Source organism: Thiomonas bhubaneswarensis, assembly GCF_001418255.1.
GTDB lineage: Bacteria > Pseudomonadota > Gammaproteobacteria > Burkholderiales > Burkholderiaceae_C > Thiomonas > Thiomonas bhubaneswarensis.
Genome location: NZ_LIPV01000015.1, coordinates 1 through 45,336, shown reverse-complemented (window position 1 = coordinate 45,336; position 45,336 = coordinate 1). Strand labels below are relative to the sequence as shown.

The following is a 45,336-nucleotide window of genomic DNA, read 5'->3' as shown; positions in this document are numbered from 1 at the left end:
CGCCTCGAAGATGCGCTCGGTTGCGCCGGCCTTGATCAGCCGCTCCTTGAAGGTCCAGATCGTCGTGCGGTCCGGTGCCTGCGAACTCTGCCGCAAGCCCACGAAGCGCTGGAAGCTCAGCCGATCCAGAAGCTGGAACTCCATCTGCTCGTCGCTGAGGTTGTAGAGCTGCTGCACGACCAGCACCCGCACCATCAGCTCGGTCGGCAACGGCGGGCGGCCACCGCGTTCACGCCCCGGCCTCGGCGCTGCCTCGTCGGTCTCCGCGGCCAGCGCCGCGAAGTCCACATGCTCGGCCAGCTTGCTCAACGCGTCGCCGATCTTGTCCAACTTCGTCTCGCGCTCCTGCTCCGCGAACAGACTGACCTTGATCACTCCCATCCCCTTGTCACATCAACTCGACCACATCATGTACGCACCGCCGCGAGACCGCCAGGTTTTTCGAGGCGCCCAAGAGTCATCATCAGATCGAAGGATGCAACTCGTTTGGCGATCAACGGCTCCAGACTTGATTGACGCAAAGCACGGTCAATTTGGCGAGTGAACCGCCCCGGTTTTTGAGGAGGCTCCTTCGATTGAGAGAATGGAGCCATGATGAGGAAGTCCCCGAAGTATTCCCCCGAGGTCATCGAGCGCGCGGTGCGCATGGTGTTCGATGCCGCAGACCAGTACCCGTCGCAGTGGGCGGCGATCGAGTCGATCGCCTCCAAGATCGGTTGCACGGCAGAGACCCTGCGCAAATGGGTACGCCAAGGCGAGCGCGATAGCGGCAAGCGCCCCGGCGCAACCACCGCCGAGCAGCAACGCATCAAGGAACTCGAGCGCGAAGTGCGCGAGCTGCGCAAGACCAACGAGATCCTGAAGCTGGCCAGCGCCTATTTCGCCCTGCGCGGATCGACCGCCATCACAAGAAGTGAACGCCTTCATCGACGCACACCGCGCGCGCCTCGGGGTCGAGCCGATCTGCACCGCGCTGCAGGTTGCCCCGTCGGCGTACCGGCGCCATGCCGCCCGTGTGCGCCAACCCGCGCTGCTGCCTGCGCGGGCACAGCGCGATGCCATCCTGCTGCCGCAGGTGCAGCGTGTGTTCGAGCAGAACTTGCGGGTCTACGGCGCCGACAAGGTTTGGCGCCAACTCCTGCGCGAAGGCGTGAGCGTCGCGCGCTGCACGGTGGAGCGGCTGATGCGGCGAGCCGGGTTGCAAGGCGTGCGCCGCGGCAAGGGCGTGCGCACCACGGTGCCCGATGCCCGCGCGGTGTGTCCGCTGGACCGTGTGAACCGCCAGTTCAAGGCCGACCGACCCAATGCGCTGTGGGTGGCGGATTTCACGTATGTCTCGACCTGGCAGGGCTTCGTGTACGTGGCCTTCATCGTCGACGTGTTCGCGCGCTTCATCGTCGGCTGGCGGGTGAGTACCTCGATGCAGACCGACTTCGTGCTGGATGCGCTGGAACAGGCGCTGTATGCGCGCCGGGCTGAACGTGACGGCGCACTGGTGCATCACAGCGACCGCGGCAGCCAGTACGTCTCCATCCGCTACAGCGAGCGCCTGGCCGAGGCCGGTATCGAGCCCTCGGTGGGCAGCACGGGCGACTCCTACGACAACGCGCTGGCGGAGACGATCAACGGGCTGTTCAAGGCGGAGGTCATCCACCGGCACGGGCCATGGAAGACGCGCGAAGCGGTCGAGCTGGCCACGCTCGAATGGGTTTCATGGTTCAACCACCACCGCTTGCTCGAGCCCATCGGTTACATCCCGCCTGCCGAGGCCGAAGCCGCCTACTGGCGACACCAGGCCCAGACATCATCAACCATCACGGCTGCCCACGCGACAGATCACCAGGAGGGTTGACCCATGCAGGCATGGCCCAACCGGGGGGCGCCTCCGGCGGCCCCTGCAGGGGGCTGAGTGAGAGAAAATCTGAAACCCAACCATCCGCTTGACTGTCAGGCCAGCACGGTCGGACTCAAGCCAACAAGCCTCCTCGAAACCCGGTGCGGTTCATGACCCCCGTGGGGGGCGGGCTGGGCGCAGCCCTGCCCTGGGGGCACTCAAAAACGCTTGTCGCCATGAACGAAAAGACCTTCGGTCGACTTCTCTGAAATGATCTTGGCAGGTATTCCGCCAAGTGTCACATTACCTTCTGGAAAGCTCTTGTTGACCACTGCATTGGCACCGATGGCGGTATTGTCACCAATATGGATATCGCCAAACAATTTGGCGCCAGGAGCGATATAACAATTATTTCCAATTTTTGGCGCCTTACCCCCACTACCGAGCTGGGCACCAATATTGACTCCGGTATGAATTCTGCAATTGGAACCGATTCTCGCACCCGAATTCACCACGATGGTGCCGTAATGAAGTATGGCGAGCCCGGGCCCGAACACATTGATGGGAATGGAAAAGCCCAATCTGATCGAAAGTCTACGAAACCGAAACGCTACGATGCGCCTGCGCAGCGAACTTTTTCTGCAATTTGTGAGAAATTCGACTTTTCTTAGCAAGCGCTGGAACTGATAGATCTCATCGTACAACTGCGCCCAGCGTGAGTTCACCCCCAGCGCAATGCGATCGGCTTCTAGATACATCTGGTAGTCTGCATACGATTGGATCAAGCTGCCTCCTCCGGGTATCGTGGTCTGTCGCATCCATTCTTGCACCTCGATGTTGCAGCCACTGCACCGTAGGGACGCATCGAGCAGAGCGATCGAGATGCAATGAGCATCCTAAGTTATTGACCAAAAAGAAAAAGCCACCGGATTGGGTGGCATGGGGTGGGGCGGCCCATGTGGGCCAGATGAATGTCGGCGGGATGGCTGGCGGCGCCGTCAACGCAGCACGCCGTGGGGCGCCATCATCGTGAGAACACTGTTCCGATGAGGCTCAGTGACGTGCGCCCTCGGAGTGCGTCGACTCGGTCGATGCCACCGGGACCGCTACGTCCTTGGTACCGCCCTCGTCTTCCAGCGCAACAGGAACCCGCTCTAGGGCGAGATCCAGTACCTGATCGATCCATTTCACCGGGATGATGGTGAGATTGGACTTTACGTTCTCGGGCATCTCTTGAAGATCTTTTACGTTTTCTTCGGGAATCAGCACCGTCTTGATGCCGCCACGCAACGCCGCGAGCAGTTTTTCCTTCAGGCCGCCGATGCCGAGAACCTCGCCGCGCAGCGTGATCTCGCCCGTCATCGCCACCTCCGCCTTGACCGGAATGCCGGTCATGGCGGAGACGATCGCCGTCGTCATGGCAATGCCCGCGCTCGGGCCGTCCTTGGGGGTCGCGCCTTCAGGGACGTGAATGTGAAGGTCACGCTTCTCGAACAACTCGTCCTTGATGCCCAGGCGGCGAGCGCGCACACGCACCACGGTGCGTGCCGCTTCGACCGACTCCTTCATCACATCGCCCAGCGACCCTGTGCGCAGGATGGCGCCTTTGCCGGGCATCGATGTCGCCTCGATGGTCAGCAGATCGCCCCCCACCTCGGTCCAGGCCAGGCCAACCACCTGCCCGACCTGATTCTGCTTCTCGGCCATGCCAAAATTGAAGCGCCGCACCCCGAGGAAGTCATGAAGATTGTCTTCGGTGACCACGACCTGATCGGCATAAGTCTTCAGTAGCCGCCCCTTGACGGCTTTGCGGCAGATCCGCGAAATCTCACGTTCCAGCGAACGCACCCCGGCTTCGCGGGTGTAGTAACGAATGATGCCGCGGATGGCGCTTTCGGTGACGTCGAGTTCGTCGGGCTTCACGCCGTTGTTCTTCATCTGCTTGGGCAGCAGATAACGCTGGGCTATGCTGACCTTTTCGTCCTCGGTGTAACCCGCCAGCCGGATCACTTCCATGCGATCGAGCAGCGCCGGTGGAATGTTGAGCGAATTCGAGGTGGCGACGAACATGACGTCGGACAGGTCGAAATCGACCTCGACATAGTGGTCGCTGAACGTGTGATTCTGTTCGGGATCAAGCACCTCAAGCAAGGCCGACGAAGGATCACCGCGAAAATCCATGCCGAGCTTGTCCACCTCGTCGAGCAGGAACAGAGGATTGCGCACCGCCACCTTGTTCAGGCTCTGGAGGATCTTGCCGGGCATCGCGCCGATGTAAGTGCGGCGATGGCCGCGAATTTCGGCCTCGTCCCGCACCCCGCCCAGGGCCATGCGCACGAACTTGCGCCCCGTGGCGCGGGCGATGGATTGGCCCAGAGAGGTTTTGCCGACCCCCGGGGGGCCGACCAGACAGAGGATGGGCGCCTTGACCTTGTCCACGCGCTGTTGAACCGCAAGGTACTCCAGGATGCGTTCCTTGACTTTTTCAAGCCCGTAGTGATCTTCTTCGAGCACTTCCTCGGCAAAGGCGAGATCGTGACGCACCTTGCTCTTTTTGGACCAGGGCAAGCCAACCAGCACGTCGAGATAGTTGCGCACCACGGTCGCCTCGGCCGACATCGGCGACATCAGCTTGAGTTTCTTCAACTCGCCTTCGGCCTTCTTCTTGGCGTCCTTGGGCATGCGCGCAGCCTTGATCTTTTTCTCGATCTCTTCGATGTCCGCGCCTTCCTCGCCCTCGCCCAGCTCCTTCTGGATGGCCTTGACCTGCTCATTAAGGTAGTACTCGCGCTGGCTCTTTTCCATCTGCCGCCGAACGCGGCCACGGATACGCTTCTCCACCTGCAGGATGCCCACTTCACGCTCGAGTTGCTCGAGCAGGTTTTCCAGGCGGGCATGCACGTCGTGCAGATCCAGCACTGATTGCTTCTGTTCGAGCTTGAGCGGCAGGTGTGCGGCAATCGTGTCGGCCAGACGACCCGGATCGTCGATGCCAGAAATCGAGGTGAGAATCTCCGGGGGAATCTTCTTGTTCAGCTTGACGTACTGATCGAACTGCGCCACGACCGCGCGCCGCATGGCTTCCGATTCCGCGCTCGACTCCGAGCTGGAAGCGATAGGCACCGCCTCGCAGGCAAAGAACTCGCCGTTGTCTCGGATGTTCAGCGCCTTGGCCCGCTGCGCGCCTTCGACCAGCACCTTCACGGTGCCGTCGGGCAGCTTGAGCATCTGCAGAATGCTCGACAGACAACCCACCTCGAACAGATCGTCGGGCTTGGGCTCGTCCTTGGCCGCGGCCTTCTGGGCGACCAGCATGATCTGCTTGCCGCTCTCCATGGCGGATTCGAGCGCCTTGATCGACTTGGGACGCCCGACGAACAAGGGAATCACCATATGGGGGAAAACGACCACATCGCGCAAAGGCAGCAGAGGCAGCGCGGTGAGGTCGATGTTTTGCTCAGGGGTATCGGACATGTGGGTCACCCGAAAAATAGTTGGAGTGCAAATGGGGCCGCGGGCCGAATTTGCAAGCTGGCGTCAGGCCGACGCCCCGCCTGCAACCTTCAGGTTCCTGAAGCCTTCGCGGCGTCTTCGTAGATGAGCAGCGGCTTGGCACCCGAGGTAATCACGTTCTCGTCGACAACGACGCTGGCCACGCCCTTCGCATTGGGCAGATCGAACATCAGATCGAGCAGGGCCTGCTCGACGATCGATCGCAGCCCGCGTGCACCTGTCTTGCGCTCAAGCGCCCTGCGCGCAATCGCTTCGAGTGCTGCAGGGCGAAACTCCAGCTTGATGCCGTCCATCTCGAACAGCTTCTGGTATTGCTTGACCAGCGAGTTCTTCGGTGCCGTGAGAATTTCGATCAGCGCAGCCTCGTCGAGCTCTTCCAGCGCGGCCACCACGGGCAGGCGACCCACCAGTTCAGGAATCAGACCGAACTTGACGAGGTCTTCGGGCTGGGCCTGAAGGAAGGTTTCGGACACACTGCGCTCGGATTGGCTCTTCACCGTGGCCGAGAAGCCGATGCCTGATTTCTCCGATCGGTTGCGGATGACTTTCTCCAGACCATCGAACGCGCCACCGCAGATGAACAGGATATTGGTCGTATCGACCTGAATGAAATCCTGGTTCGGATGCTTTCGCCCCCCTTGCGGCGGCACCGAGGCCATGGTGCCTTCGATGAGTTTGAGCAAGGCTTGCTGCACGCCTTCGCCCGAGACGTCGCGGGTGATGCTGGGGTTGTCCGACTTGCGGGAGATTTTGTCGATCTCGTCGATGTAGACGATGCCGCGCTGCGCGCGCTCGATCTCGTAGTTGCAGTTCTGCAGCAGCTTCTGAATGATGTTCTCGACGTCCTCACCCACGTAGCCGGCCTCGGTCAGCGTGGTGGCGTCGGCGATGACGAAGGGCACGTTGAGCAGTCGCGCCAGGGTTTGTGCCAGCAAGGTCTTGCCCGAGCCGGTGGGCCCGACCAGCAGGATGTTGCTCTTGGCCAGCTCGACGTCGCTGGTCTGCCCGATGTGCTTGAGCCGCTTGTAGTGGTTGTACACCGCGACGGCCAGAATGCGCTTGGCCGCCTCCTGGCCGATCACATACTGATCCAGGATGGCCTTGATTTCCGACGGGGTCGGCAGATCGGCGCTGGCCACCTTGCCGTGGGAATCGACCGCGGTGACTTCATCGCGGATGATTTCATTGCACAGGTCGATGCACTCGTCGCAGATGAACACCGACGGGCCCGCGATGAGCTTCTTGACCTCGTGCTGGCTCTTTCCGCAGAACGAGCAGTACAGGGTCTTTTCACCCGAAGACGATTTTTTGTCAGCCATGAGCGTAGGGATTCACTATCGGTGTCAGGAGCGTTTCGCGATCACTTCGTCGATCAGGCCGTAGTCCTTGGCCTGATCGGCGGACATGAAAAAGTCGCGATCAGTATCGGTGGCGATTTTTTCGAGCGGCTGCCCGGTGCGCTCGGCCAGGATGCCGTTGAGCCGTTCGCGCAAATAAAGAATCTCGCGTGCCTGGATTTCGATGTCGGAGGCCTGCCCCTGTGCGCCGCCCAGAGGCTGGTGAATCATGATGCGCGAGTTCGGCAGCGAGTAGCGCTTGCCCTTCGCCCCCGCCGCCATCAGGAAAGCCCCCATGCTGGCCGCAATGCCGGTGCACAGCGTCGAAACATCGGGCTTGATGAACTGCATGGTGTCGAAAATAGCCATGCCCGCGGACACCGAACCGCCGGGGGAGTTGATGTAGAGCGAAATATCCTTGTCGGGGTTTTCCGACTCGAGAAACAGCAGTTGGGCCACGACCAGATTGGCCATCTGATCGTTGATCGGGCCCACCAGAAAGATCACTCGCTCGCGCAGCAGGCGCGAGTAAATGTCGTAGGCGCGCTCGCCGCGGCCGCTTTGCTCGATGACCATGGGCACCAAGCCCAGGTTCTGAATGTCAGTAGCGCTCATGAAAGGGAAAAACGTGAAGGTGGACACAGATTAGCACGCAGTTTGTCCTGCCGAGGCAAGCCACCCGGATTTCCGCACCGGGTTTGCGGTGGACGCAACAGACAAGGCAAAACAAAAGCCGCTGCACGAACCGGCGCGCAGCGGCTTTCGAGTGGCGACACGCGATCAGTTGCGGCCCATCAGCTCGTCGAAACCGAGTGCCTTGTCGGTCGTCTGCGCCTGCGCGAACACGAAGTCGGTCACGTTGTTTTCCATGACGATGGCCTCGGCCTGCGCCATGCGTTCCTGGTCGGCGTAATACCAGCGCACCAGATCCTGCGGCTGCTCGTAGCTGGCGGCGAGATCCTCGACATAGGCACGGACCTGTTCGGGCTTGGCCTGAAGGTCGTGTTGCTTCACCAGCTCCGAGACGATCAGCCCCAGGCGGACGCGGCGCTCGGCCTGCTCCTTGAACAGCTCGGGCGGCAGCGGAGCCTTGTCGGCATCCTTCATGCCACGCTCGGCCAGATCCTGGCGGGCGCTGACCATCAGTTCGTTCATCTCGTTCTGCACCAGCGCGCTGGGCAGCTCGACCGGCACCGCCTTTTGCAGCAGTTCCATCACGGCCAGCTTGTTGCGCTGGGTCAGACGCGATTTGACTTCGCGTTCGAGGTTGCCGCGGATGTCGTCGCGCAGACGCTGTACATCGCCGTCGGCCACGCCCAGCGCCTTGGCAAAATCGGCATCGACCTGCGGCAGCAAGGGCCATTCGACCTTGGTGACCTTCAGCGTGAACTGGGCCGTCTTTCCGGCAACCGCGCGCCCTTGGTAATCCTCAGGGAAGTGCAACTCGAAAATCTTGCTCTGCCCGGCCTGCAGACCCTTGGTGGCGGCCTCGAACTCGGGCAGCATGCGGCCCTCGCCCTGAACGAAGGTGAAACCTTCGGCCTTGCCGCCCTCGAAAGCGGTGCCGTCGATGCGGCCTTCGAAATCGACGGTGACGCGGTCACCGTCCTGCACCTCCAGCCCCTCGGAGGTCTGACCACCGGGGGCGGCCTGACCGCGCTCGATGAATTCGGTGCGCTGCTTGCGCAGCACGTCGAGCGTCTTGTCGATAGCGGCCTCGTCCACCGAAGCGGTCACGCGCTCGATCGTCTGCGACGAGAGATCAGGAATCTGCACGTCGGGATAGACCTCGAACACCGCATCGAAAGCCATCACATCGGCCTCGACGCCTTCGGTCTTGGGCGTGAACTGGGGCGAGCCGGCCACACGCAGGCGTGCGGTGGTGGTGACGTCGTAGAAGGCATTGCCGATCTTGTCCTGCAGAACCTCCATCTCGACCGACGGGGCGTAACGCTGCGTCACCATGGCCATGGGGACCTTGCCCGGGCGAAACCCCGGCAGACGCAGGGTGCGGCTGAGGCTCTTGAGGCGGGAGTTGATTTCGCTCTGCACGGCAGCCTTCGGAACGGTCACGGTCACACGGCGCTGCAGTTTGTCCAGGGTTTCGACAGTCATGGGAAAGTCCAGTATTCAAAAAGGGATCAATGCCGCCAAGCTGTGCTTGCCGGTTGGTGCGAGAGGGGGGACTCGAACCCCCACGCCCGTGAAGGCGTCAGGACCTAAACCTGGTGCGTCTACCAATTTCGCCACCCTCGCCAGGTGATCTGTACCCAAAACCGCTGCTCACGCTAGGCGACCATCGTTGTCACGGCTACAACGATTTTTGGGCAATCGAGTATTCTAGCTTCCCGCCATCGCCAGCTCGGCGCCGCGTCGAACATGTCCCCGTCCAGTCTCACCGAAACCAGCATCGGGCCGCCTGCGGGCTCGTCGGCTTATTACGCCCTGCAGCGCTGCCCGCGCGGATCGCTGCAGGCGCTCAGGCTGCTGCTCGATGTGCATGTGCAGGTGCGCAGCGTGGTCACCAAGGTCAGCGATGCCGCGGTCGCCCAGGCCAAGCTGGCATGGTGGCAGGCGCAGATCGAGGCGCTCGATCAGGGGCGTCCGGCCGATCATCCGAGCCTTCGCGCCCTTGCCCCCCATCTGCAGACACAAGGCCTGCAGCCCGGCGCCCTGCTGGGTGTGACCGAAAGCGTGGCCATCGATCTGCGGCAAAACCGCTGGATGGATCGTGCGGCTCTCCTGCATTACTGCAGGGTGAGCAGCGGACAGACCCTGCGCAACACGGCGGCCCTGCTGGGCCTGACCTCCCCCGCGGCGCTGGATGCCGCCGAAGAACTGGGCTGCGGGCTGCGTCTGACCAGCATCATTCGGCACCTGGGGCGCGACGTCGCCGAGGGCCGGGTGTACCTGCCGCTCGACGTGCTGCAAGAGCATGGCGTCACCGCAGCGCAGCTGCAGCAGCGCGCCCTCACGCCGCCGATCCGCGCCTTGCTGGAAAGCGAAACCCGGCGCGCCCAAGCCGCGTTGCGCGCCGCGAGGCAGGGGCTGGCGCCCTACCCCATCGCTCAGACCGCACCGCTGATCGCCATCGCCGCGCAATACGCGACGCTGCTTCGCGAGATCGAACGCGCGGACTATGCCGTGCTGCACCAGCGCATCAGCCTGACGCCGCTGCGCAAACTCTGGATCAGCCGCAGCTGCACCTGGCGCCGCGGCGGCTGACACGCTTCTCAAGGAAATGCCGGGCCGCCCCAAATTTCCTTGACCCCCACGGGGGGCGGGTCGGTGAGCCGACCCTGGGGGCACTCAGATCCGTTCCAGCTCGGCGCGAAGGGCGCGGTATTCGTCCAGCGCCTCCGGGTTGGCCAGCGCGGAGACGTTCTTCACCGGGTCGCCGTGGATCAGATTGCGCACCGCGATTTCGACGATCTTGTTGCTCTTGGTGCGGGGAATGTCGTGCACCTGCACGATCCGGGCGGGAACGTGGCGGGGCGTGGTGTTGTCGCGGATCTGCCTCTTGATCTTGTCGATCAGGGCGTCGTCGAGCACCACGCCGTCGCGCAGTCGCACGAACAGCACGACCCGTACGTCGCCGTAAGCGCCGGGCGGCCAGTTCTGCCCGATCACGATCGATTCCAGAACTTCATCGACCCGCTCGACCTGACGGTAGATTTCCGCCGTGCCGATGCGCACGCCCCCCGGATTCAGCGTGGCATCCGAACGGCCGAAAATGATGTAGCCGCCATGCGTCGTGCGCTCGATGTAATCGCCGTGCCACCACACATTCGGGAACTGCGCGAAATAGGCGTCGTGATATTTCTGCTCGCCCTTTTCCAGGCTGCCGTCCACCAGAAAGCCCAGGGGCATGGACGGAAAGGGTTTGGTGCAGACCAGTTCACCCTTCTGACCATCGGGTAGGGGTTTGCCATCGTCGTCCGCCACGATCACGGCCATGCCCAGGGCGCAGGCCTGGATCTCGCCGCGCCAGACCGGGTTCATGGGTGAACCTGCGATGAAGCAGGCCACCAGATCGGTTCCTCCCGAGAGCGAACTGAGGCAGATGTCGGACTTCACCTTGTCATAGACATAGTCGAAACCCTCGGGTGCCAGAGGCGAACCTGTGGACATCAGCGTGCGCAGGGAACCGAGCCTGTGGGTCTGCTTCGGCGCGATGCCGGACTTGCCCAGCGCCTCGATGAACTTCGCCGACGTGCCCAGATGGGTGAAGTCGACCGCATCGGCATAGTCGAACAGAATGGCGTTGTTTCGCAGCCCCGGAGAGCCGTCGTAGAGACAGACCGTGGCGCCCTGGCTGAGCGCCGACATCAGCCAGTTCCACATCATCCAGCCGCAGGTGGTGAAGAAGAACACACGGTCTTCAGGGTGGATATCGACCTGCAGGCGCAGCTCGGCCAGGTGCTTGAGCAACACCCCACCCGCGCGGTGCACGATGCATTTCGGCGCGCCCGTGGTGCCGCTGGAGTACAGGATGTAGACGGGATGATCGAAAGGTTGCGGGGCGAACTGCACGGCACGGGGGGCGAAGGCCTCCAGAGCCTGTTCCCAGATCTGCGCGCCCGCGATGGCGCCCAGGTCGGGCTGCTGGCCAAGGGCCTGGGCCACGTAGGGCACGACCACCGTTTTCACCACGGACGGCAACAAGGGCACCAGTTCGGCCAGCTTGCCGAGGTTGGAAAACGTCTTGCCGTTGTAGAAATAGCCGTCGCAGGCGATGAGCACCTTGGGCTGGGTCTGGCCGAAGCGGTCGAGCACGCCCTGCACGCCGAAGTCGGGCGAAGCCGAGGTGAATGTCGCGCCCAGACTGGTGGCCGCGAGCATGGCGATCACCGTCTCGGGCATGTTGGGCATGTAGGCCGCGACGCGGTCGCCCGCCTTGACGCCCCAATGCACCAGCGCCTGCTGCAGACGGGAGACTTCGGCATGCAGGTCGCGCCAGCTCAGGCTGCGACGCACCTGGTCTTCGCCCCAGAAATGCAGCGCCACCGCGTCGTCGTTTCGGCGCATCAGGTTCTGGGCAAAGTTGAGGCGGGCATCGGGAAAGAACCGAGCACCGGGCATGCGATCGCCATCGACGAGCACCCGCTCGCCCTTGTGTTCGGCGATCACGTCCGAGGTCTCCCACACCGCGTTCCAGAACTGGGCCTGCTCGGCAACCGACCAGTCGAGCATGTCCTGGTAAGTCTGCAGTGGCAGGCCGTGGCGGTCATTCACCCACTGACGGAACGCCTCAATGTGAGAGGCGGCGATGCGCTGGGGCGATGGCCGCCACAGCGGTTGATCTCGTTCGGAATCTGGCATGGCGCAATCTCGATGACTGGGCTCAGGCGCGGGCGGAGGCGGTGAGCAGTTCACGAAGCATATCGGGCAGCGGGGCGCTCTTGCGCCTGGGAAAATCCACCCACACCACGCGCGAACCGCCGCTGGCGTAGATCGTGTCGGGATCGTCGGTGCGGCTGAGCAGGGTGTAGGTGTCGAAGCTCGAACGGCCCACATCGGTGGTGTAGAGCCGCGCCAGCACCTCGCCCGGATACCTCAGTTCCGTCTGGAAGTTGCAGAACGCATTGACGATCACCGGCCCCAGGCCTTCGGGATTGGCCGGCACGCCGGTTTCGCGCAGCCATTCCAGCCGGATGATCTCCATGAAGCGGAAATAGATCGTGTTGTTCACATGCCCCATCACATCCATGTCGCCCCAGCGGATGGGCATGGTCATGGTGTAAACCAGGGTCTTGTCTTCAGGAATATCAAAGCGCATGGCAAGCGTCCTCAAAGGCCGAACCCATCGTCCGCGGTGATGATCGCGCCATTGACCAGGCCGCTCTGAGCACTGGCCAGCATCACCAGCAGGGCGTCAAGGTCTTCCGGCTTGCCCAGGCGCTTGCGCGGCAACATCTGCAGAAGCCGCTGGCCCGATTCGGTCTGCCAATGGTGGTGATTCATCTCCGTGTCGATATAGCCGGGGCACAGGGCATTCACATTGATGCCGTACTTGCCCCACTCCACCGCCATGGCCCTCGTCATGTGGACGACGGCCGCCTTGCTCATGGCATAGACCCCCAGCTTGGGCATCACGCGAAGTCCCGCCACCGAGGCCACGTTGATGATGCGCCCGCCGGCCCAGGTGCCGGGTGTTACCCCAAGGGAACGCGCCACCATGCGGCGCGCCACTTCCTGCGCCACGAAAAACGCACCGCGCACATTCGTGCCGAAGACATCGTCGAAGTCTTCCGGCGTGGCATCGAGCAGTTTTTGCTGCGACGAGATGCCGGCGTTGTTCACCAGAATATCGATGGGCCCCATCTCGGTTTCAGCGTGCGCCACGGCGGCCTTGATGCTGGCCGTATCGGTGACGTCGAGCTCGACCACATGCGCGTCGCCGCCCTGGCCTTCGATGCGAGCGCGAAGTTCCTTCAGGCGCTCCATACGCCTGCCGCTGAGCACCACTGCGGCTCCGGCCTGCGCCAGCACTTCGGCGAATCGCCAGCCCAGACCGCTCGATGCGCCCGTGACCAGCGCGACGCGCCCGGAAAGTTCGATGGTGTAACCCATGGTGTGTCCTTGAGGATGAGGGCCGATCGCTTGCGGGCCCTGGTGTGTCTGAGCCTGCACGTCGTACAGGCATGCCACAATGGTAGAGCCTCGACGATGATGTCTTACAGATCGGAGGGCAAACCATTCGGATGCATTCGTCACCCTCGATTCGCCTACACCATGCACCAGAGACAACCCTCTCTGCTTCATCGCTACCTGGTCTGGGAACAGTCACTGACCATCTCGGCCAACCGTCTGAGCCGTCAGTCCTGGCTGCGGCATTTTTTCAAGCTGGTCAGCCGCCTGGGCAACGGCTGGGGCTGGGCGGCCATTCTTGCCGCCTTTCTGCTGATCGATGGGCGCGAGGCCGTGATGCCTCTGGCGTGGATGCTGATCTCCACTGTCATCGGCATCGGCTTGTACGGCTCGATCAAACGGCTGGCGGCGCGACCAAGACCGAGCGAGCACTGCGTGCGCATCGTGCTCAGCGAACCGCCGCTCGATCAGTTCAGCTTTCCCTCGGGCCACACCCTGCACGCGGTGAACTTCACCCTGCAGATTCTGTTTTTCGCCCCGGTGCTGGGCTGGATCGCGGTGCCCTTCGCGCTGTGCATCGCCGCATCGCGGCTCGTCCTCGGTCTGCATTACCTGTCCGACGTCGTGGTCGGTGCGGTGCTGGGCATGCTGCTGGCCACCTTCGCGCTGGCGCTGCAAGTCGGCGTCATATGAACCGATGAATCGGAGCAACACGGCACTTCTCCCGGCACGGTCTGCCGTGGCGGCTCTGGCCCCGCACCGCCTGCATTGCCGATAATGTCGGGATGTCCGAACGCGTCATTCCCATCGTCGATCATCACTACGCCGCCAGCGTGCCCCCGGTTCCGGCGGACGCGGGCCAGGCCCTTGCGGCTCCGCTCGACCGGTTTCATCGCCCGCTGCACGATCTGCGGATTTCCGTGACCGACCGCTGCAACTTTCGCTGCACCTACTGCATGCCGAAAGAGATTTTCGACAAGCACTACGAATTTCTGCCGCATGGCGACCTGCTGAGCTTCGAGGAAATCACCCGGGCCGCGCGGGTGTTCATCGACCTGGGGGTGCGCAAGATTCGCCTCACCGGCGGCGAGCCGCTGCTGCGCAAAGGCCTCGAAGGTCTGGTCGGGATGCTGCACGCGCTGCGCACGCCCGAAGGCGAGCCACCCGAACTGACGCTGACGACCAACGGCTCCATCCTCGCCCGCAAGGCGCAGGCTTTGAAAGACGCGGGGCTCGACCGCGTCACCGTCAGCCTCGACGCGCTGGACGATGCCGCCTTCCGCCAGATGAATGACGTGGATTTTCCGGTGGCCGAGGTGCTGCGCGGCATCGACGCGGCTTTAAAGGCAGGTCTCGGCCCGGTGAAGGTCAACATGGTCGTCAAGCGCGGCACCAACGATGCGCAAATCCTGCCGATGGCCGAACATTTCCGCGGCACCGGCGTGGTGCTGCGCTTCATCGAATACATGGACGTGGGCAATACCAACGGCTGGCGCATGGACGAGGTGCTGCCGTCGCAACAGGTCATCGACCGCATCCATGCCATCCACCCGCTGCACCCGCTCGAAGCCCATGGCCCGGGGGAAACGGCACAGCGTTGGGCGTATGACGACGAGGGCGGCGAGATCGGCGTGATCTCCAGCGTGACCCGCGCCTTTTGCGCCAGTTGCAATCGCGCCCGGCTGTCGATGGAGGGCAAGCTCTACCTCTGCCTGTTCGCCACCCATGGTCACGACGTGCGCGCCCTGCTGCGCGGCGATCCGGCCATCGGTCTGGCGCCGGTCAGCGACGATCAGCTCCGTGCCGCGCTGGCCCAGGTCTGGGCGGCGCGCGACGACCGCTACTCCCTGCTACGAGATACGGCGGCGGGCGAGGCCTTGCGCGCCGAGCGCAAGGTCGAGATGTCCTACATCGGCGGCTGAGCGCGACCCATGTGCGGCATCGCTGGACGCCTGAACTGGCATGCCCCCGTCGAGCGCACGCAGCTCGAAGCGATGATCGGGCGCCTGCACCACCGCGGGCCCGACGGCAGGGGGTTCTACAGCAGTGGGCCGATCGGCCTGGCCCACGCCCGCCTCAGCATCATTGATCTGGCGGGCGGCGATCAGCCGATGAGCAACGAGGATGGCACCGTCTGGGTCGTCTTCAACGGCGAGATCTTCAACTACATCGAACTGCGCGCCGAGCTGCAGCGCAGAGGTCATCGCTTTGCCACCCAGTCCGATACCGAAGTGCTGGTGCATTTGTACGAAGACCATGGAGATGCGCTGGTCGACCATCTCAACGGCCAGTTCGCCTTCGCGCTGTGGGACGTACCGCGACAGCGCCTGCTGCTGGCGCGCGACCGCACCGGCATCCGCCCGCTGTTCCATACCCCCGTGCCGGGCGGGCTGGCGTTCGCCTCCGAGATCAAGGCCTTGTTTGCGCTGCCGGAAGTGCCACGCCGACTGGATGCACAGGCGCTGGGCGAGGTGTTCACCTACTGGGCGCCGCTGCCGCCGCACGCCGTGTTCGAGGGTATCGAGTCCCTCCCCCCCGGCCATGTAATGACGCTGGATGCCCGCGGCACGCAGACCCGCCGCTACTGGGACTGGACTTTCCCGGCTGCGCCCATCGAGGCCGACCGCAGCGCCGATGCCTATGCCGAAGCGCTACGCGACCAGCTGATCGACGCGGTGCGGCTGCAATTGCGCGCCGATGTGCCGGTGGCCGCCTATCTCAGCGGGGGGCTCGACTCCTCCATCGTCACCACCCTGATCCGCCACTACACCGACACCCCGCTGCGTACGTTTTCGCTGACCTTCGACGACGCCGAGTTCGACGAGAGCCCGTGGCAGCAGCAGCTCGTGCGGCATCTGGGCACTGAGCACACCACGGTGCACTGCACCCGCGCCGACATCGCCGCCGCCTTTCCCCGCGCTATTGCGCATACCGAGACACCCATCGTGCGCACCGCCCCGGCACCCATGATGCTACTTGCCGAAGGTGTGCGCGCCGCAGGCTACAAGGTGGCGCTCACCGGCGAAGGCGCCGATGAAGTGCTCGGCGGTTACGACATCTTCAAGGAAGCCCGGGTGCGCCGTTTCATCGCCCGTCAACCCGGCTCGCGTTGGCGGCCTCGTCTGCTCGAACGGCTTTACCCCTATCTCAAGCATTCCCCGGCGGCCGGTCGAGCGATGACCGAGCGGTTTTTCCGCGAGGGCGAGGCGCAGTTTCGCGCGCCCTGGTTCGCCCATCTACCACGCTGGAGCACCACGCGGCGGGTCACCGCCTTTCTCTCGCCCGACTGGCGCGCCGCCGCCACCGCCTTCGACCCCGCCCAGGCCATCGCGCCGCTGCTTCCGGCCGACATCGAACGATGGGAGCCGCTGTGCCAGGATCAGTACGTCGAGGCTCACACCCTGATGTCGGGCTATCTTCTGTGCTCGCAGGGCGACCGCATGGCCATGGCCGCCTCCATCGAAACGCGCTTTCCCTTTCTCGATCACCGCCTGATCGCCTTCGCCAGCCGACTGCCGCCGCGCTACAAGCTCATGGGGCTGGTGGAAAAGTATCTGCTCAAGCGCAGCATGGACGGCCTGCTGCCCGACGCCCTGCGCCACCGCAGCAAGCAGCCCTACCGCGCCCCGGACAGCCAGAGTTTTTTCCACCACGGCGAGCCGGTCGATTATGTCGCCGAGTTGTTCAGCGCCGCCCGCCTGGCCGAGGCGGGATACTTCGATGTGCCGGCGGCGATCCGGCTGTTCGACAAGGCGCGTGCGGGAAAAGTCATCGGCTTTGGTGACAATATGGCGTTTGTCGGCATGCTCTCCACGCTGCTGCTGCACGACCAGTTCATCCGATCCAGTCATCCGCCACGCTCGCCATGACCGCCGCACCGTCCAGCTACGCCGTGCTGCCCGCCGACCTGCAGGCCGATCGCGACATCATCGTGTCACTGTGGATCAGCAATCTCGGCCACCCCGGGCGTCGCCAGGACAAGTACGACTGGTTCTATCTGCGCAACCCTGCCGGAGCTCCGCACGTTTTGCTGGCGCACGCGCCTGCCGAAAGCGGCACGCCCATCGGCGTGATCGGCCTGGGGATCCGGCAGATGCGCCTGGCTGGTCAACCCGTCGAAGCCGGTCTTCTGACCGATTTCGGTGTAGTCGCGGAGCACCGCACCCTGTACCCTGCCATGCTGCTGCAGACCACGTTGCGCGATCGCTTCCTGCCGCAGCTCGGCCTGATTCTCGGCTTTCCCAACCCCAAGTCCGAACCCGTGGTCAAGCGCCTGGGCTACAAGGTTGCCGGGCGCATGGTCCGTTACGTGCGGGTGCTGCGCACCTCCCCTTACCTGCCCAAGCAGATCCCCCATACGATCCGCCGTCTGGTCGGTCGCGCAGCGGACTGGTCTCGCCATGCCTTGCGCCGCAGTCGGCACGCTCCCGACGCCCGGGGCTACCTCGCCCAATGGCTGGACCAGCCCGACGCCCGCTTCGACGCCCTCTGGAACGCGCAAAACGATCCGACCCTGTTGATCGGCGTGCGCGATCGCGCTTACCTCGCCTGGCGCTTCGAACACAAACCCTGGAAGAAATTCCGCTTTCTGACTCTCAGTTCGCGTGAGGATGGACTCGTGGCCTACGTCGCCTGTGAGGCCGTCGGCAAGGTCATGCATGTGCGCGATCTGCTGTGCCATCCCGATCATCCGGACAGCCTCGATCTGGTCTTCGACACGCTGTTCCGCGATGCCTACAACGATGGCCGCACTAGCGTGTCGTTCGAGTTCCTCGGTCCGGTGGGCATGGTTGAGGCGCTGCAGCGCCTGGGCATGGTCGCCCGGGATGCGCGCCATGTGATGTACACCATGTCCGAGGCCCGCGCCGAGACGCTGAGCCAGGCCCAGTGGTATTTCACCAACGCCGACGAGGACTCCTGAAACCCTGTCGAGATACGGAACTGTCAGCGCGCCTCGGGCTCTCAATACTTGTTGTCGATATGCCTCAGGCATGACGCAAGCAGGAGAGAAACAATGTCCCTGGCAGAACTGGTGCTCTATCTTCTGGTCGTCGGAGTGGTGGGACTCGCCGTCGGGCTGCTGGTGCAGTTCCGCCGCGATGCGCGGCGCTCGGCGGCGGATTCGTCCCTTTGAACGCCCCTGTCTGAATCAAGGAACCGTGGGGTGCTCCGCGTTTCCTTATGAGCCTCAACCCAGATTGTCAGCGCCCATGGCCTGCGCCAGCGCGCGGGTCGCAGCCAGGGCGCCCGGGTCGGTCGGCGCCATCGTGTCCCAGCCTTGCAGATGCGTGGTCAGCAGTTTGCTGAAGCCCTGCGCCCAGTGAGCGTCGGCATTGAGGCAGTCGATGTAGTGAAAGACCTTGCCGCCACTCGACAGAAAGGCCTGCTTGCCTTCCATGGCGATTTCCTCCAGCGTCTCCAGGCAGTCGACGGTAAAGCCCGGGCACACCACATCCACCCGCGCCACACCGTCTTGAGCCAGCTTGCGCAGCGTGGGCTCGGTGTAGGGTTGCAGCCATTCCTGCTTGCCGAAACGTGACTGGAAGGTGACGACGTAATCGGACGCCCCCAGCCCCAGGCGCTCGGCCAGCAGTCGGCCCGTCTTGTGACATTCGCAGTAATATGGATCGCCCAACTTGAGCGTACGCGCCGGCATGCCGTGAAAGCTCATCACGAGTCTGTCCGGCCGCCCCTGCTGCCGCCATTGCGTCTCGATCTTGTCGGCAAGCGCCTCGATGTAGACCGGCACGTCGTGGAAATGATTGAGCACGCGCAGCTCGGGCAGGCGGCGACTGCGGCGCATCCATGCCGATACGGCATCCAGGGTCGAGGCCGTTGTGGCGGCGCAGTACTGCGGGTAAAGCGGCACCAGCAGAATGCGGGTCACGTTCTGCCGCGCCAGTTCGTCGAGCACGCTGGCCACCGAGGGATTGCCATAGCGCATGGCATAGCGCACCAGCACATGATGACCGGCCCGGGCCATTTCGGCGGCGACAGCCTGCGTGAGATCGGCGGTGCCCACCTGCAAGGGCGATCCCCGGTCCGTCCACACCGAGGCATACTTGGCCGCGGATTTTGAAGACCGGATCGGCAGGACGATGCCGTTGAGAATGAGCCACCAGACCGGCTTGGGGATTTCCACCACCCGGGGGTCGCTCAGAAACTCGCCGAGATAACGCCGCAAGGCCGAAGACGTGGGAGCATCGGGCGTGCCCAAGTTGACCAGAAGGATGGCGGTTTGCGCAGCCGCGCCGTGCTGATAGTCGGTGGGATCGGACAGGGGCATGAAGAGAGAAGGCGATGTGCCGGGTTCAGTTCGGATGGATCTGGAACATCACCGTGGGCGCGGTCGGATCGGACGGCTTGGCGCCCAGGGTGATCTCGCCCTGCCCGTGCAGCACGCACTCGTTGCGCCGCAGCGCCAGCGTGGTGTCGTTGCCGGTGTAGCGCACCCAGGTGCCGTTGCTGCTAAGGTCGGTGAGCATGTAATAGCTGCCGCGCCAGTCGATGCGGGCATGCTGGCGCGACACGCGCAGATCGTTGACGAGAAAATCCGCCCCATTCGTGCGCCCGATGACGATGGGCATCTGGTCGGCCGCGTAATCCACCGAGGTATCGAGCCAGGCCAGGTTCAGCAGTTGACTGCTGTAGTCGATGCGCGAAGGCACTTGCGGCATGGTCTGGCCCATATCGACCGACGCCTCCCAATCGACCTGATGCACAGGAACCGGCACGTCGTAGCCCCGCAGAAAAATGGCGCCGAGACTGCGCAGGCGGGCCAGCAGTTCGAGTGGCAGGGCCTCCATCACGGCATCGCCGATGAGAATCTGCCCGCTCCCGGCCGAGTCGGACAGCCGCGAGGCCGCATTGACCGGATCGCCAAAGCAGTCGCCGGGCGCCAGCACCACCACGCCGCGCGCAATGCCGATTTTCAGAGGCAGCTTCTGACGCGCGCCGGTGGCATCCATCGCGCCTGTGGTGGAACAGGTGCGCTGAATATCGATGCAGGCATTGAGCGCGGGCGTGTTGTGCTCAAAGGTGGCGAGAATGCCATCCCCGAGCGTCTTCACCACATCGCCGCCCGCCGCCTTGAAGCTGCGGGCCATGTTGGACACCACCTGCGTGACCAGCGCCGTCGCCTCGGTGTTGCCCAGGGACTGGAACAATGCGGTGCTGCCCACCACATCGGCGAACACGATGGTACGGACTGCCGTTTTGCGCGCGTTGGTCATGCCGCAAGTCTAGCGTGTTGCGCTTGCCGGCCGTGTGGCTGACCAACGAGCCAGCAGGGGTCTCGCGATCAGAGTGTGTCGAGGAAGCTGCGCAGCTTGTCGGAGCGGGTGGGATGCTTGAGCTTGCGCAGCGCCTTCGCCTCGATCTGGCGAATGCGCTCGCGGGTGACATCGAACTGCTTGCCCACTTCTTCCAGCGTGTGGTCGTTGGCCATCTCGATGCCGAAGCGCATGCGCAGCACCTTGGCCTCGCGCGGCGTGAGCGAATCGAGAATTTCCTTGACCACGTCGCGCAACCCTGCCTGCATGGCCGCCTCGGTCGGGGCCAGCGTGCCCGAGTCTTCGATGAAATCGCCCAGGTGAGAATCGTCATCGTCGCCGATGGGCGTCTCCATGGAAATCGGTTCGCGCGCGATCTTGAGGATCTTGCGCACCTTGTCCTCGGGCATCTCCATCTTCTCGGCCAATACCGCGGCGTCAGGCTCGGTACCCGTCTCCTGCAGATGTTGACGCGAAATGCGGTTGACCTTGTTGATGGTCTCGATCATGTGCACCGGAATACGGATGGTGCGCGCCTGATCGGCAATCGAGCGGGTGATGGCCTGACGGATCCACCAGGTGGCGTAAGTCGAGAATTTGTAGCCGCGGCGGTATTCGAACTTGTCCACCGCCTTCATCAGACCCACATTACCTTCCTGGATCAGGTCGAGGAATTGCAGACCGCGATTGGTGTACTTCTTCGCGATGGAGATGACCAGACGCAGGTTGGCCTCGATCATTTCGCGCTTGGCTTCGCGCGCAGCCTGCTCGCCCAGACTCATCTGGGTGTTGATTTCCTTCAGGTCGTCGAGCGGCACCACCACCCGGGTCTGGATGTCGATGAGCTTCTGCTGCAGCTCCTTGATGGCCGGAGCATTGCGGCCGAGGACGACCGAGTACGGCTTGTTCGAGGCGACGTGTTTGTCCACCCACTTCAGATCGAGCTGGTGGCCGGGGAAGGACTTGATGAACTCCTCTTGCGGCATGCCGCAGCGATCCACCGCGTAGCGCCGGATCTCGCGTTCGTACCGGCGCACCTCGTCCACCTGGGCGCGCAGCAGATTGCACAGCTTCTCAACCGTCCGCGCGGTAAAGCGCACTTCCATCAGCGCGGCGGAAATGGCTTCCTGCGCCTTCAGGTAGCTGGCCGAGCGGTAGCCGTCCTTGTCGTAGGCACGGCGCATTTTCATGAAGGCGTCGTGCACGTCGGCAAAGGCTTCCAGGGCCTTGCCCTTGAGCTCCTCGAGCTTCATGGAGGTGGCGCCGGCGCCGCCGTCCTCGTCTTCTTCGCCGCTCTCGTCGAGCGAATAGTCGACGTCTTCTTCGGCCACGTAGTCGTCGGATTCGTCGTCCGACACCATGCCGTCCACCACTTCATCGACCGGCAACTCGCCGTGATGAATGCGCGCCGCCATGGCGAGAATCTCGGCCACCGTCGAAGGCGAGGCGGAAATGGCCAGCATCATCTGGCGCAGACCGTCTTCGATGCGCTTGGCGATGACGATTTCGCCTTCGCGCGTCAGCAGTTCGACCGTGCCCATTTCGCGCATGTACATGCGCACGGGGTCGGTGGTGCGGCCGAACTCGGAGTCGACGTTGGACAGCGCCGCCTCGGCCTCTTCCTCCGCCTCCTCTTCGCTCGACGCGGTCGGGCCATGCTGGTTGAGCAGCAGGGTCTGCGCATCCGGCGTGGTCTCGTACACCGCGATGCCCACGTCGTTGAGCATGGAAACGATGGTCTCCAGCAGTTCGGGGTCGGCTAGGTTATCCGGGATGTGATCGTTGATTTCGCCGTAGGTCAGGAACCCGCGGGTCTTGCCCATCTTGATCAGGCTTTTCAGACGCGCACGCCGACGCCCCAATTCCTCGTCGGTGATGTTGGCGTCGTCGTAGCCGAATTCCTTGAGCAACTGCTTTTCACGGGCACGCGAAGCCTTGCGCGTCTTGGGCGCGGGGGCGACGACTTCCTCCACCACCTCGACCTCGGCGCTCTCGACGTCGACCTCGCCGGATTCGACGTCATCGTTCAGGTCATCCGCCATATCGTCGGCCGCCTCGACCTTGCTCTTGCGGCCACGGCGCGCGGCAGGCTGCTCGGCCTCGGCAACAGTGACACTGGCCTTGGGCGGACGCCCGCGCTTAGGCGCAGGTTTGGCTGCGGGTGCCGCGTCGGCACTGACCGTAGATGGCGCGGTGCCCTTGGTCGCCGCCTTGGTCAGCTTGGTTTCCACGGCAGCCGCTTCTTCTGCTGCTGCGCGACGAGCCTTGCCGCGCGGCGCTTCCGCAACGGAACCGGCCTCGGCAGCCTCCTTGCGGGAGGCGCTCCGCGGCGTGGGAGTCTGCGTTTTGGATGGTGCTTTTGTCATGGTGGACCTCAACCGACCGTCGATTCGGCGGGAAATGGAAAAGGGGGATTACTGGCAGTATGTAGGGTGATTCGCCAAAATTCAAAGACAGCTGTTCTGGCTTTTCGCAAGGCAACGATACCGAAACCTCAGCGGCTTGACGTCTTGGCAAGTGCAAGCGGAGTTCAAGCGAGTTTTCCGAGGAGGAGAGTTTCTCAAACCATCAGACTCCGCGCGGGTCGGGCGGTTCTGTGAGGCGCTTCTCACGTTTCGCTTTTTCGCACCTACGGCTCGGCCCCCACCAAAAATGTGGATTTTACAAAAAATCGGCTATTGTCGGCTTGCCAGGGAGAGACGTCAACCGCGCTGCGCGTGATCGATTTCCTTCAGACGAATCGCAAGGCTGCGATATTCGGCGCGGTCGGCATCGGCCACCAAGCCGTGGGCGACCAGTTCGTCCTGACGGCGCAGCAGCGCCGAACGTTCCAGACGCAGCAGGATGGCCTGGAGATCCTGTCTGGCCACCGCCTCATCCAGTTCCAGGGGATCGGGCGATTGGGCCAGCACCTCCTCGGGCGAGTGCCCGGCGGCCCGCAACTCCTCCCACAGCGCCGCGGCGGAAAGGTCCGGCTGATTCTCCAGAATGGATTCGAGCGCCAGCGCCAGGGGCTGCAAGGGACCGGGCTCGTGTGAAAGTAGGCCGTGCTGCGCAGGGCTGATGTCCCACCAGAGCGAGGGCTGCGCCAGCAGCAAGGGCAGCAGTTGTCGCAGCGGGTCTTTCGGCACCACGGCAAAGGCGCGCAGCGCCTCCCGACCGCTGCGGCCGCGTCGCTGCGGGTTGCCTGCCTGCCCACCGAACGAGGCGGCGGGAGTCGTCGGCTTGCGCACCGGCGCCGACAGTCGCAAGACCTCGCGCAATTCGGTGGCGGGCATGCCGAGCTGGCGGGCGAAATCGGCGATCAACTGTCCGAGAAGCGCCGGTGCGGTGATCTGCGAAAAAAGCGGCGCGGCCTCATGGATGGCCTGCGCCCGCCCTTCGGCCGTGGCCATCGCCACGCCGTCGAAAAGGCTGGCAAAGAGAAATTCGGACAGAGGCTGCGCGCGGGCGACCTCGCGCTCGAACGCCTCGGCGCCCCGTTCCCTGACGTAGGAATCGGGGTCGTGCTCTGCGGGCAGAAACAGGAACTTCACCACCCGGCTGTCACTGAGCAAGGGCAGCGCCTGCTCCATCGCCCGTCTCGCGGCGCGACGGCCTGCGGCGTCACCATCGAAACTGAACACCACCTGGCCGGTATGGCGGAACAGCTTTTGCAACTGCTGCGCGGTACAGGCCGTGCCCAGCGTGGCCACGGCGTTCTCCACACCGAACTGCGCCAGTGCCACGACATCCATATAGCCCTCGACGACCAGCGCATAGCCGACGCGCGAGATGGCGGTGCGGGCCTCGAACAGGCCGTAAAGCTCTTCGCCCTTGTGAAACACCGCCGTCTCGGGCGAATTGAGGTATTTGGGTTCACCCTGGTCGATGATGCGCCCGCCAAAACCGATAACCTCGCCGCGCTGATTCCGAATCGGGAAGGTGATGCGGTCGCGCAGCCTGTCGTAGCGGCGCTGCGCCGAGGCAAAGGATTCGGCCTGCGGGTCGAGGGTGTCGCCCGCAGTGTCGCGCGCCACCACCAGACCGGACTGCACCAGGGCGTCGGCCTGGTAATTGGCGAAGGCTCCGGCCAGGGGCTGCCAGTCGTCCGGGGCGTAGCCCAGCCCGAACCGCTTGGCGATGGCGCCCTGCAGGCCGCGCGTGATGAGGTAGTTCTTGGCCCGATCGCTGTGGCGCAGGCGGTGCTGGTAGAAGGCGTCGGCCGTCTGCAGCACATCCACCAGCGTGGCGTGCAGGCTGCGCTGCTGCTGGAGCTGGCGGAGTTGCTGGGGATCGAGATCGGGCTCGGGCACGGTCATGCCATAGCGTGCTGCAAGCTCCTTGACGGCATCGACAAAGCCCATGCCCGCGTGCTCCATCAGGAAACCGATGGCCGTGCCGTGCGCGCCGCAGCCGAAGCAGTGATAGAACTGTTTGCTCGCACTGACCGTGAACGACGGCGTCTTCTCGCCGTGAAACGGGCACAGGCCCTTGTAATTGCTGCCGGTCTTTTTCAGCTCGACATGCTGGCCCACGACCTCGACGATGTCGGCGCGGGCTAGCAGATCCTGAATGAAGCCGGGCGGAATGCGTTGCTGCATGGATCGGTCGTCGCGGGGCGATCGGCCGCGAATGTTGGACATGAAAGCGCCCCCTGGGTCGGCTTGCCGACCCGCCCCCCGTGGGGGTCAAGGAAACTTGGGGCGGCCCTGCGTTTCCTTGAGAGGGCCCGAGCGGAAAAGACTACTTGGGCTGCATGCGGATGGCGCCATCGAGCCGGATGACTTCGCCGTTGAGCATGCGATTGGTGAGGATGGACTCGACCAGTGCCGCATATTCTTCGGGACGGCCCAGCCGCTGCGGAAACGGCACCATCTGACCTAAGGCCTGCTGCACCTCGGCGGGCATGCCCATAAGCATGGGCGTCTCGAAAATGCCCGGCGCGATGGTCATGACGCGGATGCCGTCGCGTGACAAATCGCGCGCCAGCGGCAGGGTCATGCCGACGATGCCGGCCTTGGACGCGCTATAAGCCACCTGGCCGATCTGGCCGTCGAACGCGGCTACCGACGCGGTGTTGATGATGACGCCGCGCTCGCCATCTTCCAGAGGGGTCTGCTGCGCGATGGCCGCAGCGGCCAGGCGGGCCAGATTGAAACTGCCGACCAGATTGATGTCGATCACGCGCTGAAACACATCGAGCGCATGCGGGCCCTGCTTGCCCAGCGTTCGCGCCGCGGGTGCGATGCCGGCGCAACTCACGGCCACCCGCAGCGGCCCCATGGCGCCTGCGGCCAGCACCGCCGCCTGCACATCGTCGGCCCGGGTCACGTCACACCGAACGAACTGGCATCCGAGCTCGGCGGCGGTCGCGCGACCGGCCGCCTCCTGCAGATCGGCGATGAGCACATGCATGCCCCGGGTGACGAGCAGCGCAGCCGTGGCGCGGCCCAGTCCCGACGCGCCGCCGCTGATGATTGCGCTGTTTCCGGCAAGTTGCATGCTCGCTCCGGCGGATTTACGCCTGCAAGGCGTCAAAGATGCGTTGCTGCACTTCGGCGACGGGGCCGACGCCGGAAATCGTGACCAGGCGCGGCGCGCCAGGCTGCCCCTGCCGCTCGGCGTAGAACTTCACCAGCGGCAACGTCTGGGCGTGGTAGACCTCCAGGCGTTTGCGCACCGTTTCTTCCTGATCGTCGGCGCGCTGCACCAGGGGCTCGCCGGTGAGGTCGTCGAGGCCGGGCGTCTTGGGCGGGTTGAAGGTCAGGTGGTAGGTACGGCCCGAAGCCGGATGCACCCGGCGGCCACTCAGGCGCTGAATGATGTCGGCGTCGGGTACATCGAATTCGAGCACCACGTCGATGCCGATGCCCGCCTTGGCCAGCCCCTCGGCCTGCGCGATGGTGCGCGGAAAGCCGTCGAGCAGAAAGCCTTTGGCGCAGTCGGGTGCGGACAGCCGCTCACGCACCACACCCAGCATGATGTCATCGGGCACGAGGGCCCCGGCTTCCATGATCTTCTGCGCCTGCTGGCCCAGAGGCGTGCCCGCCTTGACTGCGGCGCGCAGCATGTCGCCGGTGGAAATCTGGGGAATGCCGAAGCGCTCGGTGATGAAGGCGGCCTGCGTGCCTTTGCCCGCGCCCGGTGCACCCAAAAGAATCAATCGCATGAAGGTCTCTCTATCGTCAAAACGCACATTTCAGAATAGCAGACCGATCTGCAGCGCCGCTGACGCGGGCAAGCGCGAACCCGGTCCGTCCTGGGTTCAGGCCGCGCTCGACCACATGGCCCGCACACGCTGCAGATCGGCCGACGTGTCGACGCCCGGCCCCGGCGCGTTCGGGGTCACGTGCACCCCAATGGGGTGACCGTGCCAGAGCGCGCGCAACTGCTCCAGTGCCTCGGCCTGCTCCAGCGGCGCCGGTGGCATCGAGGCATAGTCGCGCAGAAAGCGGTGGCTATAGGCGTACAGCCCGATGTGGCGCAACACCGGGTGCGGCGGCGCGGCGGTCTGCAGTGCCCACCCCGTGCCATTCGGCCCCGCGGCGTAGGCATCGCGCTGCCATGGGATAGGCGCGCGGGAAAAATAAAGCGCCCTGCCCCGCGCATCGGTCACCACCTTCACCACATTCGGATTGAAGATCTCGGCCTCGTCGATGATCGGGTGGGCACAGGTCGCCATCGGGATGTCGGCATGGCGCCGCAGCAGTTGCGCGCAGGCCGCGGGCAGCGCCGGGTCGATCAGCGGCTCGTCACCCTGGACGTTGACCACGATGGCGTCGTCGGGCAAATCGAGCAGCGCGGCGGCCTCGGCCAGACGGTCGGTGCCGCTGGTGTGATCGGCGCGGGTGAGCACGCTGCGCACGCCGTGGGCGGCGCAGGCTTGCGCGATTTCAGCGCTGTCGCAGGCCACCACAACGTCCTGGGCGCCGCAGGTCGCCACCCGTTGCGCCACCCGTACCACCATGGGCGCTCCGCCGAGGTCGGCCAGGGGTTTGTTGGGCAGGCGGGTGGAAGCCAGCCGCGCCGGGATCAGCACCCAGAATGCCGCGCCCTCACGCATCGCCGCGCTCAAGCCGCAGGCTCGTCCGCAGCCGTGGGCGCGGGGTTGGGAGCGGCAGGCACCGTCATGTCGCGGGCGAGGTCGATCAGCATCAGGGGAATGTCGTCACGCAACGGATAGGCCAGCTTGTCGCGCGGGCAGATCAGTTCCTGCGCCGCGGCGTCGAACTGGAGCGACCCCTTGCAGATCGGGCAGACGAGTAAATCAAGCAGTCGGGAGTCCACGGGCTTTCTCCAATCGTTGTTGCAGCCAGGGCAGAAGGTCGGGCGGCGTTTGCAGCCGCAGGCCCACCACCCAGAAGCGCTCGCGCAGGTCGGGCGGCAAAGCCCCGGATTTTATGGCGTCCTTCTCCGTCAGCAGCACCGGGCAGGCTGGTGGAAAGCCGTCAAGGGCATCAGCGGCAAGCGGCTGGTGATCGCCCAGCGCCCGCGTCTGCGGCGACAGCCCCAAGGCACGCAGCATGTCGAAGAACTGGGCAGGATGGCCGATCCCAGCGACGGCGCCGAGCGGCTGGCCGCCGATGCGCTCGACGAACTGCGGTGGGCTCAGCGACAGGCCGCTGCTCAGGTGAGTGAAGTCCCCCGGGCCGCGTTGCAGCGCGAAGTGCCTGCCGCCGCCGTCGATTCTGCGCAGCACGGCCTCGGGCCCCAGGGTGGCATCGCGACTTCTTGCGGGCGACTCGCGCAGCGGCCCGGCCGGCAGCAAGAAGCCATTGCCCCAAAGACGCTGATCGACCACCACCAGCTCGATGTCGCGCGCCAGGGCAAGATGCTGCAGCCCGTCATCGCTCAGAATCACATCGACCTCGGGCCGGGCCGCGCGCAGCGCCTGGGCCGCCTGCGCCCGCCGACGCCCGACCACGACCGGACAGCCGGTCAGACGGGCCAGCAGCACGGGTTCATCGCCGCACAAGGCGGGGTCGCTGTGCGCCTCGACCTGGATCGGCGCGTCGCCACCGGCAACACGGCGCCCATAGCCCCGCGAGACGATGCCCGGCCGCCACCCGGCCTGTTGCAGCCCCTGGGCGAGCGCCGCGATCAGGGGCGTCTTGCCGGCCCCACCCACCGTGAGATTGCCCACCACGACGACCGGCACCCCCGCCGCCTGAGAGCGCAGCACCCCGGCGCGATAGAGCGCGCGGCGCAACGCCGTCAGTCCGGCGAACAGCAGCGACAGCGGCGACAGCGTCCAGCTCAGCAGACCGCGGCGCAGCCACCAGCCGGGCCAGCCGCTGGGCGCGGGGGATGACGCCATCAGGAGCCGGGGCTGCGCTGCGTGGCGAAGGTCAGGCGGCTCAAGCCCGCCGCCCGCGCGGCCTCCATCACGTTCACCACGGACTGCTGGGTCGCCTGCGCATCGGCACTGATGACCACCATGGTGTCGGTCTTGCCCTTGGCCGCGTCGAGCAGCGACTGCGTCAGCGCGCCGACCGTGCGGCCGGGCAGCACCTGCTTGTTCACCGCATACTCGCCGCTGCTACTCACCGCCACGATGATTTCCTGCGGATGGTTCTGCAGCTTCTCCGCGTCGGCCGTGGGCAGGCTGATCTTGAGTTGGGTGAATTTGGAATAGGTGGTGCTGATCATCAGAAAGATCAGGATGACCAGCAGCACATCGATCAGGGGAATGAGGTTGACCTCGGGGTCTTCGGTCGTCTGGCGTTTGAAGTTCATGGCAGTCGGCGCAGAGAGGTGGGCGCCACCGGCTCAGCGGCGCGGCAGATAGCTTTGCAGATGCGTGTCCAGACGCCGTGCCGCCTGTTCCAGTTCCACTGTGTAGTCGTCCACGCGGCTGCGGAAGTAGCGGTAGAAAATCAGCGATGGCACTGCAACGATCAGCCCCAGCGCGGTGTTGTAGAGCGCCACGGAAATGCCGTGCGCCAGCACCGTCGGGTCGGTGCCTGCCGTGCTCTGCGAGCCGAAAATTTCGATCATGCCCACGACCGTGCCCAACAGCCCGAGCAGGGGCGCGGCCGAAGCCACGGTGGCCAGTGCATTGAGATACTTCTGCAGCCGATACACCTGATGCCGCCCGGCATTCTCCAGATCTTCCTGCAACCCCACCGCGCTGGCATGCGGACGCGCCACGGAGCGAAAACCGCTGGCCAGCACCGCGCCCAGCGGCGAGTTGCGTTCCAGTTTGTCGATCACATCCGGCGCTGGCAGTTGCTTGGCCGAAACATTAAGGGCTTCGTCGAGCAGCTTGGGCGGCAGGATGCGGGCCCGGCGCAGACTGGCCAGCCGCTCGAAAATCACCGCCAGCGCGACGATCGAGCACAGTATCAAGGGCCAGATCGGCCAACCCGCGGCTTCCACCATGTGCAACATGGGATGCTTCCTTTGCGTTTTGTGTTGCAGAACTCCTCGGCGGGCGCGCATCGGGGCTGCTCCCGTACCCGCGCGTCCGGCCTGCCAGCGCAGCATTATGCCGGGTGGCCAAAGTCGCGGACAATCGGTCTGGAGTCCGCCCGCGGTGCCCGGCCTCTCGGCCCACGGAAGTTATCCCATCTTTCTGTGGACAACTCTGTGGGAAACCGCTGAACGGCGCGGCCAAGTCGCGCAAAATCAAGCCCCCGGCTTAATGTGACGCTTTTTTAATCAACAAATTTTTATTGTTTTTCAATAACTTACCATGTTTCCTCGGCATTTTTCGACACGTCGCCGTGCTGAATGCATCCGCACGCAAAATGTGCACATCCCCTTGCGCCAGCGCCTCGCCGTCGCAGGAAAACAGCCTTGAATCGCACCTCAGACGGCCCGCTGGTGTGGACGGTCTCGGCGCTCGCCCAGGCCTTCTCCGACGCGCTCAACGCCCGCTTCAACAGCCTCACGGTGCGAGGTGAGGTGTCGGGTCTGGTGCGCGCCGCGAGCGGCCACCAGTACTTCAACCTCAAGGACGGAGCGGCGCAACTGCGTTGCGTCTGGTTCCGCCAACGCGCGGGCAACGCCGCCATCGCCCTGCGCAACGGACTGAGCGTGCGGCTGCGCGCCACGGTGTCGATCTACGAGCCCCGAGGCGACCTCCAGCTCATCGTCGAAAGCGTGCAACCCGATGGCGAGGGCGCGCTGCTCGAAGCCTTTCTGCGCCTCAAGGCCAAACTCCAGGGCGAAGGCCTGTTCGACGCCGTGCGCAAGCGGCCCCTGCCCGCCATGCCGCGCGCCGTCGGCGTGATCACCTCGCTGCAGGCCGCGGCCCTGCGAGACGTGCTCACCACGCTGAAGCGGCGCAGCCCGCAGGTGCGCGTGGTGGTTTATCCGGCAAGCGTGCAGGGCACGGCCGCCCCCGCCGAGTTGAGGGCCGCACTGCAGCGCGCGCAGGCGCGCCGTGAGGTCGATGTGATTCTGCTGGTGCGCGGCGGAGGCAGCCTGGACGATCTCTGGGCCTTCAACGACGAATCCCTGGTCCGCGCCATCGCTGCCTGTGCCTTGCCCGTGGTCAGCGGCGTGGGCCACGAGACCGACTTCACCCTGGCCGATTTCGCCGCAGACCTCAGGGCGCCGACCCCCACCGCCGCAGCCGAACTCGCCGTGCCCGCGCAGGCGACTCTGGCCGACGCCCTGAACCATGCCGCGCATCGCCTGGGCAGCGCCATGCGGCGCCAGTTGCAGCGCGAGCAACAGCGTTGCGACCGCCTTGCGCTGCGCTGGCCGCAGCCTGCCGCGCTACTGGCCGCGCCGCAGCACCGCCTCGCCCAGCTTCAGTGGCGTCTGCAGCAGGGCTTGCGCGATCTGCCCCGTCTGCACGCTCAGCGCCTGCATCTCCTTCAACAGGGACTGAACCGCGCCTTGCGCCAGCGGCTGCCGCGAGAGCGCGAACGCATGGATCACTGGCAGCAGGCCCTGCCCGACGCCCTGTCACGCCAGCTCGCGGATGCCGCCAGACGGCTCGACCGGGCCGCGCAACACCTTCAGTTGCTCAGCCCCCGCGCCACCCTGGCACGCGGCTATCTGCTGGGCATGGACGCTCAAGGCTATGTGCTGCGCGACCTTGCGCAGCTCGACCCGCACGCGCCGCTGCTGCTGGCCGATGCGCAACGCGCGCTGCGCCTCGACATTGCCCGGATCGAGGCCCAGCCCCATCCCCTCGGTACGGACATCCCGCCGACTTGAGCAGGGCGGCACCGCTGTTCCTAGAATGGACAAAGTCGAGCATTCTGTTAAGCCACTCACCAAGGAGAAGCCCATGCAACACGAACTGCCCCCCCTGCCCTTTGCCCCCGATGCGCTGGCCCCGCACATGTCGCGCGAGACCCTGGAGTACCACCACGGCAAGCACCATCAGGCCTATGTGAACAACACCAACAACCTCATCAAGGGCACCGAATTCGAGAACATGCCGCTTGAAGACATCATCAAGAAGGCCAGCGGGGGCCTGTTCAACAACAGCGCCCAGGTGTGGAACCACACCTTTTTCTGGAACTGCCTCAAGCCGGGTGGCGGTGGCGAGCCCAAGGGCGCGCTGGCTGCGGCCATCAACGCCAAATGGGGCAGCTTTGCCGCCTTCAAGGAAGCCTTCCACAAGTCGGCCGTGGGCAACTTCGGTTCGGGCTGGACCTGGCTGGTGAAGAAGCCCGATGGCAGCGTGGACATCGTCAACACCTCCAACGGCCAGACGCCCCTGACCACCGCCGACAAGGCGCTGCTGACCGTGGACGTCTGGGAGCACGCCTACTACATCGACTTCCGCAATCGCCGCCCCGACTTTGTCACCACCTTCCTCGACAAGCTGGTCAACTGGGACTTTGCCGAAAAGAACTTCGGCTGATCGACCCACCTCGACGGAATAGCCCGCAGACCGCGGGCTTTTTTTATGCGAGGTTCACACCAGTTGCAGATCGACCGGCCTGCTTCCGGGAAAGACCGCCTCGATCTGCGCGGGCTGCAAGCCCCACAGCCGCCGGAACAGGCCGCCAAGCAGGTCGCGGTAGTCGGTCAGCACCGGGTCGTCGCGGTTCTGGTTCAGGGTAGAGGGCGACTGCACGATCTGCTCGCCCGCGATGCGCCCGCCGCGCACCGCGCCGCCCAGCACCCAATACACCGTGCCGTGGCCGTGATCGGTGCCACGATTGCCGTTTTCGCGAAAAGTGCGGCCGAATTCGCTGAGCACGACCACGGTGGTATTGCCCCAGGCCGGCCCCATGGCCTGCGCCATCCCGGCCAGCCCCTGGCCGAGTGCGGCCAGTTTGTCGGCGAGCTGGCCGCGGGCGCCGTTGTCGGTGGCTTCGTTGACATGGGTATCCCAGCCGCCCACGTCGATGAAGCCGACGTTGAAACTGTCGCGCATGAGCCCGCCCACGCGCACTGCCTCGGCGACGAAGCCCTTGGGCGCCACCGCGCCGCGGCTGGCGGCGACCATTTCGGCCTGCCAGCCCGAGGCTTGCATGTCCTGTGCCACCGTCTGGTGCACGGCAAAGCCTTCGCGCACCGCAGCGCCCTGCGCCGAGCCCTGCCACATGCTCTCGATCAGCGAGCGCTGTCGATCATCGATACCCGTATGCCCGGCCAGGGCAATGGCGAGGTTGGGCACGCGCTGCGTGCCCCGCAGCGAGAGGGGCAACTGCGCGGTGAAAGCCATGGGCTGCGCGCGGCCGCCGATCTGCCGCACCAGGCGGTTGAGAAAGCCGTCGTCGAAGTCGCGGGTCTGCACGCCCTGGCCGAGCTCGATGTGATCCTGGGTCTCGAAGTGGCTGCGGGTCATGTCGCGCGTGCCGGCGAAGGGCACGAAGGCCAATTGCCGGGCCTGCCACAGTGGCAACAGCGAATCGCTCAGCGCCGGATGCAGCGCCCAGTCGGCATTCAGCGCGATGGCCGTATCGGCGCCATCACCTTGCCTGGGCACGGCGATATGCGGGCGCGAGGTGTAATAGAAGTCGTTGGCGTAAGGCACCAGCAGATTCGTGGCGTCATAGGCCCCGCGCAGAAAGACCAGGATGAATTTGGGCTGCCCCTGCGCGGTGGGCGCCGCCCAAAGGCGGGTCATGGGCGCGGCCAGCGCGGCGGCGGTGGCGGTTTGCAGAAATTGGCGGCGTTGCATGGCGAGGTCCTTCAGGCGTTCATGAATTCGGGCGACGAAAGCCACAGCGTGTTCCAGCTGAGGCGGTTGTCGGCCTGCGCCAGCGCACGCAGGGTGGCGGTGCCGAGCTGATTTTGTTGCGCCAGATAGACCGCGCTGCGTGCCAGATCGGGCGGTGGGCGGTGTGGCGGACGGGCGGTGGCGCTCATGGTTTCGCCTGCCGCACCCGTGGCGGAGGGGGCGCTCTGGCGCATGAAGTCGGGCATGGGCGCGAACAGCGCTGGTGCACCGGCCCCGATCTGCCGCGCCACTTCGAAGCGCGTGGTGAGCTGGCCCGAGCCGTCCCAGGCGCTCGATCCCAGCGGATAGCCGTCGGGCGTCTGGCGACCGAACAGCGGCTCGCCCAGGCGGGCCAGCATGCCCAGCACCGGCTGCGGATTGCTGATCGGCTCGTCCCCCAGCGTGGCGCGCAAGGCCGACAGCACATAGCGCATCGGGTCCTTGAACTGAGGCTGACGCAGGCTGGCGATGAACACGGGGTTGGTGAACATCGCTCGCAGCACTTCGGCGATCTGGCCGCCCGTGGCTCGCCAGCGCTGCACCATGAGTTCGACCAGCTCCCGCGGCGGCACATCGGCGACGAAATACTGGACAAGTTCCGTGCTGACGTGCCGCGCCGTAGCGGGGTGATCGGCCAGCAGGGTGATGACGGCGTCGATGTCATCCAGACCGCGGCCCTGAAAGGTTTGGCCGAGCACGATCTTGGGATCGGGATCGTGCCGCGCGGGGTTGAACACCACCAGCCCCTGCTGCCACAGATCGGCGCGCAGCGCCGGGCGCACCCGCACCGGCTTGTCCAGCAGATCCACCCCCAGCCCGGTGAGCACGCGCGCGAGGTTGGTCACATCGGTCTGGGTGTAGCCGCCTCCCACACCCAGGGTGTGCAGCTCCATCACTTCGCGCGCATAGTTTTCGTTCACATGACCGCGGGCGTTCTGCGCGTTGTTCAGGTAGAGCAGCATCTGCGGCGAAAACATGGTGGCGCGCAGCAGATCGCGGAACCGCCCCAGCGCATGCGGTGCGATGACGCGCTGGGTGTAATCGCCCATCATCGGGCCGATATTGCCGCCGCGAAACACGTTGAAGTGATTCAGCCAGAACCAGCTCAGGCGCTGCTGCAGCCCGTTGCGCGCGTACAGACCCAGCACCACCTGCTGCGCCGCGGCCTGCTGGGCGAGGTCGAATTTGAAGCGGTTGATCGCCTTCAGACGCGCCTCGACGTCGGCCGCGCCGACCTGCGGGTCGTCCTTGCGGGCCTGGCGTATGGCCCGCTCCTGCCGCACGATGGGCGGGATCAGCACTTCGAGCGGCTGATTCACCGGCAGTGCCGCAAGCTGCGCCGACCAGTCAGGCGGCAGCGCTGGATCGGGATCGGGTTGCAGTTGCTTCTGCAGGTAGGCGGTAGCTCCAAACCGCGCCAAGGCCTGCAACTGCCCGGCGCTGGCGCCCCAGCCCACGCGGTCGAGGAACGCTACCGGATCGGCCGCAGCCGCGGCGTCCAGCCCGCCCATGGGGGGCGGCAAGACCGGGCCCGGCGACGCAGTCATCTGGGCCATGGCGGGGACGTCCAGCATGGCATGGCCTACGCCCAGGGCGGCGAGCCGCCCCAGCCAATGGCGGCGCGAGGGATTGCGAAGTGAAGTCATGGTGGATGGGTTCACAGCCTCTCAGCACACGCCCCAGTGCCCCGGGTGCCATGCGCCATAAGGCCCGCGCCAGCCGTGATGCCAGCAACCCCCGCCCTCCGGCCGCACCACCACCGCGCCCGACGCGCGCGCCGGGGCGATCGGCGCCACATAGCAGCCGCCGAGCAGCAGACTTGCCGAGAGACCCAGCGCGGCCAGGGGCAGGCGGGCCAACCGGGGCTGACGGGCCGCTCGCTTCGTGGGAGCCGTCATTGCGCGATCTCCCGGCTGATGGCGTCTTCCTGACGGTTCAGCGCCCACCACTGACCGCGCACCAGATCGCCGCCCTGGCGGCGCGCCATGAGGTCTTGCCGCCACCGCACCTGCGCCACCTGGCGTTGCAGGGCGGCGGCTCGCCATGGGCTGATCGCGCCCATCCAGCGGGCGTGGGCAATGCGCCGATCGAGTTGTGCGGCGCGCTCAAGAACCTGAGCGCGCGCCGGATGAGCCGCCTGCCATGGCGTTTCGGCCATGGCCAGCGGTGCGGTGAGCAGAGCGCTGGCCGCAGCCAGCGCGAACATCGAGGAACGAAGGAGTGTGTGCATGATGGACTTTCATTGAGTTTGAAAACACGACCATGGCAGCCATGTCGAATCAACGAAAGTCACACCCCTTCAGCGACATGCACTCCGCACGCAGATGTCACCAGTTGTGTCGCCCCCGACAGTCAACGACTCCCCGGCGGCAGACCTCGCACGTTCATGCCCGGCCCGATGCCGCGTTGCGCGAACCAGTGCAGAGGCGCTTCCAGCGCGTAGCGCACCTCGGTCTGCGCGCAATGCACGTCTTCGGTCTGCGGCTGCATGTCGGCGATGTTGACGATGCGGCCCTGCGCGGTGATGAAGGCCACCGACAGCGGCATGAGGGTGTTTTTCATCCACATGCAGACCGGCTGGGTGCGGGCGAAGACGAAGATCATGCCGTGATCCGGCGCCAGGCTGCGGCGGTTCATCAGGCCGATCTGCTGCTGCTCGTCGGTCGCGGCCACCTCGGCGGTGATGGCGTGGCGGCCGATCTGCAGCCGCACTTGCGGCAGGCCGGTGTTCACCTCGGTCTGGGCGGCCCAGGTGGGCGTTGCGCCGCACAGGGCCAGCAGCAGAACCCACCCCTGAAGCATGCGTGCTGACGTCATGGTTTGCTCCCGGCTGCATCGCGCTGCAACAGGCAGACCGCGCTGGCGGCGATACCCTCGCCGCGGCCAACGAAGCCAAGCCGCTCGGTGGTCTTGCCCTTGACGTTGACCTGCTCCACCTGCACCGCCAGCAGCGCGGCGATGCGCTGGCGGATGGCGTCGCGGTGCGGCGCCAGCTTGGGCGCCTGCGCGATCACGGTGCAATCGACGTTGACCACTGCCCAGCCCTGCTGCGTCACGCTCTGCAGCGCGTGATGCAGCAGTTCGCCCGAGTCCGCGCCCTTGAAGCGGGCGTCTGTGTCGGGGAAGTGCTGGCCGATGTCGCCCAGGCCGGCCGCGCCCAGCAGGGCGTCGGTGATGGCGTGCAGCAGCACGTCGGCATCGGAATGACCGAGTAGGCCGAGGTGATAAGGAATGGTCACGCCGCCGATGATGAGCTTGCGGCCGGGCACGAGTGCGTGGACGTCATAGCCCTCGCCGATGCGGATTTGCGTCATGCTTTGGCTCCAGCGCGCGCGGCGAGCAGGGCCTGCGCGAGTTCGAGGTCTTGGGGATAGGTGATCTTGAAATTCCACGACGCACCGGTGACCAGCAGCGGATGCGCGCCAGCATGCTCGATCGCGCTGGCTTCGTCGGTGATCGCGGCGTCACCCGACAGCGCCGCCTGCAGCGCATCGCGCAGCGCGCCGAGGCGAAACATCTGCGGTGTCTGCGCCAACCAGCGGCCCTCGCGCGGCTCGGTGCGCGCCACCCGCCCCGCGGCGTCGGCCGCCTTGAGGGTGTCGGGCAGCGGCAGGGCCAGCAGGCCGCCGGTGGCATCGTTCACGCAGGCGTCGATCAGGCGGTCAATCAGTTCCGGGGTGATACAGCAGCGCGCGGCGTCGTGCACCAGCACCCAGTCGTCGGCCACCGCCCCTGCCTGCAGCAGCCCGTCCAGCCCGCCCAGCACGCTGTGAGCGCGGGAGGCGCCACCCAGCGGCAGGATGGACAGGCGCGCATCGGCCGCCAGACAGGACGCCGCCACCGTGTCGTCAGCCTGCACCACCACCGCCACCGAGGCGATGTGCGAGGTCTGCAGAAACGCTCGAACCGTGTGCTGTACCACCGCCTCGCCCAGAAGTCGGCGGTACTGCTTGGGCGCGTCGCCGGGCAGGCGCGAGCCGTTGCCCGCGCTGGGAATCAGAGCATGACAGCGCGCAGAGCGGGGGGGCGGATACGACGACATTTGCATCACGACACACGAGCGCCCATGACTTTGGGCGAAAATTTGCAAGATGTCTATTGTCCATGCCCTGCGGGCGCAAGTGCCCGCGCTCAAGCCTGGCCAGCGCGTGAGTTGGCCGCTTCCCGCAGGCAGCGCCGATGCGCTGCTACTGGCCGAGTTGTGCGCATCGCCCGATGTCGCGGCGCCCTGGCTCATCGTCACCGAAAGCGCGGGCGACGCCCAGCGTCTGCTCGGCGAGATACCGTGGTTCGCCCCGCAGTTGCGCGTTGGCCTGCTGCCCGACTGGGAAACCCTGCCTTACGACAGCTTTTCGCCGCACCAGGACCTGATCTCCGAACGGCTGGCCACGCTGTGGGCCATCCACAACCGGCAGATCGACGTGGTCATCGCCCCGGCCAACACCGCCATCCAGCGACTGGCCCCGCCCGAGTTTCTCGCCGCCTACACCTTCGATTTCCGCCAGGGCGAGGCGCTTAACGAAGCCGCGCTGCGCGCCCAGCTCGTGCTCGCCGGCTACAACCACGTCAGCCAGGTGATGGCGCCAGGCGAATACGCGGTGCGCGGCGGCCTCATCGACCTGCACCCCATGGGCTCGCCGGTGCCCTACCGCGTGGACCTGTTCGGCGACACCATCGACGCCATCCAGGCCTTCGACCCCGACACTCAGCGCAGCCTCTACCCGGTCAAGGAAGTGCGGCTGCTGCCGGGCCGCGAATTTCCGCTCGACGAAGCGGCGCAAAAGCGCTTTCGCGCCCGCTGGCGCGAGGTGTTCGAGGGCGACCCCAGCCGCAGCCCGCTCTACAAGGACATGGCCAGCGGCGTCGCCGGCCCCGGCATCGAGTACTACCTGCCGCTGTTCTTCGAACACACCGCCGCCCTGCCCGATTACCTGGGCGAGCAGGCGCGCGTGGTGCTGCATGGCGACATCGCCTCGGCCATCCAGAAATTTTGGACAGACACACAGGAGCGCCACCGCCTGCTGCGGCACGATCCCGAGCGCCCTGCCCTCGCGCCCGATCAGCTTTTCCTGAACGAAGAGGCGTTTTTCAGCCGCATCAAGCCCTTTGCCCAGCTCGCGCTGCGCCCCAAGGCGCAGGCGCCTGACGTCGACCAGCCCACGAGTGCCGAGCTTCCCGACATCAGCGCCGACCGCCGTGCCACGCGGCCGCTGGCGCGCCTGGCGCAATGGCTGGAGGAAGGCCGCTCGCAGCACCGGCGCGCGCTGCTGCTGGCCGAATCCGCCGGGCGCCGCGAAACCCTGCGCGAGCTGCTGCAGGAATCCGGCCTGTCGGCCCAGCCCGCGGAGAGTTGGGACGACTTCGTCCAGGGCACGACCGGCTTCGCCCTGGCGGTGGGGCCGCTGGCGCGCGGATTCTCGCTGCCAGCCGACCGCCTGGCCCTGCTCACTGAAACCGAGCTGTTCGCCCTTAACCCGGCCCAGCGCAGGCGCCGCAAGCAGGAGCAGGCCAGCAATGTCGATGCCCTGATTCACGACCTCGCCGAGCTGCAGCCCGGCGACCCTGTGGTGCATGCCAATCACGGCATCGGCCGCTACCAGGGTCTGGCCGAACTTGATCTGGGCGACGGCCCCGCGGAGTTTCTGCATCTGGTCTATGCCAACGATGCGGTGCTGTATGTGCCAGTGTCGCAACTGCATCTCATCCAGCGCTACAGCGGCGCGGCGCCTGAAGACGCCCCGCTGCACACCCTCGGCTCGGGCCAGTGGGACAAGGCCCGCCGCAAGGCCGCCGAGCAGGTGCGCGACGCCGCCGCCGAGCTGCTCAACATCTACGCCCGCCGCGCTGCGCACCAGGGCCACGCCTTCCGCTACTCGGCGCAAGACTATGAAGCCTTCGCCGCGAGTTTCGGCTTCGAGGAAACGCCGGATCAGGCCGCGGCCATTCACGCCGTGGTGCAGGACATGATCGCCCCCAAGCCGATGGACCGTCTGGTCTGCGGTGACGTGGGCTTCGGCAAGACCGAGGTGGCGCTGCGCGCCGCCTTCGTCGCTGTGATGGGCGGCAAGCAGGTGGCCGTGCTCGCGCCCACCACCCTGCTGGCCGAGCAGCACTGCGAGACCTTCCGCAACCGCTTCGCCGACTGGCCGGTGCGCATTGCCGAGATGTCGCGATTTCGCTCGACCAAGGAGATCAACGCCGCGCTCGACGGGCTGGCCCGCGGCACGGTGGACATCGTCATCGGCACGCACAAGCTGCTGTCGCCCACGGTCAAGTTCGACCGGCTCGGTCTGGTCATCGTGGACGAGGAGCACCGCTTCGGTGTGCGCCACAAAGAGGCGCTCAAGGCGCTGCGTGCCTCGGTCGATCTGCTCACCCTCACGGCCACGCCCATTCCGCGCACCCTGGGCATGGCGCTCGAAGGGCTGCGCGACCTGTCGGTCATCGCCACCGCGCCGCAGAAGCGGCTGGCGATCAAGACCTTCGTTCGCAGCGAAAGCGGCGCGGTGATGCGCGAGGCCATCCTGCGGGAGATCAAGCGCGGCGGCCAGGTCTACTTTCTGCACAACGAAGTCGAGACCATCGAGAACCGCAAGCGCCAGCTCGAAGAACTGGTGCCCGAGGCGCGCATCGACATCGCCCATGGCCAGATGCCCGAGCGCGATCTGGAGCGGGTGATGCGCGACTTCCACGCCCAGCGCTTCAACATTCTGCTGTGCACCACCATCATCGAGACCGGCATCGACGTGCCCAGCGCCAACACCATCATCATGGCGCGGGCCGACAAGTTCGGTCTGGCGCAGCTGCACCAGCTGCGCGGCCGCGTCGGCCGCTCGCACCACCAGGCCTACGCCTATCTGCTGGTGCCCGATGTGCAGAGCCTGACCAAGCAGGCCGGGCAGCGGCTCGAAGCCATTCAGCAGATGGAAGAACTGGGCTCGGGCTTTTATCTGGCCATGCACGACCTGGAGATTCGCGGCGCCGGCGAGGTGCTGGGCGAACAGCAGTCGGGCAATATGCAGGAGATCGGCTTTCAGCTCTACAACGACATGCTGGCCGAGGCGGTGAAGGCGCTGCGCGCAGGCCGCGAGCCCGACCTGCTCAACCCGCTGGGCGTGACCACCGAGATCAACCTGCATGTGCCCGCCCTGCTGCCCAACGACTACTGCGGTGATGTGCACGCCCGGCTCTCGCTCTACAAGCGTCTGGCCAGCGCCTCCACTGCCGCACAGCTCGACAGCGTGGCCGAGGAAATCGTCGATCGTTTCGGCCGCATGCCGCCGCCCGCGCAGGCGCTGGTGGACACGCACCGCCTGCGGCTGATCGCGCAGGGCTACGGCATCACCAAGATCGATGCGGCCGAAGAAGTGGCCATCCTGCATTTCCGCAAGGATGCGCCGGTGGATGCGACCCGCATCATCGACCTCATCCAGAAGAACCGCCACATCAAGCTCACCGGCAACGACCGCCTGCGCATCGAACGCCCGACCAAAGACGCCGCGCAGCGCGCCCAGCTCATCCGCGACACGCTCAAGCAACTGGGCACGCCCAGGGCCGAGCCTGTAACCGCCTGATGCGCCGACGTCAAGTTCCCTCCACTCCCCGTCACTCCCACAGAACCGCCATGCACCACCTCGTCATTCAGCGCCACACCGCACCGCTTTCGCAACACGACCTCGACCATCTCTGCCACATCGCCGCGCCGATGAGCCTGGAGAAGTTCGCCGACGACCACGGCCCCAACCGCGGCCACAACGCCGCCCGCCTGCGCGACATCCGCGGCACCGGCCCCGGCATGCGCCGCGCCCTCGACAGCTATTGCCGCGAGCACCACATCGACTGGGCCATCGTGCCCGCCGGGCTGCACCTGGGCGACTTCAAGCTACTGGCGATGGACATGGACTCCACGCTGATCAACATCGAGACCGTGGACGAAATCGGCGCCACCGTGGGCAAGAAAGACGAGATCGCCGCCATCACCGCGGCCGCCATGCGCGGCGAAATCGCCGACTACGCCACCAGCCTGCGCCAGCGCGTGGCCCTGCTCGCCGGCGTGCCGCTCGCCGCGCTCGACAAGCTCTACACCGACACCCTGCGGCTGAACCCCGGCGCCGAAACCTTGCTGGCCGCAGCCAAGGCGGCCGGGCTGAAAACCCAGCTCGTCACCGGCGGCTTCACCCACTTCACCGACCGGCTGAAACAGCGCCTGGGCTTCGACCGCGTGGCCGCCAATGTGCTGGGCGTGAAAGGCGACGCGCTCGACGGCAGCCTTGTAGGCGACATCATCGACGGCGAAGCCAAGAAAAAAGCCGTGCTCGCGTTCTGCGACGATCTGGGCTGCGACCCCGGCGAAGTGCTGGTGATCGGCGACGGCGCCAACGACCTGCCGATGATGCACGCCGTCGGCTTCAGCGTGGCCTACCACGCCAAGCCCAAGGTACGCGAAGCCGCCACCACCGCGATCGATCACGGCGCCCTCGACAGCCTGCTGCACTGGTTCGAGTAAGAGGTGCGGGCCGGGCTGCCAAGAGCCCGAGCCGCCTGCGCCCGCCTTTACGGCAAGGTGACTGCCGGATATTGCGACCCCGCCATCGCCCCCACCGCGGCGCCCAGCGCCGCCGCCGCGGTTTTGCCATTGCCCTGGCCGAAGCGCGAGCCCACCAGCCCGCCGACCACACCGCCGATCACCGTGCCGGGCGTGATCTGCGTGCCATAGGGGTTGGCCGCATTCGCGCCCACCACCGCCCCCAACGCTGCCCCCGTGGCCGCCATGGCCGTGCGGCCGTTGCCCGAGCCAAACCGCGAACCGATCAGCCCCCCGGCCACCGCGCCCAGCGCCGCCCCCGGCAGAGCCGACTGCGCCACCGGCGCCGGGGCGTAGCCCGGTTGCGCCGCGTAGGTGGGCTGCTGCGCGTAGGCAGGCTGTTGCACATAAGCAGGCGGTGGCGCGTAGGCCGGTTGCGCTGCATAGCCCGTGTCATACCCCTGCTGCGCATAAGGCGCATAACCTGGCGCATAACCCGGCGCAGCCTGGTAGCCCGGCTGTTGCGGCACCGCATACGACGTGGAATAAGACGGCGGCACCACGGCGCAACCACCCAGCGCCACCATCAACACCACACCCCCTAGCAAACCAGCACGCCGAATCATGACGCTTCTCCATAAAACGATAGACATTGAGCCGATAACGCGCCCCACCCCGACTTTGCCGACAGGGCTGCGAAGGCTTCGAGCGTTACCTGTAATCAAAAGTGAGCGTCTCCATCACACATCGGACTGCGAGACACGACCCTTCCGTCGCCCCCCGGAATTGGGGCATCATTGACCCCGGCAACCACGCGGACAAGACGCTGACACCCTACGACATGGCCACACTGATCCCTGCGCTCGGCTCCTGCGTTTCGCGCATGACCTCCGGCGAGCGCCGCACCGCCGAGCGGCTCGAACAGAAACTCGATGACGACTACCTGCTCTGGTACGACGTGGCCGTCGGCCCGAAACATCAACACCCCGACTTTGTCGTCATGCACCCGCGCCGGGGCATCCTGATCCTGGAGGTCAAGGACTTTCGGCTCTCCACCCTCATCCAGGCCAACAAACAGACCTGGGACATTCACGGTGAGCTTGGCCCCAAGACCCTACCCAACCCGCTGGAGCAGGCCCGGCAGTACGCGCACCAGGTGGTGAACGCCCTGGAGCGCGACCCGCAACTGGTGCATCCGAACGGCCGACACCAGGGCAAACTGGCCTTTCCGTGGAGCTACGGCGTGGTGCTGCCCAACATCACCCGCGCGCAGTTCGACAAGGCCGAACTCGGCCACGCCATCGAGCCCCACCGCGTCATCTGCCAGGACGAGATGCTCGAGGCGGTGGAGCCCGAGGCGCTGCAAAGCCGCCTGTGGGACATGTTCCCCTTCATGATGAGCGGCGTCATGTCGCTGCCGCAGATGGACCGGGTGCGCTGGATCATGTTCCCCGAGGTGCGCGTGCAGGCAACCGGCGAGCTGTTTGACGACGCCGACGAAGCCGCCGAACTGCCCAGCATCATGCGGGTGATGGACTTGCAGCAGGAGCAACTGGCCCGCAGCCTGGGCGATGGGCACCGAGTCATTCACGGCGTGGCCGGTTCGGGCAAGACCATGCTGCTGGGCTACCGCGCCGAACATCTGGCCAAGGCACAGACCGCCGCCAGCAAACCCATCCTCATCCTCTGCTACAACGAGCCGCTGGCCCGGCAGATTGCCCGCGTGATGACCGCCAAAGGCATTGCCGACCGCGTGCACGCCGTGCACTTCCACAAATGGTGCCGTCAGCAACTGGTGGCCTACGGGCAAGACCTGCCCCCGCAGAACCCCTCTTGGGACGCCTTCTTTGAAGACATGGTCCAGCGCGTCATCACCGGCGTGGACCGCCGCCAGATCCCCAGCGGGCAATACCAGGCCGTGCTCATCGACGAAGGCCACGACTTCGCGCCCGAATGGCTGCGCCTGGTGGTGCAGATGGTGGACCCCGCCACCAACAGCCTGCTCGTGCTGTACGACGATGCGCAGAGCATCTACGAACGCACGCAGAAGAAGAACTTCAGATTCAAGAGTGTGGGCATCCAGGCGCAAGGGCGCACCCGCATCTTGCAGATCAATTATCGCAACACAAGGCAAATACTAGAGACGGCCAGTCTCGTCGCTGCTGATCTATTGCGCCCGGAAGACAAAGACGACGACGGCGTGCCCCTGCTCAAGCCCGTGAGCTGCGGGCGCGACGGCGAGGCGCCGCTCATCGTGCGCCTGCCCACCCTGCGCGAAGAGGTGGCCCAGGTGGCCGAGCTGCTGGCCACCGCCCACCGCGAAGGCCACGCCTGGGCCGACATGGCCATCCTCTGCCGCCACCACAGCGAAATGGACCTGTGCGCGGAATTCCTGCGCAAACGCAAGCTGCCGCACCAAGTGCGCCGCAACTCGTCCAGCGTGTTCGACCCCGCGCACGACAGCATCAAGGTGATGACGCTGCACGTCAGCAAAGGGCTGGAGTTCCCGGTGGTGGCGCTGGTGGGCGCCGGGCGCATGCCCGCCGAGGGCGAAGACGAGCGCGAGGAAGCGCGGCTGTTCTACGTGGGGGCCACGCGGGCGACGCAGCGGTTGGTGATTGGGGCGAGTGGGGGCGGGCGGTTCGCTGCGCGCCTTTAGGAAAAGGCGAAACCCACCCCCGATTCCTTACTACCCTTGGGCGCCTCGAAAAACCTGGCGGTCTCGCGGCGGTGCGTACATGATGTGGTCGAGTTGATGTGACAAGGGGATGGGAGTGATCAAGGTCAGTCTGTTCGCGGAGCAGGAGCGCGAGACGAAGTTGGACAAGATCGGCGACGCGTTGAGCAAGCTGGCCGAGCATGTGGACTTCGCGGCGCTGGCCGCGGAGATCGACGAGGCAGCGCCGAGGCCGGGGCGTGAACGCGGTGGCCGCCCGCCGTTGCCGACCGAGCTGATGGTGCGGGTGCTGGTCGTGCAGCAGCTCTACAACCTCAGCGACGAGCAGATGGAGTTCCAGCTTCTGGATCGGCTGAGCTTCCAGCGCTTCGTGGGCTTGCGGCAGAGTTCGCAGGCACCGGACCGCACGACGATCTGGACCTTCAAGGAGCGGCTGATCAAGGCCGGCGCAACCGAGCGCATCTTCGAGGCG

General features: G+C 65.5%; 40 protein-coding genes, 1 tRNA gene and 1 other annotated feature. Of the genes, 12 read left to right on the top strand and 29 right to left on the bottom strand.

The window, feature by feature from the left end; all coding sequences use genetic code 11:
• On the bottom strand, nt 1-381 hold a 381-nt coding region (locus ASC45_RS14675; RefSeq protein WP_245610079.1), incomplete at its 3' end, for a transposase.
• A gap of 213 nt (nt 382-594) precedes the next feature.
• Between ASC45_RS14675 and ASC45_RS14665 the strand changes: the two genes are divergently transcribed.
• A protein-coding gene (locus ASC45_RS14665; RefSeq protein WP_141655815.1) for an IS3 family transposase occupies nt 595-1,852 on the top strand; the annotation gives its coding sequence in 2 pieces (ribosomal slippage) (nt 595-884 and nt 883-1,852; 1,260 coding nt in all).
• Nucleotides 873-988, top strand: a sequence feature (AL1L pseudoknot). Its footprint overlaps the gene before it by 116 nt.
• A 200-nt stretch (nt 1,853-2,052) precedes the next feature.
• On the opposite strand, the gene ASC45_RS14660 is transcribed toward ASC45_RS14665, so the two are convergent.
• From ASC45_RS14660 to ASC45_RS14635, 6 genes are all read right to left on the bottom strand, one after another.
• Entirely contained in the window at nt 2,053-2,619 is a 567-nt protein-coding gene (locus ASC45_RS14660; RefSeq protein WP_055451782.1) for a serine O-acetyltransferase, read from the bottom strand.
• A 268-nt stretch (nt 2,620-2,887) separates the two neighbouring features.
• Entirely contained in the window at nt 2,888-5,308 is a 2,421-nt protein-coding gene (lon, locus tag ASC45_RS14655) for an endopeptidase La (protein WP_055451774.1), read from the bottom strand.
• Between the two features lie 89 nt (nt 5,309-5,397).
• Nucleotides 5,398-6,666 carry an ATP-dependent Clp protease ATP-binding subunit ClpX gene (gene clpX / locus ASC45_RS14650; protein WP_055451773.1) on the bottom strand — a complete coding sequence of 423 codons (1,269 nt, stop codon included), beginning with the start codon at nt 6,664-6,666 and terminating at the stop codon, nt 5,398-5,400.
• A 24-nt stretch (nt 6,667-6,690) separates the two neighbouring features.
• Complete coding sequence (gene clpP, locus ASC45_RS14645) at nt 6,691-7,299, bottom strand: ATP-dependent Clp endopeptidase proteolytic subunit ClpP (RefSeq protein WP_055451781.1); 609 nt, start codon at nt 7,297-7,299, stop codon at nt 6,691-6,693.
• A 165-nt stretch (nt 7,300-7,464) separates the two neighbouring features.
• Nucleotides 7,465-8,799: a trigger factor gene (tig, locus tag ASC45_RS14640; protein ID WP_055451772.1), complete on the bottom strand. Its 1,335-nt coding sequence runs from the start codon at nt 8,797-8,799 to the stop codon at nt 7,465-7,467.
• Nucleotides 8,800-8,853: 54 nt separating this feature from the next.
• A tRNA-Leu gene (locus ASC45_RS14635) sits at nt 8,854-8,940 on the bottom strand.
• 123 nt (nt 8,941-9,063) lie between these two features.
• Between ASC45_RS14635 and ASC45_RS14630 the strand changes: the two genes are divergently transcribed.
• A complete protein-coding gene (locus ASC45_RS14630) occupies nt 9,064-9,909 on the top strand; it encodes a squalene/phytoene synthase family protein (protein WP_055451771.1) in 846 nt (281 codons plus the stop codon).
• Nucleotides 9,910-9,993: 84 nt separating this feature from the next.
• Here the strand turns inward: ASC45_RS14630 and ASC45_RS14625 are convergent, their stop codons facing one another.
• Genes ASC45_RS14625 through ASC45_RS14615 form a run of 3 tightly spaced genes read right to left on the bottom strand, consistent with a single transcriptional unit; the run spans nt 9,994 to nt 13,257 of the window.
• On the bottom strand, nt 9,994-12,006 hold the full coding sequence (locus ASC45_RS14625; protein ID WP_055451770.1) for an acetoacetate--CoA ligase: 2,013 nt from the start codon (nt 12,004-12,006) through the stop codon (nt 9,994-9,996).
• Nucleotides 12,007-12,028: 22 nt separating this feature from the next.
• On the bottom strand, nt 12,029-12,463 hold the full coding sequence (locus tag ASC45_RS14620) for an acyl-CoA thioesterase (protein ID WP_055451769.1): 435 nt from the start codon (nt 12,461-12,463) through the stop codon (nt 12,029-12,031).
• 11 nt (nt 12,464-12,474) lie between these two features.
• Complete coding sequence (locus ASC45_RS14615; protein ID WP_055451768.1) at nt 12,475-13,257, bottom strand: SDR family oxidoreductase; 783 nt, start codon at nt 13,255-13,257, stop codon at nt 12,475-12,477.
• A 162-nt stretch (nt 13,258-13,419) separates the two neighbouring features.
• Here ASC45_RS14615 and ASC45_RS14610 point away from each other — a divergent pair, with 162 nt between their 5' ends.
• The 4 genes from ASC45_RS14610 (at nt 13,420) to ASC45_RS14595 (ending at nt 18,196) form a co-directional block, all read left to right on the top strand.
• A complete protein-coding gene (locus tag ASC45_RS14610) occupies nt 13,420-13,968 on the top strand; it encodes a phosphatase PAP2 family protein (RefSeq protein ID WP_245610078.1) in 549 nt (182 codons plus the stop codon).
• Between the two features lie 92 nt (nt 13,969-14,060).
• Complete coding sequence (moaA, locus tag ASC45_RS14605; protein ID WP_055451766.1) at nt 14,061-15,197, top strand: GTP 3',8-cyclase MoaA; 1,137 nt, start codon at nt 14,061-14,063, stop codon at nt 15,195-15,197.
• Between the two features lie 9 nt (nt 15,198-15,206).
• Entirely contained in the window at nt 15,207-17,144 is a 1,938-nt protein-coding gene (gene asnB, locus ASC45_RS14600; RefSeq protein WP_055451765.1) for an asparagine synthase (glutamine-hydrolyzing), read from the top strand.
• Nucleotides 17,141-18,196: a GNAT family N-acetyltransferase gene (locus tag ASC45_RS14595; RefSeq protein WP_055451764.1), complete on the top strand. Its 1,056-nt coding sequence runs from the start codon at nt 17,141-17,143 to the stop codon at nt 18,194-18,196. Before asnB ends, ASC45_RS14595 begins: the two co-directional genes overlap by 4 nt.
• 267 nt (nt 18,197-18,463) lie before the next feature.
• Here the strand turns inward: ASC45_RS14595 and hemH are convergent, their stop codons facing one another.
• The 11 genes from hemH to ASC45_RS14540 all read right to left on the bottom strand — a co-directional run bounded on the left by hemH (nt 18,464) and on the right by ASC45_RS14540 (nt 29,918).
• Nucleotides 18,464-19,561 (bottom strand): ferrochelatase, encoded by a 1,098-nt coding sequence (hemH, locus tag ASC45_RS14590; protein WP_055451763.1) that lies wholly within the window; start codon nt 19,559-19,561, stop codon nt 18,464-18,466.
• 25 nt (nt 19,562-19,586) lie between these two features.
• Nucleotides 19,587-20,507 carry an adenylate/guanylate cyclase domain-containing protein gene (locus tag ASC45_RS14585; protein ID WP_055451762.1) on the bottom strand — a complete coding sequence of 307 codons (921 nt, stop codon included), beginning with the start codon at nt 20,505-20,507 and terminating at the stop codon, nt 19,587-19,589.
• A gap of 68 nt (nt 20,508-20,575) precedes the next feature.
• Complete coding sequence (rpoD, locus tag ASC45_RS14580) at nt 20,576-22,912, bottom strand: RNA polymerase sigma factor RpoD (protein WP_055451761.1); 2,337 nt, start codon at nt 22,910-22,912, stop codon at nt 20,576-20,578.
• Nucleotides 22,913-23,248: 336 nt separating this feature from the next.
• Nucleotides 23,249-25,171 (bottom strand): DNA primase, encoded by a 1,923-nt coding sequence (dnaG, locus tag ASC45_RS14575; RefSeq protein ID WP_425427642.1) that lies wholly within the window; start codon nt 25,169-25,171, stop codon nt 23,249-23,251.
• 100 nt (nt 25,172-25,271) lie between these two features.
• On the bottom strand, nt 25,272-26,030 hold the full coding sequence (locus ASC45_RS14570; protein WP_055451760.1) for an SDR family NAD(P)-dependent oxidoreductase: 759 nt from the start codon (nt 26,028-26,030) through the stop codon (nt 25,272-25,274).
• A 16-nt stretch (nt 26,031-26,046) separates the two neighbouring features.
• A complete protein-coding gene (gene adk, locus ASC45_RS14565) occupies nt 26,047-26,697 on the bottom strand; it encodes an adenylate kinase (protein WP_055451759.1) in 651 nt (216 codons plus the stop codon).
• A 96-nt stretch (nt 26,698-26,793) separates the two neighbouring features.
• The gene (kdsB, locus tag ASC45_RS14560) at nt 26,794-27,591 is read right to left on the bottom strand and encodes a 3-deoxy-manno-octulosonate cytidylyltransferase (RefSeq protein ID WP_055451758.1); all 798 of its coding nucleotides are present in this window, start codon (nt 27,589-27,591) and stop codon (nt 26,794-26,796) included.
• Between the two features lie 8 nt (nt 27,592-27,599).
• Entirely contained in the window at nt 27,600-27,815 is a 216-nt protein-coding gene (locus ASC45_RS14555; protein WP_055451757.1) for a Trm112 family protein, read from the bottom strand.
• Nucleotides 27,796-28,845: a tetraacyldisaccharide 4'-kinase gene (lpxK, locus tag ASC45_RS14550; protein ID WP_055451756.1), complete on the bottom strand. Its 1,050-nt coding sequence runs from the start codon at nt 28,843-28,845 to the stop codon at nt 27,796-27,798. The genes ASC45_RS14555 and lpxK overlap by 20 nt, the downstream gene beginning before the upstream one ends.
• Complete coding sequence (locus tag ASC45_RS14545) at nt 28,845-29,264, bottom strand: ExbD/TolR family protein (RefSeq protein ID WP_055451755.1); 420 nt, start codon at nt 29,262-29,264, stop codon at nt 28,845-28,847. The genes lpxK and ASC45_RS14545 overlap by 1 nt, the downstream gene beginning before the upstream one ends.
• Before the next feature lie 33 nt (nt 29,265-29,297).
• The gene (locus ASC45_RS14540) at nt 29,298-29,918 is read right to left on the bottom strand and encodes a MotA/TolQ/ExbB proton channel family protein (protein ID WP_055451754.1); all 621 of its coding nucleotides are present in this window, start codon (nt 29,916-29,918) and stop codon (nt 29,298-29,300) included.
• Nucleotides 29,919-30,326: 408 nt separating this feature from the next.
• Here ASC45_RS14540 and xseA point away from each other — a divergent pair, with 408 nt between their 5' ends.
• Entirely contained in the window at nt 30,327-31,700 is a 1,374-nt protein-coding gene (gene xseA / locus ASC45_RS14535) for an exodeoxyribonuclease VII large subunit (protein WP_055451753.1), read from the top strand.
• A 73-nt stretch (nt 31,701-31,773) separates the two neighbouring features.
• Nucleotides 31,774-32,355, top strand: coding sequence for a superoxide dismutase (locus ASC45_RS14530; RefSeq protein ID WP_055451752.1), 582 nt, complete (start codon nt 31,774-31,776; stop codon nt 32,353-32,355).
• A gap of 54 nt (nt 32,356-32,409) precedes the next feature.
• Here the strand turns inward: ASC45_RS14530 and ASC45_RS14525 are convergent, their stop codons facing one another.
• From ASC45_RS14525 to ispD, 7 genes are all read right to left on the bottom strand, one after another.
• Nucleotides 32,410-33,624 (bottom strand): DUF1501 domain-containing protein, encoded by a 1,215-nt coding sequence (locus ASC45_RS14525; protein ID WP_055451779.1) that lies wholly within the window; start codon nt 33,622-33,624, stop codon nt 32,410-32,412.
• An 11-nt stretch (nt 33,625-33,635) separates the two neighbouring features.
• Entirely contained in the window at nt 33,636-35,309 is a 1,674-nt protein-coding gene (locus ASC45_RS14520; RefSeq protein ID WP_055451751.1) for a DUF1800 domain-containing protein, read from the bottom strand.
• Between the two features lie 21 nt (nt 35,310-35,330).
• Nucleotides 35,331-35,561, bottom strand: a complete 231-nt coding sequence (locus tag ASC45_RS14515) for a hypothetical protein (protein WP_141655811.1) — start codon at nt 35,559-35,561, stop codon at nt 35,331-35,333.
• Nucleotides 35,558-35,893, bottom strand: coding sequence for a hypothetical protein (locus tag ASC45_RS14510; protein ID WP_072243088.1), 336 nt, complete (start codon nt 35,891-35,893; stop codon nt 35,558-35,560). Before ASC45_RS14510 ends, ASC45_RS14515 begins: the two co-directional genes overlap by 4 nt.
• Before the next feature lie 122 nt (nt 35,894-36,015).
• Nucleotides 36,016-36,480: a DUF192 domain-containing protein gene (locus ASC45_RS14505; protein WP_082454467.1), complete on the bottom strand. Its 465-nt coding sequence runs from the start codon at nt 36,478-36,480 to the stop codon at nt 36,016-36,018.
• Nucleotides 36,477-36,977, bottom strand: coding sequence for a 2-C-methyl-D-erythritol 2,4-cyclodiphosphate synthase (ispF, locus tag ASC45_RS14500; protein WP_055451747.1), 501 nt, complete (start codon nt 36,975-36,977; stop codon nt 36,477-36,479). The genes ASC45_RS14505 and ispF overlap by 4 nt, the downstream gene beginning before the upstream one ends.
• Nucleotides 36,974-37,711, bottom strand: a complete 738-nt coding sequence (gene ispD, locus ASC45_RS14495) for a 2-C-methyl-D-erythritol 4-phosphate cytidylyltransferase (protein WP_055451778.1) — start codon at nt 37,709-37,711, stop codon at nt 36,974-36,976. The genes ispF and ispD overlap by 4 nt, the downstream gene beginning before the upstream one ends.
• 43 nt (nt 37,712-37,754) lie before the next feature.
• On the opposite strand from ispD, the gene mfd reads away from it, so the two are divergent.
• On the top strand, nt 37,755-41,237 hold the full coding sequence (gene mfd / locus ASC45_RS14490; RefSeq protein WP_055451746.1) for a transcription-repair coupling factor: 3,483 nt from the start codon (nt 37,755-37,757) through the stop codon (nt 41,235-41,237).
• A 50-nt stretch (nt 41,238-41,287) separates the two neighbouring features.
• Entirely contained in the window at nt 41,288-42,169 is an 882-nt protein-coding gene (gene serB / locus ASC45_RS14485) for a phosphoserine phosphatase SerB (protein ID WP_055451745.1), read from the top strand.
• Nucleotides 42,170-42,216: 47 nt separating this feature from the next.
• Here the strand turns inward: serB and ASC45_RS14480 are convergent, their stop codons facing one another.
• Entirely contained in the window at nt 42,217-42,813 is a 597-nt protein-coding gene (locus ASC45_RS14480) for a glycine zipper 2TM domain-containing protein (RefSeq protein ID WP_055451744.1), read from the bottom strand.
• Between the two features lie 215 nt (nt 42,814-43,028).
• On the opposite strand from ASC45_RS14480, the gene ASC45_RS14475 reads away from it, so the two are divergent.
• Together ASC45_RS14475 and ASC45_RS14470 are read left to right on the top strand one after the other, a co-directional pair.
• Nucleotides 43,029-44,846, top strand: a complete 1,818-nt coding sequence (locus ASC45_RS14475; protein WP_174514730.1) for a DEAD/DEAH box helicase — start codon at nt 43,029-43,031, stop codon at nt 44,844-44,846.
• A gap of 109 nt (nt 44,847-44,955) precedes the next feature.
• Nucleotides 44,956-45,336, top strand: a 381-nt coding sequence (locus tag ASC45_RS14470; protein ID WP_141655810.1) for a transposase, incomplete at its 3' end; no start/stop codon positions are given.

Bases quoted from the DNA above. Each gene is read 5' to 3' on its own strand.
- lon (WP_055451774.1), bottom strand. From the start codon at position 5,308: ATGTCCGATACCCCTGAGCAAAACATCGACCTCACCGCGCTGCCTCTG.
- clpX (WP_055451773.1), bottom strand. From the start codon at position 6,666: ATGGCTGACAAAAAATCGTCTTCGGGTGAAAAGACCCTGTACTGCTCG.
- clpP (WP_055451781.1), bottom strand. From the start codon at position 7,299: ATGAGCGCTACTGACATTCAGAACCTGGGCTTGGTGCCCATGGTCATC.
- tig (WP_055451772.1), bottom strand. From the start codon at position 8,799: ATGACTGTCGAAACCCTGGACAAACTGCAGCGCCGTGTGACCGTGACC.
- ASC45_RS14630 (WP_055451771.1), top strand. From the start codon at position 9,064: ATGTCCCCGTCCAGTCTCACCGAAACCAGCATCGGGCCGCCTGCGGGC.
- ASC45_RS14625 (WP_055451770.1), bottom strand. From the start codon at position 12,006: ATGCCAGATTCCGAACGAGATCAACCGCTGTGGCGGCCATCGCCCCAG.
- ASC45_RS14620 (WP_055451769.1), bottom strand. From the start codon at position 12,463: ATGCGCTTTGATATTCCTGAAGACAAGACCCTGGTTTACACCATGACC.
- ASC45_RS14615 (WP_055451768.1), bottom strand. From the start codon at position 13,257: ATGGGTTACACCATCGAACTTTCCGGGCGCGTCGCGCTGGTCACGGGC.
- ASC45_RS14610 (WP_245610078.1), top strand. From the start codon at position 13,420: ATGCACCAGAGACAACCCTCTCTGCTTCATCGCTACCTGGTCTGGGAA.
- moaA (WP_055451766.1), top strand. From the start codon at position 14,061: ATGTCCGAACGCGTCATTCCCATCGTCGATCATCACTACGCCGCCAGC.
- asnB (WP_055451765.1), top strand. From the start codon at position 15,207: ATGTGCGGCATCGCTGGACGCCTGAACTGGCATGCCCCCGTCGAGCGC.
- ASC45_RS14595 (WP_055451764.1), top strand. From the start codon at position 17,141: ATGACCGCCGCACCGTCCAGCTACGCCGTGCTGCCCGCCGACCTGCAG.
- hemH (WP_055451763.1), bottom strand. From the start codon at position 19,561: ATGCCCCTGTCCGATCCCACCGACTATCAGCACGGCGCGGCTGCGCAA.
- ASC45_RS14585 (WP_055451762.1), bottom strand. From the start codon at position 20,507: ATGACCAACGCGCGCAAAACGGCAGTCCGTACCATCGTGTTCGCCGAT.
- rpoD (WP_055451761.1), bottom strand. From the start codon at position 22,912: ATGACAAAAGCACCATCCAAAACGCAGACTCCCACGCCGCGGAGCGCC.
- dnaG (WP_425427642.1), bottom strand. From the start codon at position 25,171: ATGTCCAACATTCGCGGCCGATCGCCCCGCGACGACCGATCCATGCAG.
- ASC45_RS14570 (WP_055451760.1), bottom strand. From the start codon at position 26,030: ATGCAACTTGCCGGAAACAGCGCAATCATCAGCGGCGGCGCGTCGGGA.
- adk (WP_055451759.1), bottom strand. From the start codon at position 26,697: ATGCGATTGATTCTTTTGGGTGCACCGGGCGCGGGCAAAGGCACGCAG.
- kdsB (WP_055451758.1), bottom strand. From the start codon at position 27,591: ATGCGTGAGGGCGCGGCATTCTGGGTGCTGATCCCGGCGCGGCTGGCT.
- lpxK (WP_055451756.1), bottom strand. From the start codon at position 28,845: ATGGCGTCATCCCCCGCGCCCAGCGGCTGGCCCGGCTGGTGGCTGCGC.
- ASC45_RS14545 (WP_055451755.1), bottom strand. From the start codon at position 29,264: ATGAACTTCAAACGCCAGACGACCGAAGACCCCGAGGTCAACCTCATT.
- ASC45_RS14540 (WP_055451754.1), bottom strand. From the start codon at position 29,918: ATGTTGCACATGGTGGAAGCCGCGGGTTGGCCGATCTGGCCCTTGATA.
- ASC45_RS14530 (WP_055451752.1), top strand. From the start codon at position 31,774: ATGCAACACGAACTGCCCCCCCTGCCCTTTGCCCCCGATGCGCTGGCC.
- ASC45_RS14525 (WP_055451779.1), bottom strand. From the start codon at position 33,624: ATGCAACGCCGCCAATTTCTGCAAACCGCCACCGCCGCCGCGCTGGCC.
- ASC45_RS14520 (WP_055451751.1), bottom strand. From the start codon at position 35,309: ATGACTTCACTTCGCAATCCCTCGCGCCGCCATTGGCTGGGGCGGCTC.
- ASC45_RS14515 (WP_141655811.1), bottom strand. From the start codon at position 35,561: ATGACGGCTCCCACGAAGCGAGCGGCCCGTCAGCCCCGGTTGGCCCGC.
- ASC45_RS14510 (WP_072243088.1), bottom strand. From the start codon at position 35,893: ATGCACACACTCCTTCGTTCCTCGATGTTCGCGCTGGCTGCGGCCAGC.
- ASC45_RS14505 (WP_082454467.1), bottom strand. From the start codon at position 36,480: ATGACGTCAGCACGCATGCTTCAGGGGTGGGTTCTGCTGCTGGCCCTG.
- ispF (WP_055451747.1), bottom strand. From the start codon at position 36,977: ATGACGCAAATCCGCATCGGCGAGGGCTATGACGTCCACGCACTCGTG.
- ispD (WP_055451778.1), bottom strand. From the start codon at position 37,711: ATGCAAATGTCGTCGTATCCGCCCCCCCGCTCTGCGCGCTGTCATGCT.
- mfd (WP_055451746.1), top strand. From the start codon at position 37,755: ATGTCTATTGTCCATGCCCTGCGGGCGCAAGTGCCCGCGCTCAAGCCT.
- serB (WP_055451745.1), top strand. From the start codon at position 41,288: ATGCACCACCTCGTCATTCAGCGCCACACCGCACCGCTTTCGCAACAC.
- ASC45_RS14480 (WP_055451744.1), bottom strand. From the start codon at position 42,813: ATGATTCGGCGTGCTGGTTTGCTAGGGGGTGTGGTGTTGATGGTGGCG.
- ASC45_RS14475 (WP_174514730.1), top strand. From the start codon at position 43,029: ATGGCCACACTGATCCCTGCGCTCGGCTCCTGCGTTTCGCGCATGACC.